At 36.2% G+C, this 57,671-nt stretch carries 48 protein-coding genes and 1 other RNA gene (1 of these 49 running past the window's edge); 10 read left to right on the forward strand and 39 right to left on the reverse strand.

What is annotated here, in order from left to right; translation table 11 throughout:
• Positions 1 to 378 precede the first annotated feature (378 nt).
• The 9 genes from BMX49_RS00005 to BMX49_RS00045 all read right to left on the reverse strand — a co-directional run bounded on the left by BMX49_RS00005 (position 379) and on the right by BMX49_RS00045 (position 10,017).
• Positions 379 to 2,043, reverse strand: a complete 1,665-nt coding sequence (locus tag BMX49_RS00005) for a tetratricopeptide repeat protein (protein WP_034717532.1) — start codon at positions 2,041 to 2,043, stop codon at positions 379 to 381.
• 101 nt (positions 2,044 to 2,144) lie between these two features.
• Entirely contained in the window at positions 2,145 to 3,017 is an 873-nt protein-coding gene (locus BMX49_RS00010) for a PstS family phosphate ABC transporter substrate-binding protein (RefSeq protein ID WP_034717534.1), read from the reverse strand.
• Complete coding sequence (locus tag BMX49_RS00015) at positions 3,007 to 3,204, reverse strand: C4-dicarboxylate ABC transporter (RefSeq protein ID WP_246005093.1); 198 nt, start codon at positions 3,202 to 3,204, stop codon at positions 3,007 to 3,009. Before BMX49_RS00015 ends, BMX49_RS00010 begins: the two co-directional genes overlap by 11 nt.
• A gap of 72 nt (positions 3,205 to 3,276) precedes the next feature.
• Entirely contained in the window at positions 3,277 to 4,116 is an 840-nt protein-coding gene (locus tag BMX49_RS00020) for an energy transducer TonB (RefSeq protein WP_034717536.1), read from the reverse strand.
• Between the two features lie 32 nt (positions 4,117 to 4,148).
• On the reverse strand, positions 4,149 to 4,718 hold the full coding sequence (locus BMX49_RS00025) for an ExbD/TolR family protein (RefSeq protein WP_034717538.1): 570 nt from the start codon (positions 4,716 to 4,718) through the stop codon (positions 4,149 to 4,151).
• A gap of 8 nt (positions 4,719 to 4,726) precedes the next feature.
• Complete coding sequence (locus BMX49_RS00030; protein ID WP_034717540.1) at positions 4,727 to 5,329, reverse strand: ExbD/TolR family protein; 603 nt, start codon at positions 5,327 to 5,329, stop codon at positions 4,727 to 4,729.
• Between the two features lie 71 nt (positions 5,330 to 5,400).
• Positions 5,401 to 6,264 (reverse strand): MotA/TolQ/ExbB proton channel family protein, encoded by an 864-nt coding sequence (locus BMX49_RS00035; protein ID WP_034717542.1) that lies wholly within the window; start codon positions 6,262 to 6,264, stop codon positions 5,401 to 5,403.
• A gap of 254 nt (positions 6,265 to 6,518) precedes the next feature.
• Complete coding sequence (locus BMX49_RS00040) at positions 6,519 to 9,464, reverse strand: leucine--tRNA ligase (RefSeq protein WP_034717544.1); 2,946 nt, start codon at positions 9,462 to 9,464, stop codon at positions 6,519 to 6,521.
• A gap of 94 nt (positions 9,465 to 9,558) precedes the next feature.
• Positions 9,559 to 10,017 (reverse strand): lipocalin family protein, encoded by a 459-nt coding sequence (locus BMX49_RS00045; RefSeq protein WP_034717546.1) that lies wholly within the window; start codon positions 10,015 to 10,017, stop codon positions 9,559 to 9,561.
• A gap of 62 nt (positions 10,018 to 10,079) precedes the next feature.
• On the opposite strand from BMX49_RS00045, the gene BMX49_RS00050 reads away from it, so the two are divergent.
• Together BMX49_RS00050 and BMX49_RS00055 are read left to right on the forward strand one after the other, a co-directional pair.
• Positions 10,080 to 10,877, forward strand: a complete 798-nt coding sequence (locus BMX49_RS00050) for a glycosyltransferase family 2 protein (RefSeq protein ID WP_511342235.1) — start codon at positions 10,080 to 10,082, stop codon at positions 10,875 to 10,877.
• Positions 10,877 to 11,488, forward strand: a complete 612-nt coding sequence (locus BMX49_RS00055) for a hypothetical protein (protein ID WP_034717550.1) — start codon at positions 10,877 to 10,879, stop codon at positions 11,486 to 11,488. The genes BMX49_RS00050 and BMX49_RS00055 overlap by 1 nt, the downstream gene beginning before the upstream one ends.
• A 6-nt stretch (positions 11,489 to 11,494) precedes the next feature.
• Here BMX49_RS00055 and BMX49_RS00060 read toward each other — a convergent pair whose 3' ends face one another.
• The 6 genes from BMX49_RS00060 to BMX49_RS00085 form a co-directional block, all read right to left on the reverse strand.
• Positions 11,495 to 12,139 (reverse strand): sigma-70 family RNA polymerase sigma factor, encoded by a 645-nt coding sequence (locus tag BMX49_RS00060; RefSeq protein ID WP_034717553.1) that lies wholly within the window; start codon positions 12,137 to 12,139, stop codon positions 11,495 to 11,497.
• A 144-nt stretch (positions 12,140 to 12,283) separates the two neighbouring features.
• A complete protein-coding gene (locus tag BMX49_RS00065) occupies positions 12,284 to 13,528 on the reverse strand; it encodes a 3-deoxy-D-manno-octulosonic acid transferase (protein ID WP_034717555.1) in 1,245 nt (414 codons plus the stop codon).
• On the reverse strand, positions 13,528 to 14,013 hold the full coding sequence (locus BMX49_RS00070; protein WP_034717558.1) for a DUF1648 domain-containing protein: 486 nt from the start codon (positions 14,011 to 14,013) through the stop codon (positions 13,528 to 13,530). The genes BMX49_RS00065 and BMX49_RS00070 overlap by 1 nt, the downstream gene beginning before the upstream one ends.
• 47 nt (positions 14,014 to 14,060) lie before the next feature.
• Positions 14,061 to 14,771 carry a C40 family peptidase gene (locus BMX49_RS00075; protein ID WP_034717559.1) on the reverse strand — a complete coding sequence of 237 codons (711 nt, stop codon included), beginning with the start codon at positions 14,769 to 14,771 and terminating at the stop codon, positions 14,061 to 14,063.
• 16 nt (positions 14,772 to 14,787) lie between these two features.
• Positions 14,788 to 15,435, reverse strand: coding sequence for an O-methyltransferase (locus BMX49_RS00080; RefSeq protein WP_034717560.1), 648 nt, complete (start codon positions 15,433 to 15,435; stop codon positions 14,788 to 14,790).
• A gap of 101 nt (positions 15,436 to 15,536) precedes the next feature.
• Entirely contained in the window at positions 15,537 to 16,373 is an 837-nt protein-coding gene (locus BMX49_RS00085; protein ID WP_034717562.1) for an OmpA family protein, read from the reverse strand.
• Positions 16,374 to 16,462: 89 nt separating this feature from the next.
• On the opposite strand from BMX49_RS00085, the gene tilS reads away from it, so the two are divergent.
• On the forward strand, positions 16,463 to 17,764 hold the full coding sequence (gene tilS / locus BMX49_RS00090; RefSeq protein WP_034717564.1) for a tRNA lysidine(34) synthetase TilS: 1,302 nt from the start codon (positions 16,463 to 16,465) through the stop codon (positions 17,762 to 17,764).
• A 40-nt stretch (positions 17,765 to 17,804) separates the two neighbouring features.
• Positions 17,805 to 19,877: a protein-disulfide reductase DsbD family protein gene (locus tag BMX49_RS00095; protein WP_034717565.1), complete on the forward strand. Its 2,073-nt coding sequence runs from the start codon at positions 17,805 to 17,807 to the stop codon at positions 19,875 to 19,877.
• A 105-nt stretch (positions 19,878 to 19,982) separates the two neighbouring features.
• Here the strand turns inward: BMX49_RS00095 and BMX49_RS00100 are convergent, their stop codons facing one another.
• The 6 genes from BMX49_RS00100 to BMX49_RS00120 form a co-directional block, all read right to left on the reverse strand.
• Positions 19,983 to 20,717 carry a YggS family pyridoxal phosphate-dependent enzyme gene (locus tag BMX49_RS00100; RefSeq protein WP_034717567.1) on the reverse strand — a complete coding sequence of 245 codons (735 nt, stop codon included), beginning with the start codon at positions 20,715 to 20,717 and terminating at the stop codon, positions 19,983 to 19,985.
• A complete protein-coding gene (locus BMX49_RS00105; protein ID WP_034717569.1) occupies positions 20,714 to 21,463 on the reverse strand; it encodes an AAA family ATPase in 750 nt (249 codons plus the stop codon). Before BMX49_RS00105 ends, BMX49_RS00100 begins: the two co-directional genes overlap by 4 nt.
• Before the next feature lie 104 nt (positions 21,464 to 21,567).
• Positions 21,568 to 21,813, reverse strand: a complete 246-nt coding sequence (locus tag BMX49_RS14490; protein WP_051803608.1) for a hypothetical protein — start codon at positions 21,811 to 21,813, stop codon at positions 21,568 to 21,570.
• Positions 21,776 to 22,402 carry a GLPGLI family protein gene (locus tag BMX49_RS00110; RefSeq protein WP_170166240.1) on the reverse strand — a complete coding sequence of 209 codons (627 nt, stop codon included), beginning with the start codon at positions 22,400 to 22,402 and terminating at the stop codon, positions 21,776 to 21,778. The genes BMX49_RS14490 and BMX49_RS00110 overlap by 38 nt, the downstream gene beginning before the upstream one ends.
• Positions 22,392 to 23,501 (reverse strand): hypothetical protein, encoded by a 1,110-nt coding sequence (locus tag BMX49_RS00115; protein WP_126337160.1) that lies wholly within the window; start codon positions 23,499 to 23,501, stop codon positions 22,392 to 22,394. The genes BMX49_RS00110 and BMX49_RS00115 overlap by 11 nt, the downstream gene beginning before the upstream one ends.
• A gap of 386 nt (positions 23,502 to 23,887) precedes the next feature.
• Positions 23,888 to 24,394, reverse strand: a complete 507-nt coding sequence (locus tag BMX49_RS00120) for a hypothetical protein (protein WP_034717573.1) — start codon at positions 24,392 to 24,394, stop codon at positions 23,888 to 23,890.
• Positions 24,395 to 24,531: 137 nt separating this feature from the next.
• Between BMX49_RS00120 and BMX49_RS00125 the strand changes: the two genes are divergently transcribed.
• A complete protein-coding gene (locus tag BMX49_RS00125) occupies positions 24,532 to 25,044 on the forward strand; it encodes a YciE/YciF ferroxidase family protein (RefSeq protein ID WP_034717575.1) in 513 nt (170 codons plus the stop codon).
• A 57-nt stretch (positions 25,045 to 25,101) separates the two neighbouring features.
• On the opposite strand, the gene BMX49_RS00130 is transcribed toward BMX49_RS00125, so the two are convergent.
• On the reverse strand, positions 25,102 to 25,623 hold the full coding sequence (locus BMX49_RS00130) for a hypothetical protein (RefSeq protein WP_034717578.1): 522 nt from the start codon (positions 25,621 to 25,623) through the stop codon (positions 25,102 to 25,104).
• Positions 25,624 to 25,769: 146 nt separating this feature from the next.
• Here BMX49_RS00130 and BMX49_RS00135 point away from each other — a divergent pair, with 146 nt between their 5' ends.
• The 3 genes from BMX49_RS00135 (at position 25,770) to BMX49_RS00145 (ending at position 29,437) form a co-directional block, all read left to right on the forward strand.
• On the forward strand, positions 25,770 to 25,991 hold the full coding sequence (locus BMX49_RS00135; RefSeq protein ID WP_034717580.1) for a PspC family transcriptional regulator: 222 nt from the start codon (positions 25,770 to 25,772) through the stop codon (positions 25,989 to 25,991).
• On the forward strand, positions 25,988 to 26,503 hold the full coding sequence (locus BMX49_RS00140) for a GNAT family N-acetyltransferase (RefSeq protein WP_034717581.1): 516 nt from the start codon (positions 25,988 to 25,990) through the stop codon (positions 26,501 to 26,503). Before BMX49_RS00135 ends, BMX49_RS00140 begins: the two co-directional genes overlap by 4 nt.
• 213 nt (positions 26,504 to 26,716) lie before the next feature.
• On the forward strand, positions 26,717 to 29,437 hold the full coding sequence (locus BMX49_RS00145) for a hypothetical protein (protein WP_034717583.1): 2,721 nt from the start codon (positions 26,717 to 26,719) through the stop codon (positions 29,435 to 29,437).
• A 77-nt stretch (positions 29,438 to 29,514) separates the two neighbouring features.
• Here BMX49_RS00145 and BMX49_RS00150 read toward each other — a convergent pair whose 3' ends face one another.
• From BMX49_RS00150 to BMX49_RS00165, 4 genes are all read right to left on the reverse strand, one after another.
• Positions 29,515 to 29,886 carry a phosphoribosylpyrophosphate synthetase gene (locus BMX49_RS00150; protein WP_074726694.1) on the reverse strand — a complete coding sequence of 124 codons (372 nt, stop codon included), beginning with the start codon at positions 29,884 to 29,886 and terminating at the stop codon, positions 29,515 to 29,517.
• 89 nt (positions 29,887 to 29,975) lie between these two features.
• Complete coding sequence (locus tag BMX49_RS00155) at positions 29,976 to 30,707, reverse strand: SIMPL domain-containing protein (protein ID WP_034717585.1); 732 nt, start codon at positions 30,705 to 30,707, stop codon at positions 29,976 to 29,978.
• A 108-nt stretch (positions 30,708 to 30,815) separates the two neighbouring features.
• On the reverse strand, positions 30,816 to 31,577 hold the full coding sequence (locus BMX49_RS00160) for a carboxypeptidase-like regulatory domain-containing protein (RefSeq protein ID WP_034717586.1): 762 nt from the start codon (positions 31,575 to 31,577) through the stop codon (positions 30,816 to 30,818).
• Positions 31,577 to 32,374, reverse strand: a complete 798-nt coding sequence (locus tag BMX49_RS00165; RefSeq protein WP_051803610.1) for a hypothetical protein — start codon at positions 32,372 to 32,374, stop codon at positions 31,577 to 31,579. The genes BMX49_RS00160 and BMX49_RS00165 overlap by 1 nt, the downstream gene beginning before the upstream one ends.
• A 745-nt stretch (positions 32,375 to 33,119) precedes the next feature.
• Between BMX49_RS00165 and ssrA the strand changes: the two genes are divergently transcribed.
• Together ssrA and BMX49_RS14635 are read left to right on the forward strand one after the other, a co-directional pair.
• Positions 33,120 to 33,518, forward strand: a transfer-messenger RNA (tmRNA) gene (gene ssrA / locus BMX49_RS00170).
• A gap of 162 nt (positions 33,519 to 33,680) precedes the next feature.
• The gene (locus BMX49_RS14635; protein WP_156030672.1) at positions 33,681 to 33,842 is read left to right on the forward strand and encodes a hypothetical protein; all 162 of its coding nucleotides are present in this window, start codon (positions 33,681 to 33,683) and stop codon (positions 33,840 to 33,842) included.
• A 71-nt stretch (positions 33,843 to 33,913) separates the two neighbouring features.
• Here the strand turns inward: BMX49_RS14635 and BMX49_RS00175 are convergent, their stop codons facing one another.
• From BMX49_RS00175 to BMX49_RS00235, 13 genes are all read right to left on the reverse strand, one after another.
• Entirely contained in the window at positions 33,914 to 34,345 is a 432-nt protein-coding gene (locus tag BMX49_RS00175) for an SRPBCC domain-containing protein (RefSeq protein WP_034720969.1), read from the reverse strand.
• Positions 34,346 to 34,467: 122 nt separating this feature from the next.
• Positions 34,468 to 36,072 (reverse strand): phosphoenolpyruvate carboxykinase (ATP), encoded by a 1,605-nt coding sequence (gene pckA / locus BMX49_RS00180; RefSeq protein WP_034717587.1) that lies wholly within the window; start codon positions 36,070 to 36,072, stop codon positions 34,468 to 34,470.
• A 127-nt stretch (positions 36,073 to 36,199) separates the two neighbouring features.
• Entirely contained in the window at positions 36,200 to 37,099 is a 900-nt protein-coding gene (locus BMX49_RS00185; RefSeq protein ID WP_034717589.1) for a GYDIA family GHMP kinase, read from the reverse strand.
• Between the two features lie 12 nt (positions 37,100 to 37,111).
• The gene (gene fabD / locus BMX49_RS00190) at positions 37,112 to 37,990 is read right to left on the reverse strand and encodes an ACP S-malonyltransferase (RefSeq protein ID WP_034717591.1); all 879 of its coding nucleotides are present in this window, start codon (positions 37,988 to 37,990) and stop codon (positions 37,112 to 37,114) included.
• Between the two features lie 57 nt (positions 37,991 to 38,047).
• Positions 38,048 to 39,967, reverse strand: coding sequence for a LysM peptidoglycan-binding domain-containing protein (locus BMX49_RS00195; protein WP_051803611.1), 1,920 nt, complete (start codon positions 39,965 to 39,967; stop codon positions 38,048 to 38,050).
• Between the two features lie 37 nt (positions 39,968 to 40,004).
• On the reverse strand, positions 40,005 to 41,591 hold the full coding sequence (bshC, locus tag BMX49_RS00200; protein WP_051803858.1) for a bacillithiol biosynthesis cysteine-adding enzyme BshC: 1,587 nt from the start codon (positions 41,589 to 41,591) through the stop codon (positions 40,005 to 40,007).
• Between the two features lie 93 nt (positions 41,592 to 41,684).
• Entirely contained in the window at positions 41,685 to 43,613 is a 1,929-nt protein-coding gene (locus tag BMX49_RS00205; RefSeq protein WP_034717593.1) for a putative porin, read from the reverse strand.
• Between the two features lie 97 nt (positions 43,614 to 43,710).
• Positions 43,711 to 45,243: a RagB/SusD family nutrient uptake outer membrane protein gene (locus tag BMX49_RS00210; RefSeq protein ID WP_081864339.1), complete on the reverse strand. Its 1,533-nt coding sequence runs from the start codon at positions 45,241 to 45,243 to the stop codon at positions 43,711 to 43,713.
• A 17-nt stretch (positions 45,244 to 45,260) separates the two neighbouring features.
• On the reverse strand, positions 45,261 to 48,200 hold the full coding sequence (locus BMX49_RS00215; RefSeq protein ID WP_051803612.1) for a SusC/RagA family TonB-linked outer membrane protein: 2,940 nt from the start codon (positions 48,198 to 48,200) through the stop codon (positions 45,261 to 45,263).
• A 269-nt stretch (positions 48,201 to 48,469) separates the two neighbouring features.
• Positions 48,470 to 50,068 carry a RagB/SusD family nutrient uptake outer membrane protein gene (locus tag BMX49_RS14820; RefSeq protein WP_034717597.1) on the reverse strand — a complete coding sequence of 533 codons (1,599 nt, stop codon included), beginning with the start codon at positions 50,066 to 50,068 and terminating at the stop codon, positions 48,470 to 48,472.
• A gap of 13 nt (positions 50,069 to 50,081) precedes the next feature.
• A complete protein-coding gene (locus BMX49_RS00225; protein WP_051803613.1) occupies positions 50,082 to 53,090 on the reverse strand; it encodes a SusC/RagA family TonB-linked outer membrane protein in 3,009 nt (1,002 codons plus the stop codon).
• A 421-nt stretch (positions 53,091 to 53,511) separates the two neighbouring features.
• On the reverse strand, positions 53,512 to 55,023 hold the full coding sequence (locus BMX49_RS00230; protein WP_034717599.1) for a RagB/SusD family nutrient uptake outer membrane protein: 1,512 nt from the start codon (positions 55,021 to 55,023) through the stop codon (positions 53,512 to 53,514).
• Between the two features lie 10 nt (positions 55,024 to 55,033).
• Positions 55,034 to 57,671, reverse strand: partial view of a SusC/RagA family TonB-linked outer membrane protein gene (locus tag BMX49_RS00235; protein ID WP_034717601.1) — the 3' portion only. The gene runs 302 nt beyond the window's last position; the window shows 2,638 of its 2,940 coding nt (coding positions 303-2,940); the start codon falls outside the window, past its right edge — the gene reads right to left on this strand; it ends in the stop codon at positions 55,034 to 55,036.

Consider the following 57,671-nt stretch of genomic DNA (forward strand, 5'->3'; position numbering starts at 1 on the left):
TATGTGCCTGATTTAACGATAAGTACAGTGAAAACAAAGTTATCCACTTTATCTAAATGTCTTAATTCAGGACGGACGTGTCAATCGGAGTCCTAGTCTGCGGTAGGGATCGTAGTGGAATACCGCAAGGAGCGAAAGGAAATTTACGAGCTTGGACAATTGAAACGAACAGCCTGAAAACGAGATGTGGGAAAATCATCAAAACACCTTAAGACGCAGAAAGAGCGAACGGACCACAAAAGGCACTATCAGGAAAAGTTTAACTTTAAGACGATGCAAGGTAAGGTCAAATAGTATAAAAAGGAGATCGAAATTATTTCAAACATAAAAAAAATCCCAATCTTTCGATAGGGATTATGTGTGAATCGTAAATAAATGTTATTTATTCAGATCGTTATTCAGTTTAACCGCATCTTCATATGAAGGATTTAACATAACCGATTTACTAGCGTAATCCTTTGCTTTTGCAGGATTACTGTCTTTGTCAAGGTAAGCAACCGCAAAATACGCATACGATAGAACTTCTTTACTACTTTCTACCTCTTCAGTTTTTACAGTCGCAATATACTTCTCGTACGCTATTTTTGCTAACTCATTATTTCCCGCTTGTTGCTGAGAATAACCCTGACTATAATAAGCAGGTGCCCAATTTGGCAGCAATCCGCTCATTTTTTGCCAAGAGTGGATCGCTCCGTCCCAGTTTTTTACTTCTTGATAGGCATTTGCCAATTTAAACAAAGCATCGGTATCTTGCGGTTTAGCAGCAACTTGTTTTTTTAAAGCTTCAATTTCCGGACTTGTTGTACCAGCATCTACAGAGGCTTGGTTCACACCACCACCACCTTTAATCTTCACTAATTCCTCATCCCACTTCATCGTATCGTCTTTGGCTGCCTTCGCTATGGCTATTTTCTGAAGCGCTTCAGTCTTTAAAGATGCTTTTTTAACGGGATCGGTTTCATTCTGCGCTAAACCTGCAGCAATAAGTCCTTGTAATCCTTGGTCTGCTGCTTGAACTCTTGATTTCTCAGCTTTAGCTAAGAAAGAATCCATACTTGTTCTCGCATCGGCATAATCACCATCTGCATAAAGTAAATATGCTCTTAATTTATATTTAATAGGGTCTTCTACTTTATCAAAAACTTTATCCAAATACATTTTGGAGTTTCCGTAATCTTCGTTTGTGAAGAAGAGTTTAGAAATTTCCAGTTGAGTGTCGGGATCTTCGTCAGCATATTTTGCATAATTAATTAAATCCTGAGTTGCCAAGGCATTTTGCTGATATTTAATTTCATAACCCGCTTTCGCTTTATAAGCTGGAGCGTAAGTTGGATCAGAAGCTATTGCTTTATCTATGTTTTCTTTAGCTGGCTTCCATTGTTGCGCCTGCATCCAAAGTGTTCCAATTCTTGTAAATACCGACGCCTTATTTTTCGCGCTTGGTAGTGCTTTTTCATAAGCAGTCATCGCAGAACCTGCAACCTGAGGGCTATTTGTTAATTTTAAACGATAAGCATCACCTAAAGTGTAATAATAGTGTGCTGGAGTTCCGTTTTTCGCGGATCTTTCGACGGCTTTGTTTAAATAGTCAATTGCCAAGTCAGCATTTGCCGCTCCACCAAACATTGTAATCGCTTCTGCGGCTCTATATAGAACTTCCGCATCTTTCTCTTTAGAATCCTTTACAATACTTTGAATTTCTGGAATTGCAGTTTTATTTCCCTTCCCCAATTTAACCGAAGCTAAACCAATCTTATTAAGATTGCTTTTCTTGTCGATGGCTAAACCTTTGTCAAAATCTTCCTGAGCTTTCTCAAAATTCGGTTCGAACTGTGTTAAATAAGAATTTCCTAAATAAAAATAGTTATCTGCAGTTGCAGATTTTGCAACCATCTCTGTAAATACTTTTCTTGCTTGAGCATATTTATGACTATCGGCACTATTTATTCCTTCTTGCAAAGTTTGACCAAAAGAAAAATTAGACAAAAAACCTACTGAAACCCCGAAGGCGATTTTCTTCGTTAAATTCATTATATCTTTCATTTTATATTGTTTAATTTATTATACTAACTATCGACTTGGTAATACCCAATTTTTATACCAAAATTAAGGGGGATTGTTATGAACGCAAACTTTAATAAAATTTAACGCATCTGAACTTCTCTTTTGAAAAGATGGTAAGGTTGTAAACCCTCTTTTGAAACTACAATTTGCCCTAACTGAGTGCACGAAAACCGAATAAATCCATTTCCTAGGCCAAAATATCTCTCATTTGTCAGAAAATACAATACTCGTGTAAAGGGATAAGACATATCTTTTAGATTTTCTACTCTTGGTTCGTAAGACTTATTATTTTCAACAACTTTTAATACTTTAACAGAGTTTCTCAAAAGTTCTGCTTCAGGGTCGTATGGTCTGCTCAAGGTATTAAAACCAATGGCACCAATCTTATCTGGAAACTTATTTAATTGCTCGACTAAATTTTTATTTCCATTAATTATTGAAAACTGCAATTTGTCGGGCGTTGAATTAATTTTCTGGGCGACGAAATTTAGATTACTAGAATTAGTTCCGTCAAAAATAATATCCTTTTGGGAATTGTTTAAGATTTTTTTAATCTCTTCCACGGAGATGTTTTCACGCGGTGAATCTTTAGGAACAATAAATACCACAGCATCGGCAGCAAATTTTGCCGGCAGCCAATCTAAACTTGTTACTTTTTTATAAGCTCGTTTTTCACCTTCACTGAGATCACGAGACATAACGATTACTCGTGCCTTTCCTTCTAACAAATCTAAAAATGCAAGATCTTCTTTCTTAATTTTTAAATTAATTTTAGTCGATGGATAAAGTGCCATATAGCGATTGGTCAACGCCTCTGAAACGCTGGCGAAAGACTCATCAACTTCCATAGTAATTTCACCTTGTTGAGGACTATCAATTACCCGAGACGATTTCTTTTTGCACGATACTAAAAGCACAAAAAGACTTATCATTAATAATAAACTATTCTTCATTTCTTTGTTCTCGGATTCTGTAGATTGAGCGTACAATTCTGAAAGCGCCATATAGAATAAATAAACCGCCTAAACTATAAGCCACATTCGGTTCTAAAAAAATGACGAAGAATTTATAGATGATGACGACTATTCCCAATAAGAGATAGAAAAAGCCAGCAACTATCGAAAGCCAATTAAATATCATATCAACAAAACTACAAAAAAAATAAAAAAGAGAAGCTTTCACTCCTCTTTTCTATCTATTTATTTAAAAATATTATTCGAACTGCATTGTTAGCGGTAATCTATAACGGTATCGTACCGCTTGACCATTAATTTTTGCAGGAGACCACTTATTTTTAACTGATTTCACGGTTCTGATTGCTTCAGAATTAAATCCTTTGTTAGGACCTTCAGCTTTAATATCAGTGATTGAACCATCACGTTCAACTACGAAAGTAATTGTTGTTTTTACAACACCTTCATCACCATCCATCACTCCAGTATCAAAGTTATTTTGAACACTGCTTCTAAATTTGTTAATCCCTCCCGGAAATTCTGCTAACTGCTCTACTTCAGTATAAACTTGTGTTGCAGAAACTTGAGGTTTCACTTCCACTGTTGTAGATTTAGTAGGTCCTGGCGGAGGTGGCGGCGGAGCATAAGCTGGAGTCTTCACCCCTTCTTGTGCAACAACACCGGTAGTAGTTTTAAGCTGCTCGCTAATTGGTGGCGGCGGAGTTTCTACCTTTGGCGCCTTCACTGGTTCCGGCACTACGTTCTGAATCACCTCTTGTTTAGGTTCTTCTTTTGGTGGCGGCGGTGGTGGAGGTGGTTCATCCTTGGGTTGCTCAATAATTTGTTCTTGCTCCGGAAGAATGTCAATTAAATTGGCATTTACTTCTGTTGTCTCTTTCGCCTGCATTTGTTTAATTTTCATTATTACAAACGGAGTGATCGCGGCAATACAGAACAAAACCGTCCCAAGTATGAAAGCTTTGGTTAACATTGATCGGTAAGAAGTTCTTAGATCATAGGCACCGTACGCTTTATTTCTATTTTCAAATACAATTTCATCCAATCCTGGACTACTGTTGTAAGTGTTTTCATCTGCCATTATTCTTTCTTTTAAATATTAAAAGTATTATTCTAGTTGGTAGCTGGTGTTGGGGCACTTGGTGCTCCACCTACTTTTTGATCGTAAACAATTTGTTCCGCTTTTTTGACATCAGTAATACCGTATATCTCATTTTTGGTAATTGCCATTTCATCCAGAATATCTACGAAATTCTTATATACTGCATCGTCAGTTGGCTTGATAATAACCGTAAATTTGGTTTGATCCTTAGCTCTGGCTTTTGCTTGCTCGATTACTTTTGTAATCCCATTTCTATCAAAACTAGTTTCCTGAAGTGCCGCTGGGGTAAGTTCGCTGGGAGCTAACTGGTGATAGAAAATTCTATTGTCTTTTCCTATAATTAATGAAATAGAGTTGGTTAAATCAATTTCTGTATCAGGTTTTGGTTCATTTACTTTCGGTTTTGCCGGAAGCCCTAAATCCATCACATTCGGTTTGTTAAAAGTCGTCACTAACATAAAGAATGTAATCAAAAGGAAAGCCAAATCCACCATTGGGGTAAGATCTACGTGAGGTACCGATTTCTTAGATCGAACCTTGCCGCCTTTCCCGCCTTTGTCTTGTACTTGTACGTCTGCCATTTCTTATATTATTGTGCCGTTTCTTGACTTGTTATTAACCAGAACTTCAAGAAATCTATATCTCTTAATCCTTCAAATAAAGATTTAACTTTAGGATACTTTGTTTCTACGTCTCCTTTGATTGCTAATTTGTAATCAGGATTAACGGCTAAACTTTGTTGTACCCAATCTATTAACTGCTTATTTGTACTATCCATCGGAATTCCCGTTTTGCTTTTGTAAGCTTTACGGTCATCATCCGAAAGATCCAAGAATCCTTTTAATTGATTCATTGGAACTCCAACTGACTGAACATTGGCAAAGGCTGCCTTTTCTTTATCAGTAAATGTCATACCATACTTCTCGCCCATATTATTCAGAAGAGCCATACGCTCGGTTCCGTTTTCAACTGGTGTAAAATAGAATCTTCCGTCTGTAGTACTAAGAATAGTCATAAGACTAGCGTCTGGAAGAAGCTTTTCAGATATAGAAGATGGCGTGGTTATCGTCTCGATATCAGGTTTTGCAAACTGAGCCGTGAGGATAAAAAACGTAAGGAGTAGAAATGATACATCGGTCATCGCCGTCATATCTACCCTTATATTATGTCTTTTTGGTTTGACTCTCGCCATTGTAAATTATTTATTATTAAACTTCTGCATTTTGAGATCTTTTTTAAAGAACTCCAATCGGTCGAGAATTCTTAGTGGAATTCTGCGAATGACTGCTGGATTGACATAGCGATTTCGTCAATTTTGAACGTTAATCCATCAATCTTAGAAGTAAAATAGTTGTAGAAAATAATCGCAACCGCAGAAGTACCAATACCTAAAGCCGTGTTAATTAACGCTTCAGAAATACCAACTGATAATGCAGCTGAATCTGGTGTTCCACCTCCTGAACCTAGTGCGTGGAAAGCCTTAATCATCCCAATTACCGTTCCTAGTAGAGCAACCAATGTCGCTACAGTACCTAAGGTAGAAAGGATCATCATATTTTTCTCTAACATTGGCATTTCAAGAGTGGTAGCTTCTTCAATTGATTTATTAAGCGCAACCATTTTCTGTTCCTTATTCATCGTAGAATCATGAGATAATGCTTTATAAGTAGTTAATCCTTCTTTCACAACATTTCCTACAGAACCTTGCTGTCTGTCACACTCTTCTAAAGCTTCATCAATTTTGTTTTGGCTAAGTAATCTTCTTACTGATAACACGAAGTTATCAACATTACCTGCTCCTGCAGCTTTCTTAAGAACTAAAGCACGCTCGATTGAGAAAACGATTACGATAATCATGAAAGAAATAAGAATAGGAACGATTGGTCCACCCATGTAGATAATTCCCATAAATCCTTCAGGAGAAATTTCTTTAATTTCTACATCAGAAAATGCTACAGAAGCACCGGTTAACCTAGGATCTGGTTTGAAATTCCCTGGACTTCCTAAAACAAAATAATAGATTAAATACCCTATCGCTAAAAGAATAGGCAGTATTAGGGCAGGATTTAAACCTCCTAATTTTTTAGCAACTACTTGCTCCTCGTTGTTTGAAACATTCATTTCCATACTAAACTAAATTATAATTGTTATTTTAAATTTTCGATTTGTAAAATAAAGTTAAAATATTTAATAATGCAAGTTCTTGACAGCTATTACAAATATTTTTTTGGACGATCCTTCAAAGTAAGATTAATATATCTTCAAAAAATGATTCAAATACTGACTATTATAGCCAGTTTTAAAAATACCTTTAAAAAATCATCAGTAATAGGTGGCAGCTATTTTTGATTGCACTATAAATATTATTTTGATGTTTACCTTTAGAGAACAATATTAATTATTTTTTTCGGGACTATGATCACATTTTTGGGAATATTTCCTTGCAGTTGTTCCCGTGTTCGTTCCTCAGCCAACACTATTTCCTGAATCTCTGGTATCGATAAGCTTGCCGATAAACTTAATTTGAACCTCATCTTGCCATTAAAGCTTACAGGATAGTCGATCTCGTCTTCCACGAGATACTTTTCTTCAAATTTCGGGAAAGGGGAAAACTCAATTGAATCAGCGTGACCTAACCTACTCCACAATTCTTCTGCGATGTGTGGCGCATAAGGTGAAACTATAATTGCCAATGGTTCTAAGATCGCTCTTTTATTCGTTTTCAATTTTTGCAATTCGTTTACTGCAATCATAAACTGCGAAACCGAGGTGTTAAAGGAGAAATGATCAATATCAAACACCACTTTTTTAATTAAAGTATGCAGAATTTTATATTCCTGTTTGGTTGGTTCTTCATCGGACACTTCGAAATCATCTCCATTGAAGTAGAGATTATAAAGCTTCTTCAAGAAACCATAAACTCCACTTAAACCTTGTGTATTCCACGGTTTTGATTGTTCCAAAGGGCCCAAGAACATTTCATACAATCGTAAACAGTCTGCTCCAAACTCATCACAGATATCATCCGGATTGACGACATTGTATTTGGATTTAGACATTTTTTCGACTTCACGTTCTGACAATAATTTTCCATCTACATTTTTAACGTAGACCGCATCTTTAAATTCAGCCCGCCAATCGCGAAGCGCTAAAGTATTAACAGCATTGGAACTATTGATTAGTAAAGAAATATCAATACTTTTCTTAACGAAAGTCACGTAAAAACTAAGTGCAGAAGGTTTCTGATCTCCAAATACTTTTTGTATTTCAGTAGGTAATTCTGAATATAAATATTTTTTATCATTTTCAATTAAGTCTTCAGAAACAACTACCAATTTTCCAAAGATTTCTGTGGTTGTACCATCTTCTAAAATGACTTCGGTGGAATTACTTTGGTATACATGAGCACTCATGCCCAATATCATCCCCTGATTAATGAGTTTTTTGAAAGGTTCTTCATGATTAATGTATCCTCGGTCTTTAATAAACATATTCCAGAAACGAGCATATAGTAAATGTCCGGTTGCATGCTCACTTCCACCTATATACAAATCAACTTGTCCCCAATAATCAGAAAGATTTTTATCTGCCAAAACTTCTTCATTATTCGGATCCATATATCTTAAGAAATACCAAGAACTCCCTGCCCAACCTGGCATGGTCGATAATTCTAATGGAAATACAGTGTCGTTATTAATTAGTTTTGTCGAAACCACTTTCTGATTCGCTTCATCCCAAGCGAAATTTTGGGCATTTCCTAAAGGTGGATCGCCATCTTCGGTTGGAAGATATTTCTCAACTTCTGGAAGTTCCAAAGGTAAAGCAGCAATCGGCAAGGTATAAGGCATTCCTTGTTTATAATAAACGGGAACTGGCTCTCCCCAGTATCTTTGACGTGAGAAAATCGCATCCCGCTGTCTGTAATTGGTAGTGCCGTGCCCGATATTTCTCTTTTCAATTTCGCTAATAATTAAAGTTTTGGCGTCGTCATATTTTAAACCGTTAAGAAATTCTGAATTCACACAAAGCGAAACTTTAGAATCAAAAGACTCTTCCTGAATATCATTATCGTTCTCGATAACGTTTACAATCGATAAATCGAATTTTTTCGCAAAACGATGATCGCGTTCATCATGCGCTGGAACCGCCATCACAGCACCAGTTCCGTAACCCATCAATACGTAATCCGAAATATAGATTGGCATTTCCTTATTGGTAAATGGATTCAAAGCATAACTTCCCGTGAATGCACCACTCACGTTCTTCACGTCAGACATACGGTCGCGCTCGGTTTTCTTAGAAGTTTGTTCAATATAATTTTCAACTTCTTCTTGTTGACCTTCGATGGTTAAAGTTTTAACCAAAGGATTTTCCGGGGCTAAAACCATAAAGGTTGCTCCGAAAATCGTGTCGGGACGTGTGGTAAAAACTGAAATTTTTTCTGCAGAATCTTCCACATCAAAAGTCACCAAAGCTCCTTGAGATTTTCCAATCCAGTATTCTTGTGCATCTTTCAATGGTTGCGGCCAGTCTAAATTATTTAAACCTTGCAACAATCTTTCAGAGTACGCCGTAATGCGCATGCTCCACTGCATCATTTTCTTTTGGAAAACGGGATAGCCGCCACGTTCAGATTTACCATCTTTCACCTCATCATTGGCCAAAACGGTTCCTAAACCTGGACACCAATTCACGGTCGTTTCAGCTCGATAAGCCAAACGATAATTTAAAAGAATATCCTGTTGATCTAATTCAGAAGCATTCTTCCAGTCTTCTGAAGTGAAACTCAATGGGTCATTTTGAACAGCTGATAAATTTTGAGTTCCATGAGTTTCGAAATGTTTAATTAATTCTGAAATTGGTTCCGCCTTATCCGTTGATTGATTGTACCATGAATCAAAAAGCTGAATAAAAATCCACTGCGTCCATTTGTAATAAGAGGCATCAGAAGTTCTTACTTCGCGACTCCAATCAAACGAAAATCCAATTCTACGCATCTGCTGTTCGTACCGCGTAATATTTTCTTCCGTCGTAACCGCTGGATGCTGCCCAGTTTGAATGGCATACTGTTCCGCTGGAAGACCAAAAGAATCATAACCAATCGGGTGCAAAACATTAAAACCTTGGTGTCTTTTATATCGCGCATAAATATCTGAAGCAATATAACCTAGTGGGTGACCAACGTGTAAACCCGCTCCAGAAGGATAAGGAAACATATCCAAAACATAAAATTTTGGTTTATCGGTTGCGTTACTAGTTTTGTAGGTTTGATTTTCTTCCCAGAATTTCTGCCACTTCTTTTCGATGGATTGATGGTCGTAGAACATTTCGTAATTTAATTAAATCACAAATTTAAGGTTTTGAAATGAAAAAATCCTCACCTGTGCAGATGAGGAAAATTCTTTAATAAAAACCAAGAAATTAGTTGGGCACTTTGGTCGCAGAGATTTCCACCTTATTTACAATTGCCGGATTACTCCGATCAATATAATTAACAACTAAACTATTATCTGTTAAGATAGAGACAATACCTTCCATTGTGTTATTATTGATGGTAATGGTAAATTGTTTCGTATCTGGATTGAACGTATACGCGAAATCTACATTGAGCGCTATTTCACACGTATCAGTCGCATCGTCCCAATATGTTACGTTACCAGATAAATTACTGTTAAAAAGTAATCTCCCTTTTTTCTGACAATCGTTGGTGACAATTGTTGTCGTAGTCGTTGTGCCGTTTTGCGTTGAAACCGATACAATTTTGTCTGGCCGCCAATTGCCGGTGAGCATTAACTGCTGTTCATCGTTATCACGGTCACTACGACAGCTTACCAATAACGCTAAAATAATTGCGGTGCTAATTACCAATAACTTTTTCATACTGTTTAGTTTTATGTTATGTATTACATATAACACAAACCTTGTACCGTTTATTATTTACCATTTGTTTTTTATTCAATTATCTTTGCTTTGAAAACCTGAATAACATGCCCGAAGTTTCGATTATTACTCCTTGCTATAATTCTGCCCGATTTTTACCAGAAACCATTCAATCTGTTTTAAACCAAACATTTACTGATTGGGAATGGTTGATTACCGATGATTGTTCTTCGGATAATTCAGTCGAAATTATCAAAAAAATTAATGATCCCCGAGTTGTTTTAACGATTGCAAAAAAAAATGCTGGCGCGGGAAATGCGCGAAACTTATCTTTAGAAAAAGCCAGCGGGAAATATATTACTTTTCTAGATGCTGATGATTTTTGGGAAGCTAACTTTTTAGAAGAAATGGTTTCCTTTATGAAAAGAGAAAAAGCCGAACTGGCTTATTCGAACTATGCGAGATGTGATGAAAATTTAGTTCCCAAGATTGCTGATTTCCAGGCTGACAAAGAGGTGACTTTTAAAAATCTGCTCAAAACTTGTCGCCTATCTTTATTAAGTTCAATGTATGACTCAGAAAGAGTTGGCAAAGAGTTTTTCCCCTCGGGAAGTAAACGCGAAGATCATGTCATGTGGCTGAATTTATTACAAAAAATTCCGGTCGGTAAACCATTAAACAAAACAATGGCAAAATATAGAATGCATGCCAGCAGTATTTCTAGAAAGAAAACCAATATTATGAAAGATCAGTATTTGGTCTACAAAGATTATATGCATTTCTCAACTCTAAAATCTTTTTACTACACGGCAAACTGGGCTATAAATGGATTTATGAAATATTCAAAAATTTTTAATTGATGGAATACTCGAAAGAATTTAAGGAGGCAATTTCGAATTTCACCTCTGCTGAAAAAGATAAATTGATTATTCGTTTGCTCAAAAAAGATCGGATTTTATCGCACCGTCTTTATTTCGAACTCATCGATCCTGAAACGGCGGATGAGAAAAGAAATCAAATGGAAACTTTAATTAAAGAAGAAGTTTTAGCTGCGGTAAAAAGGTACGGACGAACTAAATATTTCTTGCCAAGCATCCGAAGAATTAGTGCGAAAATAACGGAACACGTCAAAATTACGACTGATAAATTCGGCGAAGTTTCATTAGCCCTTTTATTGGTGAGTGAAACTTTGAAAAACCTATCCAAAAGTGCGGATCACTATAAACTCTTTATCTATCTGCTCAATAAAATTTTTCGCTCTTTAGTTTTAACTAAGAAATTAGATCCTGATTACTTTTTGGACTTAAGGGAAAATTACAAAGAAGTTCAACAGCAAATTGTGCAAAACAAAAGTTTGGAAGAATTAGCACTTCACAATGGATTATTCTGGAGTTGGCTCGAACCTGAAAATATTCCTGATGATATTGATTTGATTCTAAAAGGGATAAAAGCGGAAGGTTTATTAAAGTAAGAAGCTTTAAATCATCAAACTAATTTTCGCCATGACGCGATTGACCATGGCATCGCAGTAGATCAGATTAAATTCAAATATCTCTTCCTTATTGTAAAATTTTTCAATTTCTGTTCTTAAGAAAGTCTTGGCGCGGTTGAGACGCACTTTTACATTGCTTTCGCTGATTTCCAAAACTTCTGCAGTTTCTGCAACGCTTAAACCATTCACTTCGCGCAAGGTAAAAACAGTTCGGTAATCCTCTGGAATGTGGAGTAAAGCTTTTTCTATGACTGAACTTAATTCTGTATTCATTACTTTATTCGATGTTTCGATACTAGATAGTTTGTTGAAAATTTGCGTATTATTTTCTAAAGACTCAATGTTTTTGGTACTCCATTTCTGGGTCTTTTTATAACATTGATTGACCATAATCTTAGAAAGCCAGGTTTTTAGAGAAGATCTATTTTCAAACTGACCTAAATGTGAATAAGCCTGAATGTAAGATTCTTGCATCAAATCTTGCGTATCCTCATGATTGAAATGATACATTTTACCAATTCGGTAGAGGGACGGATTATTACGACGGATAATCAATTCAAAAAGAGCCGTTTCCTTATGAAGGATTTTCTGAATCAATTCTGAATCTGAGTATTGATTTTGCGTATTCATAACTGCATTATTTTGTGATATCGACCTGCAACCTGGCTGAAGATTGCTCAAAAACCAATTTAAAGATGTAAAGATTTTTTTCAATGACGGTTACATTGTTCCCTTTTTAATAGAGTTCAGCGCCTGTGAAAAGGTTACAAATAATTACGAATTACTGTTTTTAATAAGGTGTTCTACAATAATATTCGAAGCAATCGGTTGTTCTTCGATAAAAGCTCGTGCGTTATTCCCCATCTTTTCTAAAGAAGCAGCATCCTTTAACAGGGCTAAAATATAGGGTGCGGCGAAGAATTCATCTTCAAACGATTTACCACCATTTTTTGCAATCAGTTCATCAGCCTCAGGATTTTTGGTATACTGATCTCCGAAAAAAACGGGCATTCCAAAAGTTGCAGCTTCCAAAATGTTATGAAGCCCTTTTGAATGAAAACCACCTCCAACTACTGCGATATCTCCATAAGAATAAAGTTTAGAAAGCAAACCGATACAATCGATAATCAAAACTTTTACATTTGAATAACGAACGGATGACTTGTCGGTAATCTGCGAATACAGAACTGCGGCGGGAAAAATCGTCTGAATCGCAGCCACTCTTTTTAAATCGTGTGGAGCAATAATCAATTTAACGTCTTTATTATTTGCGGCAACAATTTCTGCCAGGCGTTCTTCAGCCTCCCAGGAGCTACCAAAAATAATTGTTTTGTGATCAAGTTTAAATTCCTCAATAAAGTCGACAGAATTATCTCTTGTTCTTAGTTTTCGAACTCGGTCGTAGCGAGTGTCGCCAGTGGTTATCGAATTTTTTAAACCAATTCCTTTGGCTAAGGCCGTAGAGTGTTTTGTTTGATGGAAAAAAAAGTCTACATTTTTCTTCAACTGTTTTACAAACCAACTTCCATAGGCCTTAAAGAAAACTTGAGTTTCATAAAACAGAGCAGAAACGACATAAATCTTCGCTTCTTGATTTTTCAATTCTTCCAGCAGATGATACCAGTAATCATATTTTACGGTGAAGAAAATATCTGTTTTAAAGTTGGAGGTAAATTCCTGCATCCATTTTTCAGTATCAAAGGGAAGATAGCAAACCACATCAGCGATCGTATCTTTTTTAATGACATTATCATAACCAGACGGTGAAAAGAACGTAACTAAGATTTTGTGAGTCGGATATTGATCCTTAAGTTTTTCGAGGACGGGAAGACCTTGTTCATATTCGCCCAAACTGGCAGCGTGCATCCAAATGACTTTGTCTTCGAGAGATAATTTCGATTTTACAATATCACAGCTTTGCCGTCTTCCAGCCAGTCCTTTCTTTAATTTATAATTGAAAACGGCGCCGATCCTCATCGAAGATATCAGCAAGCGGATAAAGTTGTTGTAAAAAAACATTAGGTAAGAGGATTTTGGAAACCGTTCTTTCTAGAAATCTTAAAGGAATAAATCATCATCGCGATCACTCCAATAAAAAGTAAGACAATTAAATAATTGGTTACGGGACTTACCGCATCATATTTTCCAATACCAACCGCAATACTTTCGTACGTAATCACTGTTAAAACAACCATTACAATAAGATGAAAAACACTCACGATTCGTTCAGCTTTCACAGTATTATCTTTAATTTTCTGCGGAATTCCTAATAAGGGAGAATTGATATTTCTGGTTAGATAAAAAATCAACAAATAAATAAAGGTGGCGATTCCAGCAAGAAACCAAATCATAATGCGCGGAACAAAAAAGTTAGGCTTGCCATCCCAATCAAAATGGATGGGCACAGACAGCGGTAAATTGCGATAGTTAATAAAAATATAATCCCAAATAAAAATCAAAAGGACAAAGGAAATAATCTTTAAATAAAAGGGTAGTTTTTTCATGATGATTCTAAATAAATAACAAGCCCTAAATTAGGCAATATATTTTTTCAAAAAATACTGCGCAGAAATCGCAGTTTATGGGTGTGTTTGTTGAGCTCTTTATTGAAAATTCCGGTGGAATCCAGCAAATCGACTCTTACTTTCCCGTAGGCGTGAATGATTTCTTGATTATTGAGCATCATCCCGACATGCGTGATCAATCCGTCCGTATTTTCAAAAAAAGCTAAATCTCCAGCTTTACTTTCTTCAACGAAACTTAAAACCTTACCGATTTCAGCTTGTGGCTGGGCTTCTCTGGGCAAAGAAATACCGTGAACTTTATAGATGAGTTGCACAAATCCGCTACAATCAATTCCGAAAAAACTTCGGCCGCTCCAGAGATAGGGAACATTTAAGAATTGTTTGGCGGTTTCTGCGACGTCTTGTTTCTTTAAAAATTCAGTTTCTGATTTTTCAGAATTCACTTCACTACCGATGGAAAGTAGAATCGCGCCTTGGGAAGTATTGTACATTTGAAGCGTGCTGTTGACCAACTGCGTTTTCCGATGGTCGAAATAATCTTCAGATATTTTCGAAATTTGCTGAGCATCGATCCAACCTTCATAGCCATCAAAATCCATTTTGATTTTGATGAATTTCCCTTTATCTTCCAAAACATCAACGGTTTCTCCATAAAGAAGCTGCGAAGTCATTTCTGACTGATGCGATTGTTCCGCCCGAATTGCAGCCACTGAAACTGTACAAATTCCTTTATCCATCGTTATTGCTAAAAGTTTATTTCTTTCTGATTAGGTGAAGTCCGTCTCGCAAAGGTAAAATAAGATTTTCAAAATCTTCATCTTTTGTAATCAGCTCATTCAATTCTTTGATTTTTTGCGTTGATTTCTGTTTCGGACTTTCTTCTAAGACTTTTCCGTACCACAACACATTATCAAAAAGGACAACTGCGCCACTTGCGATTCTTGGTTTTATCAAATTAAAATATTCGACATAATTTTCTTTATCAGCATCGATGAACACGAAATCAAAAAACTCATCGGTTTCTTTTAAAAACTCTTTCGCATCTTTTAATTGAAAATCAATCTGAGCGGAAAATTCACTTTCGTGAAAATACTTTTTGGGCAAATAAGCTAATTCTGCATTAATATCTAAAGTGGTGATTTTTCCTTCTTTTGCTAAACCTTCCGCAAGACACAAAGTCGCATAACCAGTAAAAGTTCCGATTTCTAAGATATTTTTAGGAGTAATCATTTTTGATAAAATCGCTAAAAGTCTTCCTTGAAGATATCCCGAAATCATGTGAGGTTGGGTAGTTTTCTGAAAAGTTTCCCTTCTCAATCTTTTCAAAATATCAGGTTCTACAGAAGTGTGATTTTCTAAATAGCCATCCATTTCTGGACATTGTTCCTCAAAAAAACTCATTAAATATTATTTAAATTCAAATTTAAGCTTTTAAAACAAAAAAAGCGCTGTTAGAGCTTGAAGCTCTAACAGCGCTGAATTAATATTTAAAAGATTATTGCTTAGTTTTTCACTGGAGCAATTTCCATTAATTTCATAAACTCATCTAGTTTAGGCATGATGATGATTTCCGTTCTTCTGTTTTCTGCTCTTCCAGTCACTGAAGCATTCGTCGTTTTCGGGTTGTACTCGCTTCGTCCACCAGCAGTAATTCTCGCTGGATTAACACCGAATCTAGACTGTAGAACTTTGGCCATTGAAGTTGCTCTCAAGGCCGATAGATCCCAGTTGTCTTTTGGTAAATTGTTTGAAGTCAAAGGAACATTATCAGTATTTCCTTCAATCAATACAGAATACGTGTCGTAGTCATTAATTACTTTCGCTACTTTTCCTAAGACATCTTGCGCTGCGGGTAAAATGTTATAATCTCCGGTTTTGTACAACATATTGTCAGACAACGAAATCATAACCACTCCTTTTAGTACTTTCACCTGAACATCGTTATCGGCGATATTATCCAATGACCTTTTTAGTTTGTTCGATAAAGCCAAGTTCAAACTGTCATTTTTCGAGTTGGTCGAAATTAACTGCTTGATGTATTTGTTAGAAGAATTGATTTCTCCAATTAATTTATCGATGTTGGCAGAACCTTTTCCAGTGTTTGAGAGACAAGCATCAAGAGAACTTTTCAAAGCTTCATTCTGACGGTTTAACAAAGCATTTTCGCTCGTTAAGCCAGAATTAACTCCTTTTAAATCTTGAATTTCACGTTGTCTTTCGCCGATGTTGGTGATACATTGACCGTAGTTGGTATTCAATGCGTCAAACTTTTTTTGGCTTACACATGAAGTCATCAATACTGCCATTCCCAGAACAGCTCCTATTTTTCCGATATTCATAATTTTTATTTTTAGATATCCAAAAATAGAGAATTGAATTTGATTAGAAGAATTATCTTTGCTAAATATTCCTTAAAAACCCTTAACGATTGCTTAACAGAAAGACTTTTCAGCACGCTCTACAGGAACTTTGCGCTAATTATCAAAACAAAAAATTTCTACTTGCTATAAGTGGTGGAGCAGATTCTATGGTTTTGCTTGATTTGTTTAAGGGCTTCAATCTCAATTTTGAAGTTGCACACCTTAATTACAAACTTCGTGGTGATGATTCTGAAGATGATCAGAAGTTAGTGGAAAGAATTTGCAGAATCAATGAAATTCCATTTCATCTCTATTCTATTTCGGAAAAAGACAACCAACCGAAAAATTCGATTCAGGATTGGGCCAGAATCATTCGTTATGGTTTTTTTAGAAAAATTCAGAAAGATCAAAATCTGGATTTTATTGTTACGGCTCACCATTTAAATGATCAGCTGGAAACCTTTATCATCCATCTTTCAAAAGCGTCTGGGATTAAAGGGTTGAGTGGAATTCCGGCAAATCAAAATAATATCCTCAGACCGCTTCTAAGCTTTTCTAAAGAAGAGATTTACACTTACGCTAATGATTATACGGTTGAATTCAGAGAAGATCTGTCCAATCAAAAAAGCGATTATCTGAGAAATCGTATCCGGAATGAAATCGTACCGAAGTTGCTGGAAGTCAATGACAATTTCTTAGAAAACTTTGGTAAAAGTATTTCGTACTTAAACCAAGGAAAAGATTTTATTGACGATAAGATTTTAGAAATTGAAAAAAAAATCATTGCTAACGTTGATGATTATTCAACTTTAAATAAAGAAAAATTTCTAAATCAAAGTCACTTCATTCAATTTGAAATTCTTAGAAAATTTGGGTTTAATGATATTAAGGAAATCTCAAAAATCAGCAAAGCGAAGACGGGAAAGAAATTCATTTCCAGTGAATATGAATTAACAGTAGATAGGGAAATCTTTATTATCAGAAAAATCGTAATTCAATTAAGGGATAGTCTTGATGAAGAGATTATTTTGGAATTAGATACCGATAATCAAATCGTCACTCCTGAATTACTTCATCAAAAAATAAAAGAATTAGGAACCTTTGATTGGAAATTTGATGGCGAGAAAATTCAGTTGCCTTTAAAATTTAGACACAGAAAACAGGGCGACTTATTCCATCCAATCGGGATGATAGGTAAAAAGAAAATCTCAAAATTTTTTAAGGATGAAAAAATTCCTATTTTAGCCCAGCAAAAAATCTGGCTTTTGTGCGATGGAAACGACCGAATTTTGGGTGTTATCCCTTTTCGTCAAGATGGTAGATTTGCAGCAACGAATGAAAGTTCAGAAATCATAAAAGTAAAATTATAGCAATCATTATTTTAATGAATTGTAAAAAAGCAAAATAAATATGAAATTTAAAAATTGGTTGATCCTTATAGTTCTCTTTCTTTTTCAAGGAATTACTGCTCAAATCAAAGATCCTGTAAAATTCAAATACACTATCAATTCGCTTCCTAACAATGAATATGAAGCAGTGTTAACCGCCACGATTGATAAAAACTGGCATATTTATTCTCAAGACTTACCTGAAGATTCGGGCATTCCGACCGAAATGAAATTAAGTTCTAAAGACGGAATTACCCTCATTGGTAAAGTTTTAGAAGTTGGTAAAAAACACGATGAGTTTTCCGAGGCCTTCGGTGCTCAAATCGTTTACTACTCTAATTCGGTTTTATTCAAGCAAAAATTCAAACTAAAAAATAACGCAAAGCCTGCGAATGTTACGGCAGAAATCACTTACCAAACTTGTGATGACCGCGTTTGTTTGGCGCCGAATACTTTAGAATTCGAACAGAAAGTAACACCATCTTCAGTTTCGCCAGATACGCCAACATCATCTGAAGATGTAATTCTTCCGCCAGTTGACGGAGTAGATGGTGATAGTTTGCGAACAGCTGATATTCAAGAAACGTCAATCGTTGCGCCTGTTGCAGCTGTACAAGAAGGACTAAAAGTAGCTTCCATAGATTTTGAAAATCCACAAACCGACTGCGGTGTTGCGAAACAAAATAATACAGAAAATTTCTGGACCTATTTATTACTAGGATTTTTCGGAGGATTAATTGCTTTGTTGACGCCTTGCGTTTTCCCAATGATTCCGTTGACGGTTTCCTTCTTTACCAAAGGATCGAAAGATAAAGCGAAAGGAAAAAGAGACGCATTTATTTATGGTTTCTTCATTTTGTTAATCTTCGTTTTACTAAGTGTGCCCTTCCACATTATTGATGGAATTGCCGGAAACATCTTTAATCAAATCTCGACTTCAGTTTGGCTGAACGTTGCCTTCTTCGTGATTTTCTTATTCTTTGCCGGAAGTTTCTTCGGGTACTACGATATCACTTTACCAAGTTCCATCGCCAACAAATCTTCCAAAGCAGAAGACGCCGGTGGAATTATTGGAATCTTCTTCATGGCTTTAACATTGGTGATCGTATCGTTCTCCTGTACGGGCCCAATCTTAGGAAGTTTGTTAGGAAGCGCAGTCACGGGTTCCTCCAATGTTCCAATGTTGTTGACCTATGCTTTAGCTGGATTTGGATTCTCGTGGGCAATCGTTTTCGGATTGCTGGCTTTCTTCCCGCAAGCACTACAAAGCTTACCAAAATCTGGTGGCTGGATGAATACCGTGAAAGTAGTTTTAGGTTTCATCGAACTAGGTTTGGCTTTAAAATTCTTATCGAAAGCAGATTTAGTTTCAAAAACATTCCTATTAAAAAGAGAATTATTTATCGTGATTTGGATCTTGATTTCAATTGGATTAGTTCTTTATTTATTCGGGAAAATCAGATTTCCACATGATGATAAAAATGCCAAGATTTCATTGCCAAGAAAAATATTCGGAGTGTTAGGAATTGGATTTGTAATTTATTTGATTCAAGGATTATTTCCAGCCGAAAGACCAACTCTTCAGCATTTAAGTGGGATATTACCTCCGATTAATGTAAGTTATTTGCATAAAGAAGGCGATGGAATTTTAGGAATGCATCCTTCTCACGATTATTTCGAAGCCCTAGAAATTGCCAAAAAAGAAAACAAACCGATGTTGGTTGACTTCACTGGTTACGGTTGTGAAAACTGTCGTAAAATGGAGGAATTCGTTTGGAGCGAACCAGATATTTTGCCAATTCTACAGAATGAAGTGATTCTTGTTTCATTGTATATTGATGACAAAGAAGCGCTTCCTGAATCTGAGCAAACCTCTATCGATATGGGGAATGGGCAGAAGAAAAAGATTAAAACGATTGGTGATAAATGGAGTTTATTCCAGCAAATTAACTTTAATAATAATTCGCAACCTCACTATGTTTTGATTTCACCTGATGGAAAAGTAATCAATACTCCAATTTCGGGCTATATGCCGAAAGAGGATTTCAAAGCATTCTTAGAATGTGGAATCGCTTATTTTAAGAAAGGGAAATAAAAGACGAGAAGATGATAGACTGATAGATAATAGACGTGTATCTTTAAAGTAAAATAGCCGGCAGTAATTGTCGGTTATTTTTGTGGTTAAAGAAAACGGATTTAATTATTTATGATCCTCGTTCCAATAATAACTATCGGGATGAATTCTTTGTCCGAAGATGGCGGTGCCGACTCTGACGATGGTAGAACCTTCTTCGATGGCAGTTTCTAAATCTCCGCTCATTCCCATGGAGAGTTCTTTCATTAGAACGTTTGGAATATGTAGAGAAATTACTTTTTGCTGAATGTTTTTGAGTAATTGAAAACACATGCGGACTTTTTCAGTTTCAGCGCTGAATAATCCAATCGTCATCAGCCCTTTTATTTTTAAAGTTTCTAGTTGTGAAACTGCTTTAATAAATTCGATGGCTTGATCTGGATGAACACCGAATTTACTTTCTTCATTGGAAGTGTTGACTTGAATTAAAACCTCCATTGTTTTCTTTTCGTACAATAATCGTTGATGAAGTTTCTGCGCCAGGTCGAGACGGTCGAGTGATTGAATGCACGAAATCTCGCACTTCAAAAGATCTTTTATTTTGTTGCTTTGAAGATTTCCAATAAAATGGCTCTCGTGCGGAATTGATTTTAAAGATTCGTATTTCTCCTTTACTTCCTGAACCTTATTTTCTGCTATTAAAGTCTGCCCCGCTTCGAGTGCAACTTTAATATTTTCTGAAGAAACCGTTTTAGTAGCAAGCAATAGCCGAACTTCACTCGGATTTCTGTTGCTTTCAAAACATGCATTTTCTATTCTTTGAAGAATAAGTTTCAAATTTTCTAAAATAGATTCTGTCATTTTTCTACTGATTTTTCCAGTTTTTCTAATTCGTCGAGTTGATCTAACTTTTCGAATTGTTCAATGAGTAAAGATTTAATTTTGGTAAACGCATAATCCTTGGCTTCGGCAAAAGAGATATTGTATTTTCGGTCGAAGTTGAGCATCTCTCTCGGAAACGGACGTAAAATCTTATCGTAATAGGTATCCAGAACTTCTGAAGTTGGCATTTCGAAATTAATGCGCAACTGAAAACGCCGCATTAAAGCGAAATCAATAATCTCAGCATGATTGGTAGCGGCGATCAGCAAAGCGTTTGCTGGATAATAATCGATGAGTTGAATAATGGTATTGACCAACCTTCTCATTTCACCAACATCTTTATCATCGCTTCCTCTTTCCTTTCCGATTTGATCGAATTCATCAAGAAAAAGAACGGCTTTTTCACGCGCTGCTTTATCGAAAACCTGTTTGATATTTTGGGAAGTTTCGCCAATTCTGGAACAAACAATATTGCTTAAATTTAAAATTAAGATTGGTTTTCCAAGTGCGTTGGCAATTGCTTTGGCCGTCGTTGTTTTACCACAACCAGAATGTCCTTGCAAAAGAATCTTATTGTTGACTGGCAATCCATACTTAGTGAGTTCATCAACATATTTATATTCCTTAATGAGTTGCAGAATGTGTTGGTGATTGTACTCATTCAGAAAAACATCATCTAAAGAAACTATTTCTTTGTCGTTGATAATAAGATCGTATACATTCATGAGTACAAATTTCTAAGTACAAATTTAGCGAAGATAAGTGACATTGGAAAAGGTGATAGATTTTAAAATGGAAAATATTGCACAGCGATTGTAACGATTTGCGTTTAGAATCTAGGATACACAATCAATCGATCCAATTCAATTGGATTATTAAATTTCTTAAGAATAGTTCGAAAGCGTTCATTGATTTCTCTAGTGTTCGTAGTGCTTACGACTGTTCCATCATTAAGGAAAAAATCGGAATTGCCGGTTCGCCCGTTTGCGTTTTTGATGAAACCTACGGGCGATTCGTAAAATTTTAATTTGGCCGTTTTATATTTTTCCCAAGTAACTGGAATACTGATTTCCATCGCATATCCCATCATTTGGATCTTCTGCAGATTCTTTTAAATTTTCTGATTTAGCGAGCGAGAATTTATAATTCTTTTGATCATCTGAAACCTCCATAATTAATCCCGGCAAGCCATGAAATTTGTAAGGCCCTTCTTGGAAAGGGATTTCTGTAGCAAACCAGGCGATCCAATTTCTGCCGCACCAAGTTGTGGTGGCTTTTTGAAGAGTAATCTCTTTCACTTGTTTTTTCTCCGTTGTTAAAGTCCAGGCTTGAACGTCTTTCGTCTCCAAATCTAAAACCGTACTTTCTAATAAATCATATTCATTGAAATTGGAACTTCCTTTTTTGTGTTTTAAAATCGTAGAAGCACTTAATTTCAGATCTGCGGGAAAAGGAATATTATTTTTTGTTAAAGAATCTGCCGTAAAATAATCTCTCGAATAATAGAGAACCTCATCGCCCGTGATATCCAGATGGTAATTTTGTTTGGTAGTCACTTGTATAGTTGAATCTTTTCGAAATTCCACATCATAAATGAAACGGTGAGTTTGAGCAGTTGTGCAAAAACTGAACAATAGAATGAATAGCGTCAATTTAATTTTCATTTTCATTTTCATTTATAAAGTTTTGCTCTTCTTGGCTTAAGTCTACAAAGCCCTTGTCATCACTCACTTTCATATTTTCCCAGAACGGCTCACTTATTTCTACTGGTTTTTTTAAACCATTTTCATCACTGGGTTTAAAATTTTTATATATAATTTCGCGCGAAGACCGATATTCAAAACTTCTATCTCCCTGCATGTATTTGGATCCTTCATAATTAATGCTTGTTTTGGAGGGCACATATTTTTCACCGCTTTTATAAAAATCAAAAGTGAATATTCCGTCTGGATATTGAAACTTATATATTTCCCCAGTTTCATCTCTATATTGCCGAGGTTCGTGATTTTTCTGTTCGAAAATCATTTGATAATGCGTAATAACACGATCCGATTTATTAAAAATGACCGTTCCTTTGTAAATCAAATCAACATCTGTTTTCACTTTGAAGGATATTTCCTGATGATTTTCATCCTCATACAAAACTCTTGCTGAGGTAACCGCTTTTCTTTGATTACTCAGGCTTATAATTCGATGCAATTCATAATTGAAAAATAGATTTCCGATAAATTGATTATGCCCTTTTTGAGGTTTAACTTTAATATCAAAATCACGCTTTTCACTTTTCAAATATCGAAGATTATCAATTTGCATTTGTACAAAATTGTCGAACTTTTTATGAAACGCCTCTTTACCATTAAAACTTCCGTCCCTTGTCCAGTATTTTCCATCTGCGACCATCAGTAATTTCATTTGGTTATTTTCAAAAGATTTCTGCCTAAAGGTAATATCATAAATAGCAGGTTTATCGTAATACTTATCAGCATAATTTTTAGACACTTCTTTAAAAATCTTTTTGATATCAATAGAAATAATTTTTATTTCGTCAATATCATTGTACAGCGGTTTTAGGTTAATTGTAGATTGCTGCTTTGCGCTTTTCAACGTTTCATATCCAGCGACGGAAACTTCAAATTGTTTCGCCTCTTTGGGTAAAGAGATAAAACCATCATCATTAGAATAGAAAATTTGATCCGCCAGAATAATACGCGCATTTGGAATCGCGGCTCCAGTTTCGGAATCTGCGATTTTTATCTTCTTCAATGTTTGAGAAAATAAGGAGCAGGAACAAAAAATAAAAAGGAGTAAAGGTTTTTTCATAAAAGTCAATAATGGGTTAATATTTTTGAACGTTCAAAATTATATTTATAATCGAAGTTAAAATGATAAGGAAATGATAAATTTTTAAACTATTTAGTTAATTAATACTAATTAAATTAAACGTTTAACCCATTATTGTTAAAATACTCAAAAGTATAACACAAAAAAATAACCAACGATAAGGGTTGGTTATTTTTAAAAGAAAAACTGATTTTTATTTTAGCCCGGATGGAAGTGTAAATCCTTTTTTTGCGCTAGCAGAAAAAGATTGCAACGGACAGCCGGAACGTCATTTGTAAAAAGCAAAAATCTTGTTGCTCCTAAAATTTTTAATTCGTCACGGGAGCACTATTGAAACCAATTGAGGTTTTCAAAGAAATATCTGAGGTAGGTGATTGTTTTAAAACATATACTATTTTCGCTTGTACATTGCCAGATTTCATCATGTTGTCAAACGTATTCGTCGTACTCACATCCATTGAAAGTGAATTCCCTACATTATCTGGAATGGATTCGCGAGAGGCGACCAAAACTTGATTGCTTCCGCTATTAGAAAGATAAACCTTCACTGATTTAAAAACACCCATGCTCGTTCCTGAACCGACCGAAAGGGTGGCATTGGTTACTCTGATGTCTTTCACATTCGCACCAGATCCTGTAATCTGATTAATACTTTGCGCTGCAGACACACTTGATAATTCTGTATTTGCGGGCGAACCTGCAGCAACTAAAACCGTCGCGTTATAAGGAAACGTATTTTGTAAAATCGAAGAAACAGTAGAACAACTTGCAAGTGTTGCTGTCGCGACGATTGCTGATAAAAACATATTTTTCATAATGGTAGTATTTTATTAATGGCTGTCATTCAGAAATTAGACCAATTGAGCGGTTTAACATAAGATTAACTATTCAAACCCTTGAATGGAAAGGTAATTGCACTTATCACCTCATTAACATCTAAAAAATAAATATTATGATTTCAGACAAAATGAAAAACTCGGACTTTCACAAATTTTTTGTAGATGAATTGAAAGATTTGTATTGGGCAGAAAACGCTTTATTAAAAGAGTTGCCAAAGATGGAGAAAGCAGCGACAAGTAAAGAATTAGCAGAGAGTTTTGCCAAGCACCATGAAGAAACAAAAGAACATATTTCTCGTCTTGAAAAAGTTTTCGAAAGTTTAGGCGAAAAAGCAGAAGGAATAAAATGTGAGGCGATGGAAGGAATTCTAAAAGAAGGAAAATCCATTATTGAAGATACAGCAAAAGATACCTTTACCAGAGATGCTGGACTGGTTTTAGCTGCTCAAAAAGTAGAACATTATGAGATTGCAACATATGGAACTTTGAAAGTTTTTGCAAGTCACATGGGACATAAAGAAGCCGAAAGATTATTAGCCGAAACGCTGGATAATGAAAAAGCAACCAACGGAACATTAACGGGACTTGCTGAAAGATTTATCAATCAAAAAGCAGTTTCTGAATAGTTGAAATAAATTGACGACAATAAAAAAATCCATCGTTACGATGGATTTTTTTTGTTCTTATTTTATGTTGACGGTAAATTTACCTTTTGCTTCTCCAGAAGCCATCAAACTTTTACCGATGATTAACCAAACTTCACCGGGTTTGCTAATATCTTGTGACATTTCTAAACCGAAAGGACCATCATACTCACCATTCGCCAATTTGATTTGGTTAAAACGAATATTCATATTGGAATTAGATGGAGTGATTTTTCCTACTATTTTCTTGCCATCAAAATTTTTAATTTTTAAAACAAATTTTTGTTGATCAGTCGTGAACTCATCAGAGATCGTCAACGGAATCATATCTGCATTTACGGTTTTGATAATACTGTCGCCAGCTATGACGCGGAATGTTTTTGAAACTGTTTTTGGTTTTTCTTGATCGAGAATGACGAGGCCGTTTGCTGAAGAATCCATTTCTAGAGGTTTACCATCAGAAACGATGATTGAGTCTTCATTCATTACGGTTTCTGTAACTGCCTCATTTTTCTGACAAGACATCATTAATAAAGGAAGGATTGCGAGTAATTTTTTCATTTTAGAATAGATTTTTAATTACAATTAGAAGTTGCTAATTAGTGTTTTTAATTTTATCAGTCTTTCAAACTGTTTCATTCATCAACAGCAAGTTAGGGCTTTTAAAAACAAGTTTCGTACCTTTGGACTTCTAAAAACGGATAAAAATGTTAAGCAACTTGCGTCACAATCTGGAAAAGCAATGGTTTGGTGTCCTCACAAGAATGGGCGCTAAATTGGGTATTCCGGTTTCTAAATTGCGCGTGTTTTTTATCTACTCTACTTTTGCGACCGCGGGAGTTTTCTTCCTCATTTATTTAGGATTGGCCTTCACGCTGTGGATTAAAGATATGTTTATTACCAGACGACCCAGCGTTTTCGACTTATGATTTGGTTTGAAGAATTGCAGACGCGAAAAAAACTTTCGAGAATATATGCTGCGTATGAATCGACCTTCCCGATTGATGAACGGCGAGATGAAAACCAGTTTCTTGCCTTATTGGATAATCCTGCCAGTTTTATTTTCATTGTTAAAAATGACGAAACCCCCGTTGGTTATGTCATTCTTTGGAAATTGGAAACTTGTCATTACTTAGAGCATTTTGAAGTCTTTGAAGAATTTCGCAACTTGAAACTCGGTTCTAAAGTTATTGCACAATTGCAGGAAAAATTTGGCGATCTACTTTTGGAATCCGAACCGAGCAATTTAGATGAAATGGCGGCGCGAAGAATTAACTTCTATTTACGGAATGGGTTTGCAATCGTTTCTGAAGAATACATTCAACCAAGTTATGGACCTGGAAAAAATTCAATGAACTTATTTCTGCTGAGCAACTATACTCTGGAAAATGTGAAAACAATCGAGCAGGAACTTCATCGCAAGGTTTACGGAGTTTTTTGATTAGCAATTAAAACCTCATCAAATATCCTGCAGTTTCATCGCAGGCATTCTGTATTTGTTGCTGCGTAAATTTAATTCCTTTACTGGTTTGATTTAATAATCAAGTCTTTCTAAAACTTGCAAATTTTTCTCTTAAAATAAATTCACTGTAAAAAAGGGTGAAAACCTCGTAATAGATATCGTGTTTTCTCATTAATTTTATAAAAAAAAATTATGGGATTTCTAGAACGCTCTTTAGAAATGTTATTCAACACCATTAAATATAATGGCTTGTATATCTTTTTGAGTCTGCTATTTCCGCTGATGTTTTACAAACTTGATGCAGGAAGAGAAATTGTTTTGTTTTTGCTGAATGATAAGCAGCAATACAATATTAGTTTAATCGCGTTCTCATTTTCGCTCATCAGCTTAGCGATTTGGTGCATTCCTGTTTTGGCGATTGACTACTTTAAAATCGTCACCGATGGAAAAGTTGATAAGAATGAACTCTTTGAAAAGCTCGACAATAATTACAACGGCACTATACAAGAATCTGTAACCCCATCAAACAACAAGACAATTACGCCGCAAATTCCCGTAAAATATCTATCTATTTTTCCCTGGATTATTTTTGTTTCTACCATGGCCGTAGTTTTCTACAATAACAAAGCTCTTTTTTTCGTAGGTATCATTTGTTGTGTCGCTCCAATAGTCTTGGTTAATATTTTAATTAAGAGAAATGTAACCAAACTTAGAAATATATTTTGGGAAAAAGAAACAAAAAAATGGGTGTTTTTCTATTCGATTAGTGGCTTTTTTATTATTTATCTGCTGCTCCCGTTTTTATTTCGCAATTATGATCAACACCGGTTTGCCTTAATCCTTTATTATATTCTGGGATTTGTAATGCATTATTCTTTTATCTACCTCTACGATCTCATCCGAAAATTAGAAATTGATGATCCGCTAGACAGCGCAGCGCAACAAGGCAAACCCTTGGCTTTTAATTATCAGTCTGCCCGACTTATTCATGTAGGCGTTATCGTTTCAGTCATTGTGTTGCTGGTTGTTTTTTACATTTATAATCAAAAAGCTAACCTAGGAGAATTCAATCCTATTGTGGTTTCGGTGGCCATTTCTTGCTTTTTAATTCTTGGTTTTGAGTTTTTTATTTCGTCTCAAATTCTAATTGTCAATATGGTCGGAAATGATACTTTAAAATTGAAACTGTATAAGTTCGCTGTGATTATCGGTTCCGTGGTGTTGCTTTACGCGTACTTTTTTTCCTCCTTTAATAATCATTTAATCAGAAAAGAAAATATTGTGAATTATGAAAAGACTGATTATGACCGGTTGAAATTGGAGGACTATTTCCAAAAATGGTACGACGAAAAAAACACAGACCTTAACAATAATCAAAAAGATAGTGTTTTCACCGTATATCTGGTTTCTGGACAGGGCGGAGGCTCACGAGCTGGAGCTTGGTTTTTGATGAACATGCTTTATATGGATGCGAAAAATGCAAGTTTTTACGATCATGTTTTTAGCATTTCTACCGTGTCAGGATCCTCGTCGGGAGCCAATATGTATTACGCCATGCATCAATTAGGAACGGTTGTTAACCCTAACAGACAGCAATACGATGAGACCACCAAGAAAACAGATAGTATTACTTATAATAAAATTAAAAATTTTACCAAAAACATCTATAATAGGAACTACTTAAATAGTGGCATTTTCGGACTTATTTTGAATGATTTCTCCGTAGATGCCCTTACCAATAGTTTTTTTAATGAGAGAAAAGACCGCAATTACACTTTGCAAAAGGAAGAATTAAAAGCTTTTGAAGAAAGCTATTTTAGATTGTATCCGACTGGAATGCAGCAGGAAAAAAACGCGTCGAGGAAGCAAACTATGATCAATGACTCTCTGGCAAAAATAAAAACAATCAGAAATTACTTTGAAGGAGATTTTCTCAGTATTTATAAAAATAATTATTCAAATCCTTTATTTTTCTTAAACACTACCATTATCGATGATGGCACCAAAGGTATTTTCAGTCCAGTAAAAATGGGCTTCTCGATGTTTCGGGATTTGTATGGCGATTACAGAATGTGCAACGCGAGCGATAATTATGCCTTGCCAATGGTTGCTTGCGTCAATCAAAGCCAAGCTTTTCCCATGATGAATGCCTATAGTTATTTGCACGGATCTGGCAGACTAGGAGATGGCGGAATGTACGAGAATTCGGGAACTGAAACAACCTTAGAAATCTACAAAACCCTTCGGAAATATTGCGATGAGAAAAAAATAAAAGTAGAATTTGTGTTACTTAATTTAATGAATAGTAAAATTAACGGCAGACAAAACAACGATTTTTCAAAAGCGTCTTACCTCAACACCCTTTCTGCAATGGCAAACAACCCTTTCTTCGGACACGAATTTATTGCCTACGAAAAATTGAAAAATGAAATTACCAATCCGACGGATTTCATATCGATCATCCCAGAAAACAAATATACTTTAACCAGAATGCTGAGCGCCGCAACCATTGATTCTCTCTTCAAAAATATCACTGTGAAAAATAAAACCATCAGCGATAACGCGCTGAACAAAATTTCTAGGGGATATAAAAGCAGCTCCGAAACCGACTCAGCAGCAATCGACGGAAATTTAACCAAAGTTTTTATTCAGTATTCCGGGCAAGTTGGATTAGCAACCAGATTGAAACAAAATCTTACAAAAAAGGGTTACAAGGTTCAGGCGCTGGATTTTGTACCGTCGGAAAATTCAATAAACAGCGTTCGATATTTTCATGATGAAGATGAAGGTCTAGCAAAGAGATTAAAATATGAAGTAAAACTCCAAACCAAAAGAAATGTTGAGGTTGAAAATTTTGGGAAAATCTATCCTTTTGTTCCTAAAAAACAAATTGAAGTTTGGCTGGCGGAGTGATAAAATTACTTGCAAAAATCTTTTAGAAATTTGCGTAATCGATTTTAATTAAAAAAGTGAAATTTAATTCTAGTTCTTTATTGATTTTCAGATTCGTCGGACGTTTTATTCTCGGGAGTAATCGGCGTCGCGTGAGTCAGTAATTTCTCGATCACTTTCTCGGTTTCCTGGTCGGACGAAATTCCATACCCATTGACTAATGTTCCTTTAATATTAAATTTAGGAGAAGAAATTACGTACAAAATCGACTGATCATCCGGATTAGATTCACCTTCAAAACGATACACTTTATCAATTTGAAATTCGGTCGGCGACAATTTAACATTGGCCTGATGACAAACGATACATTCTTCGTGAATATTAAAATCGTGGATATACCCTATTTTGACTAACCCGTTGATTGTTTCAGATAAAGTTCCAAAACTTTCTTTTAAAAGATCTGCATTCATTTTTTTAGGTATTTAATTAGTGTAAAACTACGTTCGGTTTCAACTTTTATAAGAAGTTTTTCACTTCAGATTCTACTTTAGCAAAAACCTTAGTTGACTTGATATTCCAGTTTAATGGTAATGCTGGCCTCTTTATCTTTGGAAGAGGTATTGAAAGTTCCGCCATAAGAATATTCTTCAGTAGAATTGGGCGCGGTAATTTGCGTAATTCCCATGGTAGCTTTTTTAAGATTTCCCAATTTCGCACCTGCATTTTCGGCGATTTTCTCAGCGCGCTGTTTTGCATCTTTGGTGGCGTCAGCAATCATTTGATGTTTAACATCTCCTAATTTTGTATAGAAATAATTGGGTGGTGAAGAAGTAAACTCTATTCCCAAATTGATAATTTCGGTAATGTTTCTGGAAAGATTTTCAACTTTAGCCACGTCTTTACTGTCGATAGAAACCGTTTGTGAAAGTTGATAGCCGGAGAAAGTTTGGGTACTTCTTCCATTTGCATCGCTGCCGTAATTAAATTGTTTCTGGATATCTACGGCAGAAAAAACCATTTGGTCTTTAGCAATTCCTTTCGACACCAAATAATTTTCAATCACTTTTTTATCGTTGGCGAGTTCATCGTAGGCGGACTTTAATTCAAAACTGTTCCGCGAGAAATTCCCACTCCAGGCAATAAGATCTGACGTAAATCTATTCGTGCCCAATCCCGTAACTGAAATCGTATTATCAGCTTTGTTTCTATTTTTAATAGCACTGCCTAAAAAAGCAAGTCCGATAATAAAACCCGCAGCTGCAATAGCGATGGCTATAATATTTCTGTTCATGAGTTTAAGTTTTGTTAGTGCTTTGTTGTATACAATTTAATGATGATTAAAGATAGGTAATAATTATTTCCCTTGGTTAAAAAAGAATTTAAGGGATAGTAGATTTTTTTATTGCCGAAGATATAGCGGTAGGGTGTCTTCGAGCATAAAAAGTACTTTTGAAAGATTCTGAGCTTTGATGTATGATTTAATTTCTGGTTTTAATCCAATTGAAAACTGCAAAAATTCAGAAATTCTCTCGGCTGGAATTTCCATTTTTTCAAAGTAATCATCGCCGACCTTACCTCTGATCCATAAAATATTGTCTTGAAGATCATCATATCGGTATTGTGCTTTTTTCCTGCGTGCATAACCACTAATTAAATTATAAATCGCTTGTGGCTTTAAACTCAGCCCTAACAAGGGTAACAAAACATCATTTTTAAAATCAGCTGGCGTTTCTCTGGATTTCTCTGGCGGTGCTGGAGCGCCTACCTCTCTTCTCAGCTGCGCCACTTTATCGAATCTTGTTAGATTTCGGGAATCTTGATTTAAATCGCCAGTCAATCGAATAGCGGGTATTTTCACTTCTTCAATTTCTTGAACACTCCGGATAATGATAATCGACAACGGATTACTGAAATCCTGGGTGTTCAAAATTTTAAAACTTCTTTCGAAACCATCTTTAATGAAACGCAATTCATCATTCAATGAAGCTGCGATCGTAAATGTACCGTTTAGATTGGTGTAAACTTTCTGCTCGGTTTTCATATTGAAAACGAGAACTGCAGAAATCGGATTCTGATCTTCATCTTTCACCGTTCCAGAAACTTCCTGAGAACATAGAGAAATTGAAAACAAGAAAGAGAATAATGAAATTAACCGAAACATTAAGAACCTACTTTATGCGTTCTGATATATTCTTTGTAGGCTAATCTCATCGCCCAGCTGATGGCGCCAACATCAAAGTTCTTACGATACAGTTTAGCTAGCGACTGAGTTTGGTCAGCATAAATGAGGAATCTGTCGATTTGTTCTTCACCCCAGCCTTGGGAAGTATAGAAACTTAAATCTAAATTTCTTTTTACTTGGCGGTAAAACTCTTGAGTTTCTGCATAGTTCGCCGTGGTGATAGGCGGATTTTTAGATTTCTTTATGATCCCAAAGACTGCCGAAGTAATCCCTAGAATATTAACCTGTCCGGCACTATAATCTGGCGCTGTAAAGGCGGACGGTGTTGAAAGCTTAGGTGCAACTACGGTAAATGGCGTCATCATATAAGATTTCATGGTTGAATTTAATGCCACCACTCTTTTCGATGGATCTAAAGCTTTGATGTCTCTTATTAAATCTCCCGTGGCTTGAAATTTAAGTTCAATTTCTGCGATATCGTAAGGAGATTGTGTGAGGATTATATTTAAAGATTGCGTGAAACTTTGGGTGGAAATAATGCTGGATCTTCGGTCGTAGCCACTTTTGATAAAACGAAGTTCGTCCGCTTGTTTGGCTACAATCATAAAGTTTCCTTCTTTATCTGACAAAACTTTCTCATCAGTTCTGGTATTATAAATCACAACGGACTGCAAGGCTGTATCAAATTCAGAACTTACTTTTCCGATAACATATTGTTGAGCAAACGCTTTAACTGAAAGGGTGAGGAATAAGAAAAATAGTAGTTTTATTTTCATGCAGTATATTTTAGTAAAAGTAATGGGATATAAATATGATTCCGTGTTTTTGAATTTTGAGGTAAAAAGTTTAACCTGATTTAACGGCTTTTATGATTATTTTAGAAATTGCGGATTTATTATTTGTTAAAATTTCTAATAAACAGTATCGAAGTTCTGGATTTTTTAACGCAAAAACGCAAAGATTTACAAGAGATTTGATGCTAAAATTACGAGCGCAAAGGCGTTTCACTTAGCGAAGGGCGCAAAGTATTTTTTAATTATAAATACCAAAAATGATGATTTGGTCATGTATTTTCGACCTGGAAATCCTTACAGATATTCGATGTAGAAATGACGCCTAGAAAAGTGGTGCATTTAGGTAGGCATGTAAAGAAAACCTTAATGAAAAAACCTTGTCAGGGTTTGAAACCCTGACAAGGTTGAGCGCAGATGGAATGAGGGAAATAAGATTTTTGGCAGTAGCAAATTGCTGTTGTTTCTGAATTTTAACGGAATCGGTGAAGAAGCGCAATCCTGCGTAAGGGATTGAAGTGGAAATCCTTTTTTATCTTGTCATCAGACGAGATAAAAAAGATTGCAACGGAAAGCCCGACCTGAAAGAGGGAAATCGGTGCGATCTGCCTTGGCGGAGAGCGGCGATTTCCCGACTGAAGGATACGCCCACACTTCGACTAGGCTCAGTCTAAAAATGATTTTAATTTAAGAACTTTTTTTGTTTATCTTTGTAGTCTTACAAAAACATGGGGTTGACTGGTTTCGACAGCAAGATCGATGGATAAGTAAGCATGCAGAGAACCGTAGCGCGATCTCTTTAATCCCTTGCTGCAAACCTTTAACTGGCAACCAAGAGTTCGCTCTTGCAGCTTAATCTGAATAAAGTAGGATTCAAGCGCTCTCCCGAAGATAGTAAGGAGGCAAGATGTCTCGCAAATGCTCCGTTCTGCGGCGTTTGATTCTGAGGCATAGCAATGCAGAAATAAGTCTCGAAAGACTTCGGTTCGAGATCGAAAACTTAAGAAGTTAAGCTATAAATTGGGTGTCTGTGCTCTGTTTATAGTCGAAAACCAATCGCAGAATAAGCATGTAGAAACCTTATGTGTTGCTTGTTTGGACGAGGGTTCGAATCCCTCCAACTCCACTTTTTATTTAAATAACTCGCCGAGATTCGGCGAGTTATTTTTGTATAATTGTATGAATTCAGACACTTGGAAAGTAAAATTAGCATTTCAGAAAAAGGATAAGAAAATGGAAAGTGCTAAGAAACTCCCGCATTATCTCTATCTTTATATATAACAAAATTGCGATGGAAAATAAAAAAATTTGGTGGTCTGCAGTTGCAGGAACTATTATCGCTTCCGGAATTTTTTTAAGTCGCTATCACGACTATTTTATCATGATTTGTTTTTTGGGTCTTCTTATTTTTGGCTTCATCTTGACACCACCGAAAGAAAATCCGAAAAAGTAATTTCGTTATAACTCTTCTCCACTTTGCTAGCATTTACGCGATCATTAATTTTTGTATTGATAACAATTTAACTATCGCTCAGCCAATTCTTTTAATTCAAGATTCATCTGTTCGAACCCTGTTTTGGTATTATTCAAATTATTTTTAAAGACACCAACAAGAATTCCGGTAAAGGTTTCGCTTTGAATAAAAGTGGTCGTTCCGTTTTTGTTGTCGATTAGTTTGAATTGGTGTTCGCCATCAAATACTCCTTTAATAAAAAACTTCCCTAGCCAGCGCAATTCTTTCGGCGGGTCGTAGGCAACAACTACGGGTTTAAATGTCAATCCGTTCCCATTTGGCGGCTCAATTCTAACTGAGATGATATTGCCCACTTTTATATTCCCTTCTATCGATTTTACAAAAGAATTCCACTCTGGATAGTTTTCAAAATCGGTCAGTATTTCCCAAACTTTCTTTGGTTGAGCTTCGATTAGGATTTCGGTGAAAATTTCTACAGTCATTTTATTTTGAGTTAATATTTCGGGATTACTAGTCATTCAAATATAAACAGATTTCTGATTGCTAACAACAAAAAATTCCCTCAGCAAAAACTGAGGGAATCTATATTTAAAAACTGCAATTTTTACAACTGCGGTCCTGCTGCGATTAAGTTTTTGGCTTCGTCATTATCGCAATACTGTTCAAAGTTTTTGATATAACGTGCTGCCAAATCTTTTGCTTTTACTTCCCACTCAGATTCGTTAGCATACGTTGATCTTGGATCCAAGATTCCCTCTGAAACATTTGGTAATGTTGTAGGGATTTCAAGATTCATTACCGGAATTGTAATTTTCTCTGCTTTGTCAATTGATCCGTCGATAATCGCGTCAATAATTGCACGAGTATCTTTCAAAGAAATTCTTTTTCCAGTTCCGTTCCAACCAGTGTTTACCAAGTAAGCTTTAGCACCGTGCTCTTTCATTTTACCAATTAATGTTTTAGAATACATTGTTGGGTGTAATGATAAGAACGCTTCACCAAATGCTGGTGAGAATGATGGCTCTGGCTCAGTAATTCCTCTTTCAGTTCCGGCTAATTTTGAAGTATAACCGCAAAGGAAGTGGTATTGTGCCTGAGCTTCATCTAAAACAGATACTGGAGGTAAAACTCCAAAGGCATCTGCTGATAAATAAACGATTTTGCTGGCGTGTCCTGCTTTTGAAGGCAACACAATTTTACTCATGTGGTAAATTGGATACGAAACTCTGGTGTTTTCTGTAATTGAATTATCGGTGTAATCTGCTTCACCATATTCGTTCACCACCACGTTTTCTAACAATGCATCTCTTCTGATGGCATTAAAAATATCCGGTTCTTTTTCTTCAGTTAGGTCAATCACTTTCGCATAACATCCGCCTTCAAAATTGAAAACTCCGTTATCATCCCAACCGTGCTCATCGTCACCGATTAAGTATCTTTTTGGATCTGCAGAAAGGGTAGTTTTACCAGTTCCAGAAAGTCCGAAGAACAAAGCAACATCTCCTTCCTCACCCACGTTCGCTGAACAGTGCATAGAAGCCATTCCTTTTAATGGAAGGTAATAATTCATCATGGAGAACATTCCTTTTTTCATTTCACCACCGTACCAAGTCCCACCAATAATCTGCATTTTCTGAGTTAAATTAAACATCACGAAATTTTCAGAGTTTAATCCTTGCTCTTTCCAGTTTGGATTGGTTGTTTTAGAACCGTTCATTACGATAAAATCTGGTTCACCATAATTTTCTAATTCATAATTAGAAGGGCGGATGAACATATTGGTTACGAAATGCGCTTGCCACGCCACTTCCATAATGAAACGAACTTTTAATCTTGTGTCAGGATTGGTTCCACAGAAAGAATCAACCACATATATTTTTTTCGACGAAGACAACTGCTTTAAAACTAGTTTTTTACAACTTTCGAAAGTTTCCAGAGTAGTCGGCAAATTCACTTTACCATCCCAGTGAATGGTGTCTTTGCTCACGTCATCTTTTACGATGAAACGGTCTTTCGGAGAACGACCTGTGAATACTCCAGTTTTTACAGCGACAGCACCAGAAGCGGTTACGGCACCTTTTTCAAAACCTATATTTTTACTCGACATTTCCGCAACGAATAATTCCTCATAAGAAGGATTATAAGATACTTCTTCATACCCGGTAATTCCTAGGTCATGCAGTTGCTGAATAATTTTAATGTTCTTCATAACGTCTTTATATTTTCTGATTTTTATTAAAAAACAAATTTACTGATTATTATGCATCCAAAGAGATTTAAAAATGATGATATCAATCAGAGTGCGCAAAAGTTTACGAATTCTACAAAAAGATTTTTCATCTGTAGATTAATTCTTTATAAGAAAAAACTGATGAAAATCCCTTTGCTTGAAAATAGTCTTGCCAGCCTGAAAATTTAGAACTCATTACAAAATCGCCACCCCAAGCTCCTAAGCTTTTGACAAATGAAGGACAATTGTTGAAATGTTTTTCTTTAACAGTTTCAAGATCTAGAAAAGCACTCAATTTACTCTCGTGCAGAATCATTAATTCTGAAAAACTTTCTAAAGTTTCCACTTCCAAAACCTGACGTGTTATTTCTGAAAACTCGGCGATTAACTCTGGTGATTTTTCTTTCGACCGATAAAGCTGAATTCCTTCCCGACTGTTTTGTTTTTGATTAAGATGAATAAAGATTAAATCTTCTTTAAAAGTAGGGTCAAAGTTTATTTTCTGAATCTTCCTGTCTGGTTGATTTTGATAAAGAATCGCTGACTGTTCTTGCGCCACTGCAATATCATAACCGCTTCCGCCTAGGCATGTTTCGTTAAGATGGAAAGGATCAATGTGAGCCCATTGTGCCAGATTATTCATTAAAGTAGAACTGCTTCCTAAACCGAAATTGGCCGGAAATTGTAAATTAGTCGTGATAGAATAAGAAGAATCTGTTTTAAGTTGAATGGCAGAAAGCTCTTTTATTTTCATTAAAACCTTTAAAATAAATTCCGCAGAATCTGGAATATTGGTTGAAATTAAGTGACCATTTCGATAATCTATTCTCGCATTCAACCAAGTTTTCCCTTGATGAAGGGCGGTCCAGCTAACCAAAGATTTTCCATCAGCTATTTCTTCAACAAAAAACTCTTGCCCCCATTTTGTAGGTAGAGCAAGAGCCAGAGCGCCATCTAGGACGACATATTCGGAGGTGAGCAATAATTTTCCGTGGGAAAAAATCATTCTCGACTATTTTTAAATGGCAGACGAAACGTCTACGCTATTATTAATTTTTTTAATCAATCCTTGTAACGTTTTTCCAGGGCCCACTTCTACGAACGAAGTCGCTCCTTTCTTAATCATATTTTGTACAGATTGTGTCCATTTTACGGGGCCAGTTAATTGCGCGATAAGATTGAGTTTAATCTCTTCGGGATCGAAAACTGCGGTCGTTGTAATATTTTGGTAAACCGGCATTGTCGGTTTGTAAAATTTAGTATTGTGAACTGCAGCGGCTAATTTCTCTTGCGCCGGCATCATCAATGGCGAATGAAATGCGCCATTCACGGGTAGCATCAGAGCACGTTTGGCACCAGCATCTTTCATATTCTGACAAGCTAATTCCACTGCGGCAGTTTCGCCAGAAATCACTAATTGCCCAGGACAGTTGTAATTGGCAGGAACAACGATTCCAGGAGTTTCCTCACAGATTCTTTCAACAAGATCATCGGCTAAACCAAGAATTGCTGCCATCGAACTAGGGTTTGCGTTACAAGCTTCCTGCATTGCTTTTGCACGCGCTGAAACCAACTTTAACCCATCTTCGAAACTTAAGACACCATTCGCAACCAACGCTGAAAACTCTCCAAGAGAATGTCCCGCAACCATTTCTGGTGCTACGCCATTCAAAGCTGTTTTCAAAGCGGCAACAGAGTAGATAAATATAGCTGGTTGGGTAACTTCGGTTTTTTTCAAATCTTCTTCGGTACCTTTAAACATCACCGACAGAATATCGAAACCTAGAATGTAATTGGCAGAGTCCATCAAATCTTTTATGTCTTTTCGGGACTCATAGAGTTCTTTTCCCATCCCGACATATTGTGAACCTTGTCCAGGAAATACAAGTGCTTTCATATAGTTATTTACAGATAAATCGGCTTAAAACATAACACTTCAAGCCAATGCTTTTTATTAGTTAGGAATCAAACGTACAACTCGGTATCCTTTGTTGACGTATGCTCCGGTTTTTGTTTTTTCAAATTCGAATTTTGTAGCCAACTGGGTTTGCACTTTATTCATTTGCTTGAAAATTTCTCCTTTTTTATTTTCGCGACTTAACATATCATTGACAACATCGAACCCGATGACAGCGTATTTAGAAGGGCTTTTGCAATATTTCTTTTGATAATCGGCTAAGATTTCTTTTTCAAAAGTTCCCTCAGTATCAATCTTGCGATCCATTAAATAGACCAAATTGCTTTGACTTAACTCATCAACTTTTTTCTCAAAAATCGGCGAGTAATACATGCTGAAAGATTTCAAACCATCTACTTCTTTAGAAAGGGCAATCATTCTGTTGCCAAAGGAGTCGCCAGCATCATCACTTTTGTTGGCTAAAACTGCAATAACAGGCGCAGGTTTGCCCGTCATCATATTCTGATCTGGCTGAATGTCTGAAGCAGATTTCACCACCACCACATTCGCATTCTTTATATTCATTTTCAGATTGGTTTCTAAATACTTTGCATAGGTTTGATCAGCATCAGCAACGATGTAAATCTTCTGATCAGAGAAGGCGTCTTTTACTTCTTTAACAATACGATCTGCATAAATGTAATCATTGGTTTCAATAATAATTAAATTTTGGTGACCCAACAAATCATCAGAATTCGCAAAGGGTGCTACTACCGGAATTTTACTCGCTTTCACATAATCCAACACTTCTAAAACACTTGATTTAAAGAAAGGTCCAATGATTAAATCAGTATTTGCAGGATTAATTTGAGTTAAAGAATTTTTAAAACTCTTTTCATTACCAGCATCGATAACTTTGATCTCGAGGTTTTTACCACTTTTCACATTTCGCTCAATGGCTAATTTTGCGCCAGCTAAAAAATCAAGCGACAAATTTCTGTATTTAGAATCACCACTATCAAAGCCGAATGGAAGCATTAACACGACGTTTAAGGCATCACCTGATTTTTTCACGTAAGCCGTTTCTAATTTTTTAATTTTTAAAACCATTCCTGATTTTAAACCTTGCGAAAGATTCTGATTTAAGGAAAGTAATTCATCGAGCGTAATGCCGAATTTATTTAAAAGTCCGAAAACGGTATCTCCCTCTTGAACCGTATAGGTTACATAATCATCCAAAACTGAAGTTGTAGAATAGGTTTGTGTAGAAGTTGGCTGAGAAACTACCGTAGCTTTCGGTTCAGTTTTCGTTGGCGCAGAATTCCCTTTTATTTGAATGACATCACCAGGCTGCAAACCCTTTTCTTCTAAACCTGGATTCAGGGCAAAAAGTTCTTTTTGGTTGAGGTTAAATTTTCGGGCAAGTTTGAAATAGTTGTCTTTTGATTGAACGATATAGGAGTTCTCATCTGCTACCACCACTTCTGAAGTTTTGGTTGGTTCGGCCTGTACAACAGGCTTCACAGTTTCAGTGACTACCGCAACTTCTTGCTGATCACCGCCAAACTTTTGAATATTTACTAACGGTAAAATCACTTCATCACCAATTTTCATATTGGAGTCTAGGTTTGGATTCAAAGCTCTCAATTCTGATTCTGAAATCTGAAATTGCTTGGTAATTCCGTAAATGGTTTGCTTTGGTTTCAGAATAATCTTGCCTAATTTAGCAGCAGTGGAAGTTGATTTTACTGGTGTAGCGGCTGTGTTGTTGGCAGATTTGTTAATTACCAAAACATCTCCGATGGAAACTTTACCATCTTTTGAACTGGGATTTAACTTCACCAAATCATCAACGGTCATGCCGTATCTTTTTGCGATATTGTAAGGATTGTCGCCCTTTACCACAATATGCGTCTTCTGGGCAGATAGACCTGCAAATGCTGTTAGACCAGCTATAATGAGAAACTTTTTGATCATCTTTTAGATAAATATTTACAAAAATACTGCTTTAAAATTAAATAGTAAAAATTATTAATTCTGAATTTTCAACTTCCAGCTCTTGGTAACAATTATGAAGCCACTCACGCCCTAAGTCGGCGTAGAACACCGAGAAATTGTAGTTTCTTTCTTGCCAAGTATTCCCTGGATGAATCTTTTGAAATAGATTTTCTAACCGTTCCAGTCGTTCACTTTGCTTGATTTTTTCAGCACGCAGCAATCTTTTTTTCATGCGGGCAAATGATTTTAATTGTCGAGTCTCTTCCGCTTCTACCAAATTGCCGAAAGTCTTTTCCGTTAATGCTGCCTTTTGTTTTAAATTAATGAATTGCTCTTTCAAATCAATCTCCTGTTGATTTAAAAGGGGCAAGATTTCATTTCCATTCATTAAAAGTTCATTTGTAACCGTGGCGAAATTTTTAAAAAAATCATTCAATTCTAAACCGGACTTTTCAATTTTAGAAACGGTTTTTTCAGAAATCATTAACATCGAATTTCTAGGAATTAAGATTGGAAAAGGAAGATTGAGCTTTTCAAAATAATTTTTGAGTTCGAGCCAATACATGATTTCAGCATTGCCGCCAATGTAAGCGATATTGGGCAAAATCATCTCCTGATAAACTGGACGCATCAACGCATTCGGACTAAACCGTTCTGGATGATTTTCCAATTCTGCTAAAATTTCTTCTTCGGTAAAGTACTGGTCTGTGTCGACGATAACAAATTTATCATCTTCAAAAGCGATTCTATCCCGCGTTTCCGAAAGGAAAAATAAATTAATCTCTCTGGGATTTACCTGAACTTTCCCGTATTTCTCTGTTAGAAAGTTAACCGTTTCCTCGGTTGTCTCAAATAGGTTTTGATGGAGAAGCTCACCTTTGAAAACCGACTTCATTTGGGCTTTCAATTTTGCTTCATCACCATCAAGAACTACCAATCCGTACTCCGAAAAAAGTTCCTGGACGATAATGCTCGTCGCATGAGAAAGGGTGTTCCCTTTTTTGTAGGCGCGCTTTAATAATTGAATTAGTTCTGTTCCGAAGATGGAATTTTTATATTCCTCTTCAAACTGAGAAATGAAAAATTCATCTTCAACTTTAATTCTACCAACTGCTCCGCCCGATTTTGCTTTGATTTCGTAATAATGGTTTTCCGTTTTGAAATGATTAATTTCTTCAAAATCATGATCTTCGGAAGCCAGCCAAAATAAAGGCACAAAATTCTTAGTTGGAAATTTCTCCTTTAAAAGCTCCGCCAGTTTGATAGTTTGTAAAATTTTATAAATAAAGAAAACTGGTCCCGTGAAGAGATTCAGTTGATGCCCAGTTGTCACCGTAAAAGTTTGATCTAAAGCTAAATAATCAAGATTGGTTTGTTGCTTTTCTGATAATTTAAATTTGGAATACTGGTCTTTTAAAACCTCGCAAAGCACTTCTCTTTTGTCCGCAGAAAAAGACTGTTCCTTTTGTTGAAATTGTTTCTCAATATTCTCCACGTTAAAAAAATCAGATTCGAAACCGGGAATTTTTTGAGTCAAAAAATCTTTGATCAGCAAAGGAATGCTTTCAATATTTACAAAAGGGATGTTGGTGAATTTTTTCAAAATAATCTTATATATAGATTTGCTTTTAACCGTAATACTCTTTGTCAATGCAAAGACTCTAGCGTTTGGCTCAGCAGCTAATGCAAACTTTGTTTAACTAAAAAGATACCAAACAATTCCCAGATTCAGTCGGAAATCATACAGTGGATAATAGGGCGCGGTGAAGGATTTATTCTTCATAAAGGTAGTGTTTAGATGTTGCGCCTCTACAAAGAAAAACATTCTTTTCACTTTCAAATTAAAATAAACATCAGCGATTGGTTGCCCACCGATCGAGTATGAATTCGAGTTAGGTAATATAAATTCATTTAATACTGGAGAAAAATCACGTGAGGCAAATTTAGAGAAGTAATAGACTTTTACGCCAGTTTGAATTTCAGCAGCATTTTTAAAGGCTTTGGTTTGATAAAAAAGATTGGCTCTGGCAACGAGATTAGGCATGGGTAAAAGATCTTTATTTCCGATGGCTGATTGAACAAGCAGTTTTGGATTCAGATGAAATTTACCGTACGAGAAAGTTGCTTCACCACCGATTTGGGAAACATTTACTGACGATGAACTTTGTTGGGGAAGTGACTGCGCATCTAAATAGGTGTAATTGTCGATTCTAAAATAATTCGCAAAGACGCTGCTTTTGAACCATTTTAAATTAACATCACCGCCAATTTCGGTAATGGTTTGATTTTTAGGATCGGCGAAATAATAATTGAACTTTTTATAAACCGACGGATTGATCAACAAATTAAAACTGGGTGAAGCCGACTGGAAATTTACTTTACCATTAACAAAATAATCTGGAATCGGCTCAAATCTTATTAAGTTTTGAGAACGGATAAAACTGCCAAATTCTTTTCCGCTGGAAAATTCTAAATTTGAGTTTAAGGCTACTTTGCCCCACAGCTTGATAACGAGATTTCCCACAGCGCCAATTCTGTTTTCTGAAAGTTCTTCAGGGAAATTTAAAGAAGCTGGGAACGGCGTACCGACGCCTAACTTAATCATTTGATGGCGAACTCCTGCATCTAATTTAAAGTTTTCTTTATCGAAGAGAATACTTACGGTATTGCTTAAATTCTTTGAATATTTTTTGGAATACGAAGGATAATCATATAATTCTAAGCCGTCTGTAAAATAATAGGGCTCCGGTGAAGATTGATTATAGAAATATTTATTTCCCTGATGAAAAATGGTATGTCGGATTTTAAAAGGAAACTTTTCAGAATTGAACGGTTTAAACTCTTGACTAAAATAATATCTACGGTAAGCGAACTGGGAATTAGAACCTTTGAGGTTGACTTCTAAATTCTCTCGATTGTTGAAATCAGAATCGCCATTTAGAAACAAATTGACATCGGAAATTCCGCCGTTTTCCTGGTTGTTCACGTTCTGATGAATGAAGTGAGCGAAAGCTTTATACTTACCATTTTTAGAAAGATAATTTCCGGAAAACAGCACTTCATTATTTGCCGCTAAAGAATTAAGATAATGACCTTGCGAACGAAGGCCCGTATATTCTACAGCAAAGTTGAATTCTTTGCCAATATTCTGAGTGTATGTCGATTGTAGGACTGCGCCATTTCGCACGGAGTTGTGATAGATAAAAGCCGTGGTTGGTGTTTTTACATCGTAATATTGAACATCTGTAATTCTTTTAATCAAATACGATTTATTGGTTGGAAGCAACGATAAATTTTGTTCAGGATCTACTTCGAAAACCAAAGGATTAAAGCCAGAACCTACATTGGCAAACTGCACTTTTCCAAAATTATCGCGATTATTGTATTGTGAAAAAATGAAAGTTTTGTCGTGGGTAAAAGCTGTATCAAAGATTTTCTTTTCGGAGAACTGGGTTCTGTAGGTATAATCGTAAATGGTCGGTTTAAAAACTTTCAGGGAATCTTTGAAACCAGAATCAACCACTAAAGTATCGCCAGGTTTCACCCGATTAGAATCAGTTTTATTGACAATCTGTGCATTGAGGTGATAACTGAAAAGAAAAAGGCAGAAAAGGATGAATCTCATTCTATTTGTTTGGTGTACAAATGTAAGAAATATGACGAAATAAAAAAGGACTGTAATTTTGATGATCACAGTCCTTTTAATAATTACCGACAGGTATTTAGTTATAACCTGGGTATTGTGTTAGATTAATGTTTGCATTCAAAGCTCGTTGAGACATTGGTAGTACAAATAATTTATTATCTGGCGTTACGGTACAATTTACGGTACAGTTCGAAGGTCTAACCATTGGTAGATTGTGTCTTTTCAGATCTAAAAACCTTTGTCCTTCTGCGTAAAATTCTTTCCCTTTTTCAGTTAAGATATCTTGTAATAAATTAGTACCCGTGTAAGTGGAACCATTTCTAGAAGTTGCAAAGGCATTCAATTCTGAAAGAGCAAGGCCAGTTTGACCTGTTAAAAACAAGGCTTCAATTCTGTTTAACTGTGCTTCTGCAAATCTGAATACTTTGATATTTCTAAAATAATTTCCTTCTGTGGTAAACCTTGGGTATTTATTTGTCCAGAATCCTTTCGGATTATCCGTTGCTGGTGTACCAACACTGATAAGTAATCCACTTGAAGGCGAACCTCTTCTAACATCGGTTGTTGGGAAACTATTGTAAAAACTTTGGTTAAATAGCATACATTTTCTAGAATCTGTTCTGTTGTAATAACCAGGCAGGGAAACATTTGAACCAATACCTGTTGCTCTATTCGTGTCGATATTTAAGTCGAGTTCCCAAATCGTTTCTGGGTGATTTTCTGTTCCGTCTAAATTGTAAGTTTGATTTTGGTAAGTCACGGTAGCAGCATCTTCATTGCTTCCAGAGAAATATTGCTGATAATTGCTTGCACTTGCAACGTTTGCAGGTACAGTAAGCGTTTTAGCATCAATTTTAGAAAAACCAGCTGGCGAACTCGTTACAATTTCAGTAGCGTATTGTAAAGCCAAGGCCGCGTCACCTGCTGCTCTTCTTGTTAAATATACTCTAGACAAAAGTAATTTTGCCGCAGTTTTGCTCAAGAGTACTTTTTTCGCAGGAGTGGCACTTGCTGAATTTACGCCTTCTTTCAAATCTAAAATCACCTGATCATAAATCTGAGCTACGGTTGCTCTGGCAGGTTTAATGTTCACATCATAATCCTCTAAAACTAAAGGCACACCGTATTCTTGATTTACTCCCGAAGTTGGAGTTGGTGAATAATAATTGACCAAAGTGAAGTAAGCTAATCCTCTGATAATTCTAGCTTCACCTTTAATTCTCTTCACATTTGCATTGTTTGTAACAAGGGTGTTGTTAATTACCAAGTTGCAATTCATAATAACGTCATACAACGGACCATAAAATCCGAAATCACTTTGAGACGAATTATAATTGTAATTGAAAGTGTTTAGGTAAGAAGGATTACTGTTGGACACAAATAACTTGTCTCCCAATAGATCCCCAAACAACATTACTTCAGTCCCAAAAACGCTGGTAGAACCCATCGAGATATATGCGCCGTTGAGCAGCATCTGCAACTGACCTTCTGAATTTACATTGGTGATTTCATCTTTGTCTGGTGGAAATAAATCCAATTCTCTCTCGCTGCATGAGGTATGCGCGAAGAAGAGTAAAAAGCCTGATATAATTAATAAATACTTTTTCATTTTAATTTAATTTAATGTTAGAAACCGATTTGAATACCCATTGATATCGTTCTCAATACTGGAGACGCATACCAATATCTTCCTTTACCAACCCATGACCAAGAATTTGAAGTAGATTCAGGATCATAATTCAGATCTTTATCAAATACGTAAGTGAGCAAATTTGTTCCTCTTGCGTAAATGGTCAAATTGTTAATGCCTGTTGAGTTTTTAAACATTTCGCCGAATGAATAAGCAATTTTCATTTCCTTCAATCTGATATGATCTCCTTTGTTCAGGAAACGAGAAGACTCTAATCTTGAACTGCTTGGATTTCCAATCACCGCTTTTGGTCCATCTGCGTTGAAGTTTTCAGCGCCTGGTGCATCTGTCCAGCTGTTGTACAAAGCATCTGTAATTTGATTTCTAGTAATGAAACGACCATCATGCTGGGTGTAAGAACGAACCCCATTCTGCACCATAAAATCAAACTGACCCGTAAGCAAGACGCTTAGTGAGATATTTTTATATTTGAATTCATTGGTTAAACCAACATTGTAAGTAGGGAAGGCGTTTTTGCCAATCCAAGCTTCCGTAGCTTTTAATTTATCATTTGTTACAGCGCTTTTGGTACCGTCTGTAAACCACAATCCATCTCCAGCTTTAATACCGTTTGCGGCGTCATCTGCTTTTGCAGTTCCTGCCCAAAGGTAAGTATAGTACTCTCCTAATAAGTGTCCTGGCGCTAAAGCAACCAGTTCATTACTTGCATCAGAGGTATCTCCTTTGAACTGAACCAGAGGCACATTTAATTTTTCAACGATTGACTTTCCGTAAGAACCATTGGCATTAATATTCCAAGAGAAATTATCAGTACGAACTGGTACTGCATCAATAACTATTTCAAAACCGCGATTTCTAATGTCGCCAACATTTCCGTAGTAGGAGTTGGGCCCACCTGATTCCAGTGCGGGATACTCTTCAAAGATTGCTTCTTTGGTTAATTTATCGTAATAATCTAAAGTAAACTTCAATCGTTCATTGAAAAAACCGAAGTCGGCACCAACATCTAAATGAGAAGATTCTTCCCAAACCAAAGCTTTATTTCCAGGAGAACTAATTCCGCCATAACCGCCATAAGGTCCCCAATTGATGGTCGAGTTATAACCCAAAGTGGCAAATTGACTGTATTGCGGTCCCCACTGATCAGCGTAAGGAATATTTCCCAGCACTCCGTAACTGGCTCTTAAAGTTAGAGAAGAAAATGCAGCTGGAATAAAGGATTCATTAATTGCATTCCAAGATCCACCGGCAGACCAGAAGTTCCCCCATTTTTTTTCTCCCAAAGTAGAGTTTCCATCTCTTCTGATTTGACCAGATAAGGTGTATTTACTATCTAAAGTATAATTTAATCTACCGAAGTAAGAGATCTGACGCCATTGTAAATTGCTGTTACCAGCGATTTGGGTATCGGAAAAATCAAAGTAAGGTCTTGGATCGTTCATGGTATAACTCACCACGCCTAAATTATTGTAGGTGTGATCTTGGTATTCCATTCCGGCATAAGCTTGCACGTTATGTCTACCACCAAAAATATTACGATACGATACGGTATTCGACCAGTTCCAATCAAAAATAGTACTTCTGAAATCACCAAGGAAACCTTTGTCCTGACTCATGATGGTATAGACAGGGTGTCCAGCTAAAACAGATTGAATTTCTGTCATAAACTGCGCCTGCATTCCATACAGTGAGTTGAAGTAAAAGTTTTTCGCAAACTGATAGTCCATATTTACCGATCCAATAATAGTATTGATCGTAGAACTCTGATTGGTTTCATCTAAAATTGAAACCGGGTTAAAGCCAGGAGTAGGCGAACCTTCTCCCAAATCTTGATTATAAGAACCATCTGCATTATAGACTGCCCGCAATGGAGAAATCATAATTGATGAAGTTACAGGATTCGCAGATGCTCTTCCTCCAAAATAGGTTCTTCTCTTAATATTTGAATAATTTAAGTTCAACCCAAACTTAATTTTCTCTGAAGCTTTATGATCCAGTGCCGTATTAATACTGATACGGTCGAATCCTGAAGTTTTAACCAGTGGAGTATTTTGATAATAAGAACCTCCAATCCTATAAGAAGTATTGCTACCTCCACCTGACACACCAAAGTTGTAAGTATTAACAACAGATGAAGTTCTGGTGACTGCTTTTACCCAATCTGTATTCTGGCTTCCATCATATTGTGGTTCATAATTCTCCAAGAAATAATCGGTAGCTTGTTGCAAACCAGTAAATGTTCTGCCCAATTGACTCTGGCTGTTCCACATTAAAATACCACCGTACTTTATATATTCATCAGCATTCATCAAATCTAACTTATCATAGGCTCGGTCTTGAACACCGGTCTCCGTAGAGAATTCGAATTTTGTTTTTTGATTATACTTCCCTTTTTTGGTAGTAATAAGGATTACCCCATTTGCTCCTCTAGAACCATATAATGCAGTTGCAGAAGCGTCTTTTAAAACAGAAACTGATTCAATAGCATTCGGGTCAATGGAAGAAAGTGGATTCCAGGACTCCATTAATGAAGCATTATCTGAACCTTTCCCTACAACTACTCCATCAATTACATATAAGGGATTTGGCGTTCCAATTAAAGAACTTACTCCTCTAATGGTTACCATATTTGACGATCCCGGATCACCACTCGCAGATGAGAAGTTTAGTCCCGCAACTCTACCATTCAACACATCATCAACTGAAGAAAACGGTGTTGATTCGAAATTAGCTTTGGAAACTACATTGTAAGCCCCTACTTTTTGCGCAGGATCTAACTTGATTCCACCAACCAAAATCACTTCCTCAATGTCTTTGACTTTTGATGTGGTATCCTTCTTTGCTTTTTGAGCCATTAGCGTATGTCCCGCAAAGAACAAAACACCAACAGTTAAAACTCGTAATTTTACATTCATATTAACACACTTTAATATTTTAATGAGGCAAATATGTTAATATTTTTTAACAAATGCAAATTTAATTCAAAAATTGGCAATGATTTTTTTCATTCTTTAGCAAAATTGTTACAATACCACCGTAATGTTTTGGAAATGGTAATATTGCTAATTGCCAAAATCTGTTAAAACAGAAAGGGCCACGGTGATTTACGTAGATTGTAGAAATCAAAAGAACCGCCATTGCTGGCGGTTCTTTTTTGAAAAAACTTAACTTGAGTATTTAAATACTACAAATTAGGATTGGCAATAACTTCTGCCTGAGGAATTTTCAGATATAATCTGTTATCATCATAACTAAACGACTGACCTACGAAGAACAAATGGTTTGCTCCTCTGGTTACAGATGCCATGTTACGTTTCATAGCAAAGTAAGATTTACCTTCACCCCAGAATTCAATTCTGGTGTTGGTGTAAATATCTGCTTTCAAAGCTGCATCGGATAAACCATCAACATAACTAGTATCAGTTAATCTATTAGATAAGAAGTTTTTGTAAGCAGTTTTTGCTAAAGCAGTTTGACCTGTTTTTGCTAATGCCTCTGCATACAACATATGGAATTCATCACTTCTCATGTAAAGGTAATCAGTTTCGATAACTCTTTGTCCACCTACGATTTTCTTAGGATCATAGAATTTACCTCCTGGTACAGCAGAATAAGAAATGTCAGCAAAGCTCACTTTCATATATTCATTTCTATTAGGATCTGTAGGATCAAAGAAAGCGCTTTCGATTACATAACCTTTAGGGTATTTGGTAATTGATTTAATAGGCACTCCATTTTCTAAAACTGGGTTACCGGTCGCGTCTAAAACTACACTCTTCACTTCATCAAATTCAACAACAGTGATGAACTGATTTCTTCTGATGTCATCTGCTCTGATTGCGTTGAATAAGTTTTCGTCAATAGCTTTTGGATCACCTGCCCAAGCGTAGCTATAGGTAAACACATCTGTTTGACCCCACCAGCTGATTAGATCTAAACTGTTATCTAAAGTAACATCAAAGCCCCACATCCAACTTGGTGCAGATAAACTATTGAATCCACCAGTTGCAGCACCTGCAGTTGTGATAGGAAGTCCACCATTAACAAGTTCTCCGGCAACCGTTACTACTTTAGCATAGTCTCCTTGTGCAGCATAAACGTAAGCTAACATTCCTTTTGCAACATTTTTGTCAATCGTTCCTTTGTTAGGACGAGCAAAACCATCTAAAAGAGATATTGCATTAGTTAAATCTTCGATCATGAATGCATAAACTTCTGATTGAGCCGCTCTAGCGCCAGATTCAGGTGTAGGCATTTTATAGATCGGGATTGATTTAGCAGATGGATCATATTTCGGCGTGTACATTTGTACCAAATTGAAATAAGAGTGAGCTCTAATTGCTTTTGCCTGACCCATCGCAGCCTTATCTTTCGTAGAAGTAAGTTGCGCATCATTTCCACCTAATCCTTCGATTACGTCATTTGCAGCATAAATCAATCTGTAGTAATATCTCCAAGGAATATAATTAGTATTTCTTGTAAAATCTACAGGATCTGAATAGTTTGCAATATTAGAATACCAACCGTAGTTAACTCCGGCTAATACCATATCTGAAGAAAGAAGATCTTTATAAATATCATAAGCCTTTTGACCGAAATCATCATGACCTGTCGTACCTCCAGTTTCGGTATTTACCATCAACAAATAAAGACCGTTAAGTTTAAATTGTGCGGATGGGTTTGAAACCGTCTCGGTGGGTTCTGTCTGTAAAAATTCTTCTCTACATGAGGTCGTAAATGCAAGCAATGCGACCATTAGAGATAAAATTGGAATTTTTTTCATTATAAATTATTTTTTAGAAATTAAATTTAGCGCCAAATGTTATTGTAGAAAGTGGCGAATATCTATACATGTTAGAAGATCCCGTTTCTGAGGTAGAAGGGTTGAAACCATCTCTCTTGGCATTGATCCAAAGGTTATCTCCTGAAACTGACAACTGTAAAGTGTTGATTCCCATATTTGCCAAAAGCATTTTCGGCACTGTGTATCCTACTGTTACGTTGTTAAGTACTAAATAGTCTGATTTCGTTAAGAATCTAGAAGATAGTGAAGCGTAGTTCGTATCTCCTGCTCTGTTAGAAGTCAATCTTGGTACATTTGTAATGTCTCCTGGGTTCTGCCATCTATCTCTGATGTCAGTATGCCAGTTGTTACCACCAATCTGTCCGTTCTGCATCAATGTTGCGTAAGCACCATCGTAAGAATAACCACCAAATGAATATAACATTTGAGCTGCTACGAAGAATCCTTTGAATTCTGCGTTAAGGTTAAATGCTCCTCTAATATCTGGAATTGCAGATTTGTCAAGGAATTTTTGTGTTGCCTGAGCATATACTTCAGTCGTTCCTTGCAAAATATTTGAAGCACCTGGATTTGCTTGTTCATATTCATAAAGCGAAGCGATTTGCTCACCTACATCGAACGTACCGTTGTTATTCTTATCTACGAAGTTAACAAACCACTGTGCTGCACCTGTTTGCGCATTCACACCAGCATATTCTCTCATGTAGTAATCATAAATTGATCTTCCTTCAACTCTACCGAAGCTTGCTTCTGAAACATCAATTACCTTATCTTTTCCTGTAGATTTATCAAATGGCATTTTGGTTAACTTGTTGTTAAGCATTTCTCCATTGAAACCTAAACTCAACTTGAAATTTTCTTTTCTGAAAATATCAGCATTCAAAGTAAATTCAACTCCTGAGTTGATTAATTCACCACTGTTTACTTTTTCGATAGCATTACCTGTAGAAGGTGCAATTCTACTGTCGAAAATTAAGTTGTCAGTTTTTTTGTTATAGTAATCTACACTACCTGTAATTGCTCTCGACTTCAATAAAGCGAATTCAATACCTGTCTGGAAAATGTTAGCACGTTCCCAAGTTAGATCTGGGTAACCAGAACGTAAGAAGTTGGTTGCAATGTCTCCCATGAAGTTTCCAGGGTTGTAAACATTGTACCCAGGGTAGAATCCTACACCTGCTTGATCTCCTACTGTACCGTAACTTGCTTTCAATTTAAGAGTCTTGATCGCATCTACATTCTGGAAGAAGTTTTCTTTCGAAACCATCCATCCAATACCAGCTGAGTAGAAATTATCCCATTTCTCATTCAAGAAACGAGAAGTTCCATCCCTTCTTCCTGTTAAGGAAAGGAAATATTTGTTTGCAAAGTCATAAGTAACTTGTCCAAAATAACTTTCTAAAGCATAATCATTGATATATGAATACGCCTGATTCTGAACCGTTGCGTTATTGAATTCAGGAATATCCGGATCGATTAGACCAGAACGTGACGCTGACATATATTTCTGCTCGTAATAGTTACTCTCATGAGCTACTAACGCTTCGATTGTATGTTCTCCGTAGCTTTTGTTTGCTCTCAATAACTGAAGGAAGTTCCAAGAAAACAATTCTGTTTTCGATTTGAAAATACTACCACCTTGACTTGCTGAAGAACCATAGAATGGATTATTCAATAAATCACGGCTATTGTTATAGTACTGTCCTGCTAGTCTTGTTTCAAATTTTAACCAAGGTAAAATGGTTGCCTCTAAGAATAAGTTAGCGTTCATCTCGTGCTTATAACGACGATCTTTATCAATTGTAGCATCAGCAATTGCATTGGTTAAAGCACCAAAACCACGACCTACACCATAATCATATTGATTACCACCATAAATAGGGTCAGCAACGATACCACCTGTATTATCTCTAAGGAATAATGGGTAAATGGCAGGAATGTTATCTACGAACCAGAAAACACTTCCTGAATCTTCAGATTGACCATTGTTCTTAGCTTTCGAGAATGAGTAACCGAAGTTAAAATCACCTTTCAACCAATCTTTGGCTTGATGAGATAAGTTCAATCTACCAGTGTATCTTTCGAATCCACTATTGATTGAGTAACCTTCATCTTTCAAATAACCGATACCTGCATAGTAAGTAGTTTTATCTGAACCACCACTCATGTTGAAGTTATTTTCTGTACGGATAGAAGGTTGGAAAGCATAATCTTCCCAATTTTCTGGATTGTACTTTCTAGCAGTACCTGGACGAACTTGCTTGGTTGCAGGGTCGATTAGGTTTGCTGCAGGAACTCCCCACATGTTGTACTTAGGACTGATCCCTGCTGAAGAGAACAATCTTGCGTTTGCATAAGCAGTTGGATTTGCGTTTCCGTTAAATTTTCCCTGATTATACAATGCTTCCCAGCTTAGGCCAATATACTCCTCAGGAGATTCTAGCACATCATATCTAGGTAGCAAGTTGACGTTAAAACCAACTTTAGATTCAAACTGAATCGTAGATCTGTTAGAACGACCTTTCTTAGTATTGATTAATACTACTCCATTCGCACCTCTACTTCCGTAGATTGCAGTTGCTGTAGCATCTTTCAAAATCGTCATACTTTCAATATCATCCGGACTGATAGCAGATACGTTTCCGGTATAAGGCGCTCCATCTAACACGTAGAGTGGACTCCTGTTACCATTTACCGATCCGAATCCACGGATTCGAATGGTTGCATCTGTACCCGGTTGACCCGAAGTATTAATTACTCGTACCCCCGCAACTTCACCTGCAAGTGCCTGAGTAACGGTAGAAACACTTTTCCTGTCCACGGAGGATTGGTCAACTGCAGAAGCTGTTCCCGTGTAGGATTCTTTTTTCACTTTACTATATCCTACCACAATCACCTCATCGATGTCTTGAGTAGATATAGTATCTCTCTTTTGCGCAACTAGCACCGCTCCAGTAAAGAAAACTGCCGCCATACTTATCGCACGTAATTTCACATTCATATTAACACTTTTTAATATTTAAGACGCAAAGATGTTAATTATATTTAATATAAACAAGCGAACACAATGGTTAACAACATTATAGCACTAACTATTTATTATGGTATCATCTATGTTTTAATCTATTTGTTTTAACAAAGTCAAACAATTAACATAAATTCTCTTCATCTATCAACACGAAAGAGGTTTACTTGTGTAAAACATAAATATGTTAAAATTAAATATTATGTAATAATATTTAAACGGTATCCGCTGTATATCCCCTTAGAGAAATGTCTAGGCATCGATATCTGCAAGATTTGGAAAAAGCTATGCACTGCCTAATATTAAATAAAAAAAACCGCCATTTCTGGCGGTTTCTTTATGAAAACCTTCTATGCAAGACTTAAATCATCTCACTTTTTAACTTTTATACTAAAGTTTAAAGGTCATTTTGTTTAACTATTCCTTGAGAAGCGTTAATCTCATCTTGTGGGATTAACCAAGTCCATCTTTTATCTCCGGCTGGTACAGTATCTAAGTTATTATTCACAACTGAAGAAACGTTAGTTCCGGTTCTGTCTAAAGGTAAATTCTGTCTCTTTAAGTCTAAAAATCTAAAACCTTCACCCCAAAGCTCTAATCTTCTGCTTGTAAGAACTTCATCAATATAGGCTTGACCTGTTTTAACAGATGAAACGTAAGCTGGATTTCTATTCTTTTCAAACTCAGTAAACACAATTTTAGATTGTGCTTCTTTGTTATCTTTAGCCAAAGCTTCGGCTTCAATCAAATACAATTCAGCAGCTCTCATCATTGGGATGTCACCTAAACTTACGCTACTATTGATAGCTCCCTGAGAATCTGTAGACAAATACTTTTGAGAAGTATAAGGAAACTTACTGTAGTTAGCCGGCAAGTTAAGCGACAGGTGTTTTCCTGTTGGATCAATTACTTGCGTTCTTACGTCCGTTGCAGGAAACTTATCAAACAACAATTTGTTAACCACTTTCGGAGCTTGACGTATTTGTGAGGAGTTATAGTTTCTAGACATATAAGCCATATAATTCGCAAAATAATCCGTTGTTGCATCGATCGGGTTGTAACCCCACATCCACTCACCATTTGAATAGGTGTTAAATCCAGCTTTATAAGTGGCATTGCTCATTAAAGGGAAACCAGCTCTTGCTTCTTTAGCGTAAAGTGCAGCTTCAGGAAATTTCCCTTGAGTTAAGGCAACCCTAGCCATCAAACCTTTAACAACATTCGTATTAAAATGCGACTTATTGCTTCTGGTTTTACCACTTAAAAGGGTAAAAGCCTTCATCAAATCATCGTTGATCACTGCATAATTTTCTTCTACTGTATTACGTGGAATCGGATCAAAAGCGGTATCTAATCTTAATGGCATTCCCATCTGACTATTGGCTGCTCCAGGAACATATCTTTTAGCATAAATCTGATTCAGCATAAAATAGCTAAGGGCACGGAAGGCATACGCTTCCCCCATCAATCGATCTTTATCAGCTTGATCACCTGCTGCTGTGGGCGCATTAATTAGGATACCATTCGCCATTCTGATCTGCTCATAATAAAAATCATAAGGATAGAACAAGTTACGCGAACTAGCGTTATCGTTATCTTGCCATCTGATGGTACTTACAAACCAGTTTGGGCCAGTTGCAGGAAAGATCAAATCCTCACCCATAACATCCATATAGATCATGATACCAATTGTACCACCTTGTCCCTGACTGGAGTTATGTCTACGGTACATATTACGATGCATTCCGTTGATTACGGTGGACAAGTTTGCTACTGTGCCGTTAATAGTGGTTTCACTAACCGAATCGGTAGGATCCTCATTCAAATAATCTCTTTCGCATGACGCGGTCATACTCAATACTACTGAGGCTGCAGCAAAAAGAATTGTTTTTTTATTGATAAATTTCATTTCTGTAATTTTAAAAAGTTGTACTTAAACCAAAGGTAATAATTCTAGATGGACTATATCTGTTCTGGGTTGTACCAGCAAAGTTTGCATAAGGCTCCAAACCTTTTCTCTTGCTGCTCATCCAAAGGTTTTCACCACTGACAAATAGTTTTAAGCTATTTACCCCGACAGTTTTTACCACATCTTTATTAAAGTTATATCCGATACTTGCGTTTCTAAGCATCACATAACTTGCGTCTACCAACCATCTAGATGAAGCTGCAGCTGGACCTGTAACGTAAGAAGAGTTAAGAACTGGCACGTCTGTAATTTGTCCAGGAGTCGTCCATCTGTTTAAAATATCAGTATGAAGAGCACCACCTTGGGCGTAAGCATCCATTAGATTTGCATAATTACTGTCATAAATTTTCCCTCCAAATTGATAGTTAAATGCTGCAGAAAGTTCCCAGTTTTTAACATTTAAAGTGGTTGAAACGTTACCGAAGAAATCAGGAATTGCTGAACCATGGTATTCGTACAATGCTTTATTTTGATTCGTTGTTACAGATTGACCATTCACTGTTCTTTCGTCAAGCTTATCAGCTGGCGTTGCACCTGCTTTTTCTGCATCTAGCAAGAAAAGCGCTTGCCCGTCTGTAGCATCAACTCCTGCCCAAGATCTTAACCAGAATGCGTAAATATCTTTTCCTTCTGATAATTTTTTAGTTCCATTAATATAAGGTTCTTCTAACTTAGTGACCTCATTTTTATAACTAGTTCCATAACCTGTAACATTCCACTTTACATTTTCATTTCTGATAACATCTGCAGAAATCGTAATCTCGTATCCTTTATTAACCATCGAACCAATGTTGGTTTCGATTTCATTATTATTAATACCTCCTGTTAGAGTTTTTTTACTGCCAAGAAGCAGATCTTTGGTTTCGGAAATATAATATTCGAATGTACCTTTAATTCTTCTGTCAAATAACTCAAATTCTAAAGCCAAATCAGATTGTGCTTTTGTCTCCCAACTGACAATAGGATCTGCAATTTTAGTTAAAAGTGTACCAGGTTCAGTTCCGTTATTATATCCTAATTCATAAAGAGACCTATAAGAATAGAAAGTATCTAAACCATCATTCCCTACTTCACCATAAGAACCTCTCAATTTCAGGAAGTTGATATATTTTGAATTAGCAAGAAAATTTTCTTTAGAGATTACCCAACCTGCACCTGCAGACCAGAAAGATTGCCATCTTGTATCAGACGAAAATCGAGAAGAGGCATCCCAGCGGATTGATCCTTCTAACAAATATTTCTCCTGGAAATCATAATTCAAACGACCAAAATATCCTTCTTTACTTCTTCTTCTAAAATATGAACTTATACTAGAGTTATCAACAAAGTTTTCGAATTCATATTGATCATCTAAAATCTGATTTCTTTTGGAGCCATATACATAGTCATACTTGTATTCTGAGTTTTCATGACCAGCAAGCAAAGTGAAGTTATGATCACCAAATGATTTATCGTAAGTTAAGATTTGATTCCAAGTAAAATCACGTCTGAAGTAAGTAGTTCTTGAGGCAGATCCAATTCCCAAGGCATCACCAATAAGCTTATTGCCATAAGTCTTATTTAATGAGCCACTAAAGTTATACGCTACGTTTGTTCTGAAAGTTAATTCAGGAAGCAACTTCATTTCTAAAAATGAATTACTTTGCATACTGTAAGTGTTCGTAGTGTTTTTGTTTAAAAGAGTTTCCCAAACAACGTTACGGCCTGAAGCTGCACTTGATCCTCTCATTCCACCTGAATCATAAAGAACGCTACCGTCTTCACCATACAATCTCTCACCAGTAACTGGGTCATGCTGATATACACTGTAAATCGGTCCCATTGTTCTGGTCCAACGGTAAGGATTGATAAAACTTGCGTTGCTATCTACTCCATCAACTGCGTTTTCACCGCTTGAAATTGTACCGCTTAAACTTGTTCCTACCTTCAACCAAGATTTAACTTGTGAGTCCGCATTTAAACGAAGACCAATTCTTTCGAAATCAGACTTAATTACGTATCCTTCTTCTTTCATATAACTCAAAGAGCTATAGAAGGTACTCTTATCAGATCCGCCCGAGAAACTTAGATTATGTTCGTTTCTTAGACCAACACCTATCACAGCATCTGCCCAGTCAAAATCGTTATATTTCAATTGTGCGTTAGGATTTAAAACTCCATTTACTACCAATTGATCATCTGGCACATTATAAACATTGGTTTTTAAGTTATCCTTAATTAAAACGCCGCTAGCCCAAGCATTAGAAGCTGCTAAAGTTTCACTACCTTTTTTAGAAGTAACTCTTCCATTTCTCATCGCCTCCCAAGCTAAAGGATAATAGTCAGCGGGTCCAACACGATCATATTCTTCAATAAATCTGCTGATAATCCCAGTACTGCTATTTAAAGTGACTCTTGTAGAGTTCTTTTTTCCTTTTTTAGTTGTGACTAAAATAACACCATTCGCTGCCGAAGATCCGTACAATGAGGTAGAAGCCGCATCTTTCAGAACGTTTAAGCTTTCGATGTCATTTGGATTAATTGAATTTAGGTTTCCTGGAAAAGGAACTCCGTCTACAACGATGAGTGGTTCGTTACTTGCAAGAATT

This window comes from Kaistella antarctica (assembly GCF_900109615.1).
GTDB lineage: Bacteria > Bacteroidota > Bacteroidia > Flavobacteriales > Weeksellaceae > Kaistella > Kaistella antarctica.

Coding starts and splice junctions, on each gene's coding strand:
- BMX49_RS00160 (WP_034717586.1), bottom strand. CDS start 31,577: ATGTTTCGGTTAATTTCATTATTCTCTTTCTTGTTTTCAATTTCTCTA.
- BMX49_RS00195 (WP_051803611.1), bottom strand. CDS start 39,967: ATGATCAAAAAGTTTCTCATTATAGCTGGTCTAACAGCATTTGCAGGT.
- BMX49_RS00005 (WP_034717532.1), bottom strand. CDS start 2,043: ATGAAAGATATAATGAATTTAACGAAGAAAATCGCCTTCGGGGTTTCA.
- BMX49_RS00185 (WP_034717589.1), bottom strand. CDS start 37,099: ATGATTTTTTCCCACGGAAAATTATTGCTCACCTCCGAATATGTCGTC.
- BMX49_RS00025 (WP_034717538.1), bottom strand. CDS start 4,718: ATGGCAGACGTACAAGTACAAGACAAAGGCGGGAAAGGCGGCAAGGTT.
- BMX49_RS00125 (WP_034717575.1), top strand. CDS start 24,532: ATGATTTCAGACAAAATGAAAAACTCGGACTTTCACAAATTTTTTGTA.
- BMX49_RS00055 (WP_034717550.1), top strand. CDS start 10,877: ATGGAATACTCGAAAGAATTTAAGGAGGCAATTTCGAATTTCACCTCT.
- pckA (WP_034717587.1), bottom strand. CDS start 36,072: ATGAAGAACATTAAAATTATTCAGCAACTGCATGACCTAGGAATTACC.
- BMX49_RS00205 (WP_034717593.1), bottom strand. CDS start 43,613: ATGAGATTCATCCTTTTCTGCCTTTTTCTTTTCAGTTATCACCTCAAT.
- BMX49_RS00140 (WP_034717581.1), top strand. CDS start 25,988: ATGATTTGGTTTGAAGAATTGCAGACGCGAAAAAAACTTTCGAGAATA.
- BMX49_RS00070 (WP_034717558.1), bottom strand. CDS start 14,013: ATGAAAAAACTACCCTTTTATTTAAAGATTATTTCCTTTGTCCTTTTG.
- BMX49_RS00100 (WP_034717567.1), bottom strand. CDS start 20,717: ATGACAGAATCTATTTTAGAAAATTTGAAACTTATTCTTCAAAGAATA.
- BMX49_RS00045 (WP_034717546.1), bottom strand. CDS start 10,017: ATGAAAAAGTTATTGGTAATTAGCACCGCAATTATTTTAGCGTTATTG.
- BMX49_RS00010 (WP_034717534.1), bottom strand. CDS start 3,017: ATGAAGAATAGTTTATTATTAATGATAAGTCTTTTTGTGCTTTTAGTA.
- BMX49_RS00130 (WP_034717578.1), bottom strand. CDS start 25,623: ATGAAAAAATTACTCGCAATCCTTCCTTTATTAATGATGTCTTGTCAG.
- BMX49_RS00095 (WP_034717565.1), top strand. CDS start 17,805: ATGAAATTTAAAAATTGGTTGATCCTTATAGTTCTCTTTCTTTTTCAA.
- BMX49_RS00175 (WP_034720969.1), bottom strand. CDS start 34,345: ATGACTGTAGAAATTTTCACCGAAATCCTAATCGAAGCTCAACCAAAG.
- BMX49_RS00075 (WP_034717559.1), bottom strand. CDS start 14,771: ATGGATAAAGGAATTTGTACAGTTTCAGTGGCTGCAATTCGGGCGGAA.
- BMX49_RS00035 (WP_034717542.1), bottom strand. CDS start 6,264: ATGGAAATGAATGTTTCAAACAACGAGGAGCAAGTAGTTGCTAAAAAA.
- BMX49_RS00150 (WP_074726694.1), bottom strand. CDS start 29,886: ATGAATGCAGATCTTTTAAAAGAAAGTTTTGGAACTTTATCTGAAACA.
- BMX49_RS00065 (WP_034717555.1), bottom strand. CDS start 13,528: ATGTTTTTTTACAACAACTTTATCCGCTTGCTGATATCTTCGATGAGG.
- BMX49_RS00120 (WP_034717573.1), bottom strand. CDS start 24,394: ATGAAAAATATGTTTTTATCAGCAATCGTCGCGACAGCAACACTTGCA.
- BMX49_RS00210 (WP_081864339.1), bottom strand. CDS start 45,243: ATGAAAAAGTATTTATTAATTATATCAGGCTTTTTACTCTTCTTCGCG.
- BMX49_RS14490 (WP_051803608.1), bottom strand. CDS start 21,813: ATGGAAATCAGTATTCCAGTTACTTGGGAAAAATATAAAACGGCCAAA.
- BMX49_RS00155 (WP_034717585.1), bottom strand. CDS start 30,707: ATGAACAGAAATATTATAGCCATCGCTATTGCAGCTGCGGGTTTTATT.
- BMX49_RS00225 (WP_051803613.1), bottom strand. CDS start 53,090: ATGAATGTGAAATTACGTGCGATAAGTATGGCGGCAGTTTTCTTTACT.
- BMX49_RS14635 (WP_156030672.1), top strand. CDS start 33,681: ATGGAAAATAAAAAAATTTGGTGGTCTGCAGTTGCAGGAACTATTATC.
- BMX49_RS00110 (WP_170166240.1), bottom strand. CDS start 22,402: ATGAAAATTAAATTGACGCTATTCATTCTATTGTTCAGTTTTTGCACA.
- fabD (WP_034717591.1), bottom strand. CDS start 37,990: ATGAAAGCACTTGTATTTCCTGGACAAGGTTCACAATATGTCGGGATG.
- BMX49_RS00080 (WP_034717560.1), bottom strand. CDS start 15,435: ATGAGTTTTTTTGAGGAACAATGTCCAGAAATGGATGGCTATTTAGAA.
- BMX49_RS00165 (WP_051803610.1), bottom strand. CDS start 32,374: ATGAAAATAAAACTACTATTTTTCTTATTCCTCACCCTTTCAGTTAAA.
- BMX49_RS00030 (WP_034717540.1), bottom strand. CDS start 5,329: ATGGCGAGAGTCAAACCAAAAAGACATAATATAAGGGTAGATATGACG.
- BMX49_RS00020 (WP_034717536.1), bottom strand. CDS start 4,116: ATGGCAGATGAAAACACTTACAACAGTAGTCCAGGATTGGATGAAATT.
- BMX49_RS00215 (WP_051803612.1), bottom strand. CDS start 48,200: ATGAATGTAAAATTACGAGTTTTAACTGTTGGTGTTTTGTTCTTTGCG.
- BMX49_RS00085 (WP_034717562.1), bottom strand. CDS start 16,373: ATGAATATCGGAAAAATAGGAGCTGTTCTGGGAATGGCAGTATTGATG.
- BMX49_RS00060 (WP_034717553.1), bottom strand. CDS start 12,139: ATGAATACGCAAAATCAATACTCAGATTCAGAATTGATTCAGAAAATC.
- BMX49_RS00230 (WP_034717599.1), bottom strand. CDS start 55,023: ATGAAATTTATCAATAAAAAAACAATTCTTTTTGCTGCAGCCTCAGTA.
- BMX49_RS00135 (WP_034717580.1), top strand. CDS start 25,770: ATGTTAAGCAACTTGCGTCACAATCTGGAAAAGCAATGGTTTGGTGTC.
- BMX49_RS00040 (WP_034717544.1), bottom strand. CDS start 9,464: ATGTTCTACGACCATCAATCCATCGAAAAGAAGTGGCAGAAATTCTGG.
- BMX49_RS00105 (WP_034717569.1), bottom strand. CDS start 21,463: ATGAATGTATACGATCTTATTATCAACGACAAAGAAATAGTTTCTTTA.
- BMX49_RS00145 (WP_034717583.1), top strand. CDS start 26,717: ATGGGATTTCTAGAACGCTCTTTAGAAATGTTATTCAACACCATTAAA.
- BMX49_RS00015 (WP_246005093.1), bottom strand. CDS start 3,204: ATGATATTTAATTGGCTTTCGATAGTTGCTGGCTTTTTCTATCTCTTA.
- BMX49_RS14820 (WP_034717597.1), bottom strand. CDS start 50,068: ATGAAAAAAATTCCAATTTTATCTCTAATGGTCGCATTGCTTGCATTT.